Origin of the sequence: Celeribacter ethanolicus (assembly GCF_001550095.1) — a bacterium.
GTDB classification, from domain to species: Bacteria; Pseudomonadota; Alphaproteobacteria; order Rhodobacterales; family Rhodobacteraceae; genus Celeribacter; species Celeribacter ethanolicus.
In genome coordinates this window covers 1-55,914 of record NZ_LRUC01000033.1, presented here as the reverse complement: position 1 = coordinate 55,914, position 55,914 = coordinate 1, and the positions used below count along the sequence as shown (strand labels likewise).

Sequence of the window (55,914 nt, the reverse complement as noted above, 5' to 3'; positions counted from 1 at the left end):
TTGCGCGCTCAAGAACGGCAGGACTGGCGCAGGCGGACACCAGCAACATGGACCCCATGAGAAGAGGCAGTTTCATTCGCCACCCTCCCGTTGTTCATCATTCAGCGTCCGCCATTCGGCCGGTTCTCCGACCGAGTAGCCCGCGTAAGCAACAACAGGCCCGGGTTGCGCAGACGCGACCACAGGCGATGTAACCGCCGCCGTAAGCGCTGGCACGGTTTCAAGTTCAGGAAGCGCCGAGCAGGCGGCCCCGAACAGCGGCAAGGATGCCGCAAGCAGAATTTTCACTTAGATTTCCTCGAAATGTCAGATGCAGATGGTCGCAGTCAAACTGCGGCTACAGGTGCATCAGGCGCGAGGAGGGCGCCGCAAACCTTCGGGTGTGGCCGAACGGACTAGGGACGCAATATCCCAGGACCGGAGGGAAACATTAGCGGACTGCTTTGTGCAACTTTCGGCACCTACGAAGTCTCCGACCACGCAGATATGTGACGCACAGTGGTCTGCTCCATGGTCGATATCTGCAGCCGGAATGTCCGTTTCATGATGGTGGCGCTCGTTTGAAGACTCCTGGGCGAGTTGTTCAACAGAGCACGAAACCATGGCTGATGCATTGGACGGCATCAGGGTCACTGCCACCAATATGGAGGCAATCTGGAGTATCCCAAAAAAGGCCCGAATCCTGTACATCATTTTTGAAGCTGTATTGCTGAAACAAAATGTCGGCAAGTCACCAAAACGTGTGGGCCAATTTTTCATACATTCTTCGTAGAAGTCTGAACAAACTGCTGAAATCCTAATCGATCAATGAATGTGCGAGCGCGGATGTCGCAAGCGGTGACGACATGATCGCCCGCTTGAAAAACATCATTGCGTTAGAGACTGACGGAGCGTTGGTCTAACGGTTGATTTCTACTGGCGGCACAAACCCGTAGTCGCTTACTCGAGAGCATTCAGGAACCTGGCGTAGTCATCACTGACCTCCCTCGCCTCAACAAAGGCGCGAGCGCGCTCGGCGTCGAGACAACGAAAGTAGTCCTGCACATCGGCAATGTAGGTCTCGAAATCGCTTCTGATCAGATCGGCGTAGGCACGCATGTCGTCTTGCGACTGAGGCAAGAACGGTCGTTCGGGAGGTACGCAATCTGCTGCCGCGGCTATCGGCATGCTTCCAAGCAGGAACGCGAACAGCAACGGTGCGTTGCGCGCAATAAACAGCCGCAGGGCAAAACTCCTTTGCCGCCTTTAAGATTATCATTCTGTCGGCTATCACCGTTATCGGAGCAAGGCGAACTTCGTCAACACGTTATTATTGTCTTGCTATCATTAATGTTGTTTTGTATCGCTCACGGTGTTGCGACCCCGTGGGCCTGATACTGCACCCAGGCAGAACAAGGACCCAAGGGAAGGCCATGATTGAAGAAGCCCCGAATGTGGTTACAGAAGACGGACTGCGCGGCTTGCTCGCCGAGGGCTACCTCATTGAGGTGGTCTGCAAGGAGAGAGCAGAGAAGCGCCATAACAGCTGGTACGGCTCGTGGGTCATCCGCGCCGTCGCCACTGATGAGCGTGACGATAAGATGCTCGTCACCAGCCGAAGCGTCCTCAAGCTCCGCGACTTCAAAACCATCGTTGGCCTTGTCAGTTTCCTGGCCGACATGGGCTGTACGACCGCTAGCATCCCACTTGAAGAAGGTGGCCGCGAGCGCCACGCCGCGCCTCCGGTCAAAGGCAGCTGACCGCGCGACTGCGCTCGTCGTTGCTTTGGGTACAGGCGTTTGTTCCGCGCCCCCGGCCCTGGCCGACGGTTTCATCTTTTCGGTTGGCCCAGACGGCCAATTGATTTCCTCTTCTCAAGAGGCAAACGGGCGCCTTTTTCTCTTCGCAGAACCTCGCGTTCCTGACGCAACGAGCGAGACAGCGATCCCGGCTCGATCCGCCGCCCGCGCCACCCCAGAAATCCTCCATGCGATCGAGACCACGGCTCTGCGGTATGCCGGGCATGGTGCGCTGCGTCGCGCAGGGCTTTCAGTCACTGATTGGGCGCTCCTTTACCGGGCCAATATCGAAGTCGAGAGCGCATACAATCCGGCTGCACGTAGCCCTGTCGGTGCCATAGGCCTTGGCCAGCTTATGCCGGATACCGCCCGCGACCTCGGCGTGGACCCACATGACATTGCGCAGAACCTCGACGGATCAGCCCGCTACTTGCTGATGATGCTCGACCAGTTCGGTGAGGGTTCTCTGGCCCTTGCCGCGTACAACGCTGGCCCTGAGGCGGTCACACGCCACGGCGGCATCCCCCCTTTTCGAGAAACCCAAGGGCATGTGGCCCGTGTGACCGCCGTGTTTGAGCGGCTCAGAGGAGATCTTTCATGACATCGAGAAAACGTCAAAGCGTGCTCCGCACGCGGGCGATCACCGCGTTCGGCGCGATGGCCCTTATCGTGCTGGCGGGTCCAGCGCTTGCGCAAAGCATCGACCTCTCGCCGGTACAGACCCTGCTTCAAGGCATTGTCGATGCGATCACCGGTCCCTTGGGCATCGTGATTGGCACGCTCGCACTGATCGGTGTGTTTCTTTCCTGGCTCTTTGGCATCCTCGACTTTCGTCAGGCGCTTTGGGTCGTGGTTGCAATCGCGGGCATCGCCGCAGCACCCACCATCGTCGCCGCCATCTGGACCACCTGAGCAATCCCGGAGTTCTTGGCCATGGCTGACCAGTCCCGCGTGTTCATCGGCCTTCTCAGGCCACCCAAGCTGATGGGCTTGCCGATCATGTACGCCATGGTCTGGCTCTTCGGCTCGACGCTTCTGTTCCTCTGGGTGCAGAGCTGGGTGGTGGCTGTGTTCGCGGGGCTGGCCTGGCCGGCGCTCTGGAAGGCCGCAGACTGGGATCCGAACTTCCTCGATGTCCTTGTGATCACCCTGCAGGAAACCCCGCCCACGACGAACCGCAAGCTGCACGGAGGCGACAGCTATGCCCCGTGATGGACTTGCCGATGAGGTTGAGAACGCCATCGATCCGCTGACTGCGCTACCCTCATGGGTCAAGGGCGAGAAGCGGCTCTCAATGATGCTGCCTTATGTGAGCCTCGTGAACGACCGAACGATCCGGACACGCGGCAACGAGCTGATGCAATGCATCCGGCTCGAGGGGGTGAACAGCACCACGAGCGAGGACGGGCATCTCGACCGGATCGGAGGGTTGCTGGCTGGCATCGTGGCGCAGGTCGGGACCGAGTTCTCATTCTACTTGCACAAGGTCTCGAAAGCGGTCGACGTGACCCTGCCGCCCGTTCCGGGCGAAGGGTTTGCGGCCGCCGTCGACAAACGATGGCACGCGCATCTCGGCCGCGCGGGTTTGCGCGACAAGACGCTGACCCTGACGGTGCTGAAGCGACCTGAGACCGGCAGCCGCTTGCCATTCGGACTTGGGGCGTCTCGCTCGCGACATGCGGCCGACACCACCCGCCGCTTGCGCAAGCTCGACGAGGTTGTGGGGTTTCTGCTGTCCTCCTTCGATGAGCTGAAGCCCCGCCTGCTGGCCGCAAGCACCGGCGAGCTTCTGGGCTTCCTCGGTTCACTCAACACGGGCGAGGAGCACCCGCTCTTCCCCCGGTCGCGCCTCGGTGTGATCGCCGAGGACGTAGCCAATACCCGCGTCACCTTCCGCGGCACGACCATCGCACTCTCGGACGGTGCCGTCGGCGACAAGCACGGGGCGATCTTTGCGGTGAAGAACTACCCCGCCAAGACCGATAGCCTGATGCTCGACGAGTTGAATCTGCCCGTCGACATGGTGGTCACGCACTCTTTTGTGCCGATCAACGCCAACATCATGGCGGGCCGGATCAAGCGGCAGCTGCGGCTAATGCAGGCCGCCAATGACGGAGCCGTCAGTCTCGCCCAGGAACTGGAACTCGCGCAGGACGATCTGGAATCCAAACGCCTGATCTTCGGCGAGCACCACATGACCGTGGCCGTCTATGCCCGCACCCAGACGGCGCTTGACGACATCGCGGCCGAAATCCGCAACATCTCCGCCACTTCCGGGATCAACCTGATCTCGGAAGCCTTCGGGGCGCGGGCGCATTTCATGGCGCAGCATCCCGGGAACACAGGGGCGCGCAGCCGCAAGGCCGCAATCACGAACCACAACTTCGCCGATCTCGCTACCTTCCACCGCACCCCGCTCGGAAAGACAGGGCGGGAAGTCCCCTGGGGCGTGCCGATCACGCTCTTTCCGACACCCGAGCGCAGTGGTTTTCGCTTCAACTTCCACGAACAGGGCGCGCCAGATCGCGAGCCCACAGGTGGGCACACGCTGATCCTCGGCCGTCCCGGCTCCGGCAAATCCGTCCTGGCGGCTTTCCTGATGACCATGGCACGGCGGGCAGGTGCGCGGGTCTTCGTTTTCGACTATCGCGCGGGCATGGAGATGGCCGTCCGCGCGCTCGGCGGCAGCTATTCGACCGTGCGGGCGGGGCGCCCCACGGGCCTCAATCCGCTCCAGACCGAGATCGACGCCCGCGGGCAGGCCTGGCTTGCCGACTGGCTTGCAAGCGTCCTCGAGCGCCGCGATCGACCGCTGACCCCGGTTCAGACCAACCGACTGCAGGAAGTCGTGCGCCAGAACGCGAGCGCAGGACATGCGGGGCTGCGGAACTGGTCGGATTTCGCCTCGCTGCTGGTCTCGACCGATGACGAAGGCGATCTCTTCGAGCGTATGCAGGAATGGACGGCCGAGGGTCGCTACGGCTGGATCTTCGGGGCCAATGCCGAGGACAGTTTCAGCATCGACGGTGACGTCGCGGGCTTTGACCTCACCGGCATCCTCGATTCCGAGAGCGAGCGGGAACGCATGGCAGTCCTGTCCTACCTCTTCCGTCGGGTCGAACGGGTGATCGAGGACCGCAAGCCCACCATCATCGTCATCGACGAGGCATGGAAAGCCCTCGACAACGCCTACTTCGCAGAGCGGCTCTCAAACTGGCTGGTGACCGCCCGCAAGCAGAACGCCGTCGTCGTGATGATGACCCAATATGCCAGCCAGCTCGAGCGCACGCGCACCGGCAAGACCATCGTGGAAGCGGTGCCGACTCAGGTGCTCTTGCCCAACATTCGTGCTTCCGCCGCTGACTACGCGATGCTCGGCCTGACCGAGAAAGAGCTCGACGTGCTTCTGGGCGTCGGCTCGGCCTCGCGGCTCGCGCTTGTACGCGACGACCGTGGTTCCGTCGTGATCGATGCCGATCTCAGCGCGCTCGGCTCGCTCGTGACCATCCTTGGCGGAATGGAGAAGGGCGAAGCGCTTGTCGGCGCCGATTATCGCGAACGTCCTGATTTCTGGAGAGTGACATGACCCGTACCATCATTCGCAGCGTCGTGCTGCTCGGGCTCGGCCTGACGCTGACAGCCTGTGCGCAGCATAACGCCCCGCAAGCCAACTGCTTCAGTTTTCGCGGGGCTCCTGCGCAGGCAGGAACCGCCACCGCCACGATCTCGACCATGGGGGCGGAGGTCACGCGCCGCGAAACGGCCTGCGATTTCGTCCTCTTGGGGGCGGGTGGCTGAACCAATGCGGACCTGGCTTCCTCTCTCGATGATCGGCTTTGCGCTGGCAGGTCCCACGGCGGGGCCAGCGGTCGCCCAGGGCGTGCCGACCTTCGACCTGCGCCTCTTCGCAGAGCGGCAGGCCATCCTTGAGCAGACCGATCGGGACCTGGCATTGCAGCAGGACCGGCTAAGCCGCGAGGAGGAACTGGCCGAAATCGAGCGCCAGCAACTCGCCTCCTTTGAGTCGCTGATGGATGCGATGTCGCTTGGCGCTGGAGACGTGGCCGGAACCGTGGCGGGGCTCGAGGCGGGGCAGGGGGCGGTAGACGTCGAAAGCGCGGCCGCCAGTCTTTATGCGCCCGAGGACACCAATCCAGCGGCAGCGCGGATGTTCGGCGATGCCAGGGAGGGGATCGAGGAGCTGATCATCCGCGCAGCACGCGACACCCATAGTCTGTCCGGGGTCGCCCGTGCGGGCCTTTCGCTCGTGCAATGGCGCTGTCTCTTGCAGGCGCTGATCTGGCAGGAAAGCCGTTTCCAGATCGGGGCACGCTCACCCGTGGGGGCCTTCGGACTTACCCAGATCATGCCCGGCACCGCGGGCGATCTCGGGATCTACCCGGCCTATTACGACGATCCCTATCTGCAGGTCACCGGCGGTGCGCGATACCTCGCACAAATGCTGAACATGTTCGATGGCAACATTATCCATGCGCTCGCCGCCTATAACGCCGGGCCGGGCAATGTGCAGGATTATGGCGGTGTGCCACCCTTCACGGAAACCCAGCATTATGTCGTGGTGATCCCGCAGCAGTACAACAGCTACCTCGCGGCCGTAGGCGGCATCGATGCGCTCGGCACCATCGACCCTGTGCTCCTCGCCAACGCGAGTTTCAGCCTCTCGGCCCACGGCGCAGGGGTCTATGGCGACTATTCGCTGGTCTCGGTCCGTGCCGCCGCCCTGCGGGTTCAGGACATCATCACCCGCATTGGTGAGACCGAGGATCTCCACGAGGCCATCGCGCTCAACACCTATGCCCGGGCCGAACTGGCCCGGCTGGTCGCAATCCGGACCCGGATCAAGGCCGCCCGAACCGAGCCACTCAGCGCCGAGCAGATCGCCTTGGCGGCAGCGCAAGCTGCCGAACGGCAATACATGGATTTCAGTCAGGAGGATTTGCGTTGAACCTGCGCCTGCCCCGTTCCCTTTTCGCCGGGAGCATCGCTCTCGCGCTTGCCCTCAATGTCACCGGACCTGTCGCGGCACAGGGTGTGCCCACGGTGGACACTCAGAACATTGCTCAGGAAATCCGCCAGCTTCAACAGATGCTGCAGGATTTCGGGATCCAGACCGATCTTCTGGACAATGCGTTGGAGCAACTGGACATGCTGCAAAGCCAACTCGATCAGCTGAACGAGATGTATGCCTCGCTCACCGGGCCGCGCAGCATCCTCGGACTTGCCATGGGCGGGGACCTCGATACCTTGCTTGAGGCCAACTTCGAAGACATCCCCGGCCTGATCCGAGGCATCCAGGCGGGCGATTGGAGCGCGCTCATCGGGCCCAATGCCGGGCCCATGCGCACGCAGATGGAACAGGCGCTGGCAAGCGCCGGGTTCGACGAGGATTCACTCCGCGAAATCGCCACCAGCGGCAATCCGGGCGCCGAAGGCGTGGCCACGCGGGCCACCACAGGTGCTGTGATGTCGGCGGCGGCGCAGAACAGCCACGCAGAGGCGGAACAGTCTCTCGAACGGGTGGAACGTCTGGTCGAGATGATCCCCGACATGGAGGATCTCAAAGCCTCGATGGATCATAACACACGCGTCACGGCGGAACTCGCCATCGCCATGACCCGGATGTGGGAGCTGGAAGCGATCCAAACCCTAGGCGCAGGCAATGTAGGCGTGGTCGACGCCGCCATGGTTGCCGAAGAACGCCGCTACATGGACTTCACCTTGCCGGATCTTGAGCCATGAGTGGGGCAGGGGTGATGACTGCGCGCGAGCTCGTGGAAGAGGAACTTGTCTACGGTGCCCTGCGCCGGGAACAGCTTTGGCGGATGATCGGCATTTCTGGAGCAGGCTTTGGTGTATTCGGCTGTTTGACGGCTGCAGCTGTCGCGCTGATGGTCGAGACGCCGCCTCCCGTGGTTGTGCCCTACGATCCCGCGACCGGGATGGCGCTCCCCAATGCCACGGTTGAAACCGTGTCGCTCGCCGAACGGCCTGCCGTGATCGAAGCGCAAATCTACCGCTACATTTTTGACCGCGAGACCTACAACCAGCTCGACAACGACCTTCGTGTCCGCCGTGTCCTCGCACAGTCTTCCGGGTCGGCCGAGGCCAGCATGCGCGCGATGTGGACATCGGGTCAGGAGAACTATCCGCCGACGCGATACGGGCCTGCGGCCGAGATGGCTGTCGAGATCGCATCGATCACCCTTATTGGCGATAACCGCGCCCAAGTGCGGCTCAGAAAGCGCCTGACAAGCCCGCAAGGGGTACAGGATGGATCGTTCACTGCCACGTTGATGTTCGAGTTCCGGCCGGAGCGGACCCGCGCGATCGACGATGTCTGGCAAAACCCTTTCGGTTTCACCGTTACCCAATATGCCATCCGATCGGACCGTTCCGAATGACTCGCACTCTAATCTCTACGCTGTTGGCCGCCAGCATTCTCGCGTTCGCGGGAACAACTGCCTTGGCCGAGACCACCCCCCGCCCAGGCTCGCACGACAATCGTGTGCGCGTGGCGACCTGGACTGAGGGCCAGGTTTACCGTGTCGTCACGACTCTGACCCGCGTCACCACAGTCGAATTCGGTGAGGGTGAAACCATCCGCTCGATCATCGCCGGCGATACGGTCGGGTTTCAATTCGACGGTGTCCCGGGTGGCCGTGCCTTCGCCATCAAGCCGACAGTATCTGGCGTCGCCACCAACATCACCGTCTACACCAACCGCCGCTCCTACTACTTCCATGTCGTCGAAGCCCGGGAGACGCCGCATTATGTCGTGCAGTTCCGCTACCCTGAAAACCGCGTGCAACCCACCAGGGCGGTTGCGGCCGATGCGCCGAACGCGAACTATGCGGTCAGTGCCCGAGAAGAGTTCACGCCGACGGCCATCTGGGATGATGGTACCTTCACGTATTTCCGGTTCGCACGGAATGCGCCGGTGCCCGCCATCTTCCGATATTCGAACGGCAGGGAACGCGCGGTGAACAGCCAGGCCTTGAGTGACGGCGTCATCCGCGTGTCCGGCGTCGACCGACAATGGGTCCTTCGCCTTGGCGAAGAGGTGGTTTGCGTCCAGGACGCAGGACAGGCCACATCATGACCGAAGGTACGGAAGACCTCGCCGCGCGCCTCGCGGCTCTCGAAGGCTCGACAGGCAAAGCGAAGGCAAGCAAGCGGCCTGCGCCGCTTGCCGCGATCCTTGGGGTCGTCGGCATCGCGGCAGCAGGCGGTCTGGCATGGGCTGCCCTGCAGCCGTCAGCAGAAGCACCAATGGCGACCGCCGCGCCGGAGGAGTTCCAGACCAGCGGCCCCGGATTCGGAGATCTGGCGCCGATTTCTGCCCCGGAGCCCAGCCAAGCCCCGCCTGCTGACACTGGTCCGAGCGATTCGGAACTCGCGCTGATGGAAAGTCTTGCGACATTGAGAGCGGAACTCGAGGACCTGCGCGCAAGACCGGCCGAGGCCGCAGATAGCGGGGCGGAGCAGGCGATTGCGGACCTGACGGCGCAAATTGCCACCTTACAGGAAGCATCCGCCGAGGCTCAGCGTGCCCTCGAGCGGCAGCTGACCGAGCGGGATCGCGAATTGGATCAGCTCCGCATGGACTTGGAACTTGCACGGCTTGCACCACCAGAGCCGACCTCATTGGGACCAAGTGAAGAAGAATTGCGGCTGGCCGAACTCGAAAGGCGGCGCGCAGCCGAAGCCGAGGCCCGCGCAGAGCGTATCGCGTCTCCTATGATCGCGTTCTCCGGGATGGGCGCGGGTGCGGATAGGGAGAACACGCTGGAAGCCGCACGTTTGAATGCAGATGAAGCCTTTGTTCGTTCGGGCGCACAACCTGCGCAGGTGACACGTGCCGAAGTGATCGCGAACCCATCGAACACGGTTGTTCAGGGCACCATGATTCAGGCTGTGACAGAGACGGCTCTCGACAGCACACTGCCCGGCGCGATCCGCGCCATCGTCTCGGAAGACGTCCATTCTTTCGATGGAACGCGTATCCTGATCCCGCGCGGCGCGCGGCTGATCGGGCGCTACCGCTCCGATGTCGCACTCGCCCAATCGCGCGTCATGGTGGCATGGGACCGGATCATCTTGCCCGATAATCAGACCGTGCAGATCAGCGCCTTCGGTGGAGACGAACTCGGCCGTACTGGCACCACCGGGTTTGTCGACACCCGTTTCGTGCAACGCTTCGGCTCCGCCGCGCTGATCTCCTTGATCGGCGCCTTGCCTGCGGCTGCAGCGGGTCAAATCGACAGCGAGGCGGCGGCCGATGTTGCGAGTGATGTCGGCACCGACCTGCGCGATAGCACGCAAAGCGTGATGCAGGACTATCTGGCGATCCGGCCAGTGATACATGTCGATCAGGGTACACGGATCACGGTCATGGTCGATCGTGACCTCGAGATTTTCTGACATGGCTGCAAGTTATCTGGAAGCGTCGCTCGACCGTTTCGGCCCCGAGGTCCTGCGCGACGACACGATCGAGATCTGCATCAATCCCGACGGACAAGTCTGGGGCGAATTCCAGGGCGATCACTTCATGCGAGGTCTCGGCAGCCCGCTGAGCCAGACCGAGATCAAGGACCTCGGCAACCAGATCGCCTCCGCCGCCTCGACGACGCTCAGCACGAAGAAGCCCATTGTCTCGGTCTCGATCCTATATCGAGATCGCCCGATCCGCGCGCAGGTGATCCAGCCGCCGGCAGTCGAGGGCGGTTTCTCGATTTCTCTTAGGTTCTTCTCCTCCCTGCCGCTTGAGAAGATCAAACTCGGATTCCTTTTCGGCAAGGAACGCAGCCTTGAGGGTCTGCGCCGGGAACGGAACGCCGCGCTGCGCGATGTGGTGAGGTCCGGCGACATCGACGCCGCGCTGCGGTTTTGCGTCGAGAACAAGCTCAACATGATCGTCTCGGGCGGTACATCGACCGGCAAGACGGTCGCGGCGCGCAAGATCCTTTCGCTGATCCCGCCCGAAGAGCGGATCATCACCATCGAGGAGGCGGCCGAGCTGCGCCCCGAGCAGCCCAATGTCGTGACGTTGATCGCGGACCGGGACACGGATGCTCGCAGTGCCGATGTGCTCTTGGCCTCAACGCTTCGCATGAGACCTGACCGGATCGTCCTAGGCGAAGTCCGCGGGCGCGAGGCGATGACGTTTCTCGAGGCAATCAACACCGGCCACGGTGGATCGCTGACCACGCTGCATGCCGAGACCCCACAACTTGCTGTTCGCCGCCTCGCCATCGCCGCCCTGAAAACCGATGTGCCGATGACCTATGCCGACATGATCGATTACATTGAGGGCTCGATCGACGTGATCATTCAGGCAGGCCGCCATGAAGGCGCGCGCGGGATCACCGAGTTCTTTCTCCCGGGTCAAACCACAGATTTGAACCTCGACACGGTCGACGGCAGAGGCAACAAGAGCCCCTCCGTTGCCGCTGAGTAAAAAAGGAACCCCCCAGATGCGAAAACCAATTCTCGCACTCATGCTTGCCGCCTTGGCGGGCCCCCTTGTGGCGCAGACTTCGCCTCAGGTTTCAAACGATCTCACAGTCGATATGTCGCCTCAACAATACCGGATCTGCAACGATCGTCCGGCGCGACCGACCTGGATGGACGAAATCAATCCGCGTGAAGCTTACAAGGCGCTGACGTTGATGCGTCTCTACGAGTTGCGGTCATGGGAGACGATCAACGAAAGTGGCGATTGCGGCTGTGATGTGCGCTTCCCGTCTTGGGATGCCGCTTCGAGCGAGTACGAGGAACAGTTCGCGAGCAACACCCAAGCGGAGCATACTCAAGCCCAATTGGCCCTCCGCAACGAACAGAACCAGATCGCCCGCGCCGTCCAGGATATCTGCGAAGCGCAAGGCAACTGGTAATGAGCATCGTCAGCTGGATGGTTGGAACCGCCGACGGCTTCCTGGCCGATGCGGCCGAGTCCCAGTTCGGGGCCGTGGCGAGCAATACCGGCACGATCGTCCTGCTGATGGTCACGCTTTCGCTGATCGGCGTCTGCATCAACATGGCATTCCAGTTCCGCAGCATGGATGGGGCAAGTTTCTTCTGGTACCTGATCAAGCTGATGCTGATAGGAGTCTTCGCTTTCAACTGGGCCAACTTCAACGCTGTCGCAAATGCAGTCATTGGTGGGCTCGACTATGTTGCTGGAGCCCTGATTTCATCAGTCGGGGGCGGCGGGGCGGGCGCTACCTATTTCGCAGCCGAATTCGACCGACTGATTACAGAGTTCAGCCAATACCTTAACGCTATCGGCAACAACCTCAACTGGATGACCGGAGCGATCCTCGGCGGCATTGGTCTGGTGCTCCTCAGCCTTCTCGGCTTCATGACCGGCATCGTCCTCATATTCGCCAAGATGATGCTGACACTCATGCTCGGCCTCGCTCCGATCATGATCGCACTGTCGCTCTTTGACGCGACCAAAGATTTCTTCCACAGATGGGTCTCGACGACAGTCAGCTATGCCTTCTACCCCATCGTAATCGCAGCAATGTTCTCTACCGTCGTCGGCATGGCGAATTCTCTGCTCGCCCAACTCGGTGATCCGAACTCGGCAACCAACATCGGATCACTGGTGCCGTTCTTCGTGATGGTGTTCCTGGCCAAGGGCTTCGTCGCCGCAACGCCCCTGATCGTGCGGGGGATCTCGGGCAACTTGATGGTGGCAGCCGCGCCCGCCGTTGTCGCCGGATCGACCGGGATCATGCGGGGGATCTTCAATACCGACGGCGTGAAGGGCAGGGCGCGGATCGGGACGCTGACGACGGGTGAGGCGATTGGGCGCGGGGCGGTGAAAACACCCGCCGTCGTGCGGAGCGCTGCGACGACGGCGAGCGCGCAGGTGGTCAGGATGGCCGAGAGGGCGAAAAGGCTGGGGCGGTGAAGCACAGCGCGACTGAGCAACGGCTGATGATCCAGCTAGAGACCTGCTGCCTCGTAGCGCGTGTACACCTCGGTGCTGCCGTCATGAAGGATGAGGAACACGTCGTAAGCCTCGCGTTCGCTCTCCGGCCCCATGCCGGGGGAACCGTAGGGCATGCCCGGAACGGCCAGACCCACGGCGCTGGGACGCTCGGCCAGCAGCCGCCGGATATCAGCGGCCGGCACATGGCCCTCGATCATGTAGCCCTCGACTTGGCCGGTGTGACAGGAGACCATCTCTTGCGGGATGCCATTGTCGGACTTGTAGCGCATCAGCATCGTGCCCATGCTCGCCTCGGTCGTGACGGTGAAGCCATCACCCTCCAGGATCTCGATCCAGGCCGAGCAGCAGCCGCAATTCGGGTCCTTCAGGACGTGTATCGACGGTCCTCCGGATTGCGCCAGCGACAGTTGGGGGAGCCCTGCAAGAAGGGCCGCGCTGCCGATCAGCAGGCCGCGTCGGGTGAGGGTGTCTTGTGTCATGTCGTTCTCCATGGGTTGAAGTCAGGTGCGCTCAGAGGTCGATCCGCCTGAGCCGCAGCGCATTGGTGATGACCGAGACCGACGAGAGGCTCATCGCCGCCGCCGCGATCATCGGCGAGAGCAGGAGGCCGGTCAGGGGATAGAGCACCCCCGCGGCGACGGGCACGCCTGCGGCGTTGTAGACGAAGGCGAAGAACAGGTTCTGCTTGATGTTCCTGAGCGTCGCGACGGCCAGTTTCCGCGCGCGGACAAGCCCCACGAGATCGCCGCGCATGAGCGTGATCCCGGCACTTTCCACGGCCACGTCGGCGCCGGTGCTCATGGCGATGCCGACGTCCGCGGCCGCGAGCGCAGGAGCGTCGTTCACGCCATCACCGGCCATGGCGACCGACTTGCCCTTGGCGCGCAGTTCCTCGACCAGCTTCTGCTTGTCCTCCGGCAGGACGCCGGCGCGGACCTCGTCGATGCCGAGCTTTGAGGCCACCGCCTCGGCCGTTCGCCGGTTGTCGCCGGTGGCCATGATGACGGTGAGACCCAGCGCGTGCAGATCGCGGATCGCCGCTTCGGTCGTCTCCTTGATCGGGTCCGCCACGGCGACGATCCCGGCGAGCGTGCCATCCACGGCGACGAACATCGCTGTCTTGCCGTCCGCGCGCAGCGTGTCGGCCTCTGCCTCGGCCTCGTCCGTCGACAGCCCGAGATCGGTCATCATCGCCGCATTGCCGAGCGCGACCCTGCGTCCCCCGACAGTGCCGTGGACCCCTTTGCCGGTGACCGCCTCGAAGTCCTCCGCAGTCTCGAGCGACAGGCTGCGGTCCTTCGCCCCGGCCACGATCGCTTCGGCGAGCGGATGCTCCGACCCGCGCTCGAGCGCAGCGGCAAGGCCGAGTACCTCCGCCTCGTCGCCATGAAGCGCCACCACATCGGTCAGTCGCGGCTTGCCCTCGGTCAACGTGCCGGTCTTGTCGACGATCACCGTATCGACCCGCGCCATGCGTTCCAGCGCCTCGGCATCCTTGATCAAGACGCCCGCCTGCGCGCCCCGGCCGGCGGCCGTGGTGATGGAGATCGGCGTGGCGAGCCCCAGTGCGCAGGGGCAGGCGATGATCAGGACCGAAACGGCCGAGGCGATCGCGAAGGCCAGCGCCGGTTCGGGCCCGGCCCAGAGCCAGACGCCGAAGGCGATGATGGCTATCACAACGACGGTCGGCACGAAAACCGAGGAGACCTTGTCCGCGAGTCCCTGGATCGGCGCCCGCGACCGCCGCGCCCCGGCGACCATCTCTACGATCTGCGACAGCACCGTGTCAGCGCCCACCTGCGTCGCGCGCACCGCCAGCGTGCCGTTCTTGTTGATCGTGCCGCCGGTGACGCGGTCGCCCTCGACTTTCTCCACCGGGACCGGTTCGCCCGTGATCATGCTCTCGTCGACCGACGACCGGCCCTCGACCACCTCGCCGTCCACCGGCACGCTGTCTCCGGGCCGGACCCTCAGAAGGTCGCCCTCGACGATGTTCTCGAGCGGTGCGTCGTATTCCGACCCGTCTGCCAAAATGCGCCGCGCGGTCTTGGGCGCGAGGTCCAGAAGCGCGCGGATCGCGTCGCCCGTCCGCTCCCGCGCGCGTAGCTCCAGCACCTGACCGACGAAGATAAGCGCCACGATGACAACGGCCGCCTCGTAGTACGTACCGACGCCGTGGCCCATCCGGTATTCGGCCGGGAACACGCCCGGCGCGAAGGTCGCGACCAGCGAGTAGAGATAGGCCGCGCCGACGCCGAGCGAGATCAGCGTCCACATGTTCGGCGAGACATTGCGGATCGAGTCGATCCCGCGCCGGAAGAACGGCAGCGCGGCCCAGAGGATCACCGGGGTCGCCAGCACGAACTCAGCATAGACCGAGAGGCGGTGCCCCATCCACCCACGCACGTCTAGCCCGACGAGTTCGCCCATGGTGATGATGATGAGCGGCACCGCCGCCGCCGCCGAGATCCACATGCGTCGCGTGAAATCGACGAGCTCGTGACTCGGTTCGTCCGAAGGCACCATGGGTTCCAGCGCCATGCCGCAGATCGGGCAGCTCCCCGGCTCGTCACGCACGATCTCGGGGTGCATCGGGCAGGTGTATTGCGTGCCGGGCTGGGCCTTCTGTCCGGCCTTCTTCGCGTTGCCGGAGGCGTAGAAGTACGGATCGGCGTCGAACTTCTCCTGGCACCCGGCGGAGCAGAAGTGGAACGTCTCGCCGCCGTAGTCGCGCGTCCGCGCGCCCTCCTTGATCTCGACCTGCATCCCGCAGACTGGGTCGGTCGCGGTCTTTGCGCCGGTTTTGGTGTCGGAGGTAGCGTGATGGTGATGATGGTTGGCCATGGATTGATGTCCTTTCTGTCCCGGTGTGCGGCCTCCAGTCGTTGGAAGGTCAAGAGGTGGGCTCGTGTCTTTCTTCTTGTGCGGAATGGTGGCTGCCATGCGCCGGTTCGTGCGATGGCGGGTTGAGCGCGAGGAAGATGCGCTCGAACAGGAAAACGGCGGTCATGCCGGCGATCGCGATGACGACGATCAGCGGGTCGCTCTGCCATTTGAGCGCGGCGAAGGCCGCAAGGACCACCGCGTCCAGTCCGATCGCCGTCAGCAGGACCCATCCATGCGCGCCGATCTCCTCCCGCAGAGTCCGCCAGACACCCCAGTGGATCAGGATGTCCATCACGAGGTAGAAAAAGGCGCCAAGCGAGGCGATCCGGCTGAGGTCGAAGAAGATCGTCAGCGCGCTGGCGATCACCACCGTATAGACGAGCGTATGGTCGCGGATCGTGCCCGGCATACCGAAATGGCTGTGCGGGATCAGCTTCATGTCGGTCAGCATGGCCAGCATCCGCGACACAGCGAAGATGCTGGCGATCACGCCCGAGGCGGTCGCGACCAGTGCGAGCGCGACTGTCAGGTAGAAGCCGATCCGCCCGAGGGCGGGCTCGGCCGCTTCGGCGAGCGCGTAGTCCTTTGCCGCCACGATCCGATCGAGCGGCAGGCTGGCGCCGACGGCGAAGGCGACGAGAAGGTAGACGACGACACAGATCGCGATGGATATGATGATCGCTCGCCCGACGTTGCGGTGCGGGTCGGTGACCTCGGCGCCGCTGTTGGTGATCGTCGTGAAGCCCTTGAAGGCCAGGATCGCGAGCGCCACCGAGGCAAGGAAGCCCGCAACCGCACCGCCATCCGCGCCTTCCGCCGCCTCGAAAGAGAAGCCGCCGGCCCAGAGCGCGGCAATGCCGAAGGCCGCGATGCCGCCCACCTTGAGGACCGCCATGAGCTGCGACAGAAGACCCACGGAGCGGTTGCCTGCCGCATTCACGAGGTAGGCGAAGACGATGAGGCCCACGCCGATGGCAGGGACCAGCCAGCCCTCGGGCTTCAGATCGAGCCCCCGCAGGAGGTAGGTCGCAAATGTCCGCGCCACGAGGCTTTCGTTGATGACCATCGACAGCGCCATCAGCAGCGCGGCACCGGCCGCGACCGTCGTCGGACCGTAGGCCTTGGTCAGGATCATCCCGATCCCGCCCGCAGACGGCCAGGCGTTGGACATCTTGACGTAGGTATAGGCGCTGAATCCCGTCACCACGGCGCCAGCGACGAAGGCAAGGGGGAACAAGGGACCCGCAAGTTCTGCAATCTGCCCGGTCAGTGCGAGAATGCCCGCTCCGATCATCACGCCGGTTCCCATTGCCACTGTGTCGAAGAGCGACAGGCTGTTCTTCTGATACTGCTGGGCCATCACTTCTTCCTTTCTGCCTTCCCTCGCGTCGCGGCCCAGATCAGCGGCAGCCCGGTCACGAGGCCGAGACCGAGGACCGCCCATGTGGCCCGGCCAAGGTCACCGCTCACCGCCTCGCCGCCGAAATGCGCCAGCAGGAAGCTCGCCGGGATGATGCCGGCCAGTGTCGCCAGTGCGAAGCGCCAGGCATGCAGGCGGCTGAGCCCGGCGGCGTAGCTGATCATGTCGAAGGACACGAAGGGCATGAGACGGCTGGCGAACACCGTCGCCGTCAGGGCGGTCTGGGACCCCAGAAGCCCGGCATCGATCCTGTCCCCGAAGACGCGGCGGACCACGTCGTGCCCCAGAACCCGCGCAAGGCCGAAGGCGATCAACGCGCCAAGCTCGGCGCCGATCACGACCTGAACCGTGCCCCAGACATGTCCGTAGGCCGCACCCGCCGCCAGCGCGATCGGTGCGCTCGGGATCGGGCTGGCCACGACCGCGATTGTCATGAGCGTGACGACCAGCATCGGCCCCCAGAGACCCGCGCGCGCGACCAGCGCCTCCAGTCGCTCGGGCTCGAACCAGTCCCGGACCTCGGCAAGGGCCGAAGGCGCGATGAACCACACCCCGAGCAGGACGATCCCGAGGATCGCCAGACCAGTGAGAATGCCGGCGCGTAGGCTCATCTCAAACCGCCGCGACGGCCTTCGCCAGCAGGTCGCGGACCTGGCCTGCAACGGCGTGCAGCTCGGCGTTCTCGATGGCCTGCATGGACGCGACCGGGTCGATGGCGCCGACCTCCACGCCGCCCTCGACCTCCCGCAGGATGACGTTGCAGGGCAGCATTGCGCCCACCCGCGGCTCGATCCCGATGGCCTGCCAGGCCATCTTCGGGTTACAGGCGCCGAGGATGCGATAGGCCGGCATGTCGACGTCGAGCTTCTTTTTCATAGTCGCCTTGACGTCGATCTCGGTCAGAACGCCAAAACCGTGATCCGCCAGCGCCTCTCGCGCCCGAGCGTCGACGTCGTCGATACTTGCGTCGGGGATCATGCGATTGATTGTGTAGGTCATCGCGAAATCCTTTCTCCTATTTCCGAAGATATTTGATCAGCGCTGCTATGGCCAAAACCAGCAGCACAAGGATCAGCAGGCCGAACAGCCAGCCAAACCCCATACCCCAACTCATTCCGGCGCCCATGTCGTTCCAGTTCATGATGTCGTCCTCCTGTTTTCCGGGCTGCGAGAGGCCCGTCTCTGCGGATCTCGCGAGAAGGTTGTGGAGCGCGCCAACGCAGCAATCGGGACGTCGGGGCGCTCGAAGCGAACGCCCCGCCTGCGGTCAGACCGAAGCCGATACCGCGAACTCGGTCATCATGCCGGTCGCCAGGTGCGGCATGTGATGGCAATGGAGCATCCAGCGCGCGGCTTCGCCCGCGTCCAGCGCCAAGTCCACCATCGACATCGGCGGCACGTAGACCGTGTCGCGCAAGGCGCCTGCCACGCGGCGTCCGTTCAACCCGACGACCTGGAACACGTGGCCGTGCAGATGCATCGGGTGCCCCATCATCGACATGTTGTGAAAGGAGAGCACAACCCGCTCGCCTCTGCGCGCCGTGACCGGCTGGTGCTGGCCCCAGACGGCGCCGTTGATCGTCCAGACATAGGGCTGCATCGAGCCGCCCAGCATCAGCATCTGGCTGCGATCCACGGGGCGCTCCGGCAGGGCGTCCACCGCGATCAGCCGTGCTTCCTGCGCAAGATCGGTGTCGAACGCGGGCGCTTCAGCCTCCGCCACGGCATCGACGCGCCGCACCTCGGCACCGGGCGTGGCGAGGATCAGACCGGTGCGCTCCCTCGCCCCCTCGCGCAGCGCGAGGATCGGCCAGGCTCCGTTTTCGTTCGGCAGGTCGATCTCGAGATCGAGCCTCTGTCCCATGGCGAGCCCGAAACGGTTGCCGGAAAGCGGCTGCACCGCGTGACCGTCCGCCGCGACGAGGCGCGCCCCGGCCGCCCCGGTATCGATCCAGAACACCGTGGCCGCCGCGGCGTTGATGACGCGGAGCCGGATGCGACCGCCGCGCTCGACCTGCACCACGTCGGGGTCAGATAGCGTGCGATCGTTGGCGAGATAGGCGTCCCAGTCGTAGTCGTTCAGGTCCATGGCCATGCCGCCCATCTGGCCGCCCATGCCCATCATCCCGCCCATACCCGGCATCTGGTCCATTGGCATGCCGCCCATCGCGCCGTGATCCATGCCCGGCATGGCGCCCATGCCGCCCATGGGCGTCCCCTGCATGGGTTGAGCACCGCCGTGATGCGCGTGTGCGCCGTGGCCGCCGCCCGCGTGACCGCCGCTTATCTCGGCCAGAACCTCTTCCGGGGACTTGAACGAGAAGTCGTGCAGGAACATCACGACCTCCTGCCGGTCGGCGGCGACATCCTCGGCCGAGCGCACGATCAGCGGCGCGGCGAGCAGCTGCATCTCCTGGGTTGGCACATGGCTGTGCATCCAGTGCGTGCCGGGCCGCGCCTCGAAGTCGTAGGATCGGGTCTCGCCCGGCGCGAGCAGGGGCATCGGCATGTCGGGCACGCCGTCCTGCGCGTTGGGCGGGATCTGCCCATGCCAGTGTATGATCGTGCCGACGTCGAGATCGTTGGTCAGATCGACCCGGAACCGCTGTCCGGGATCGAGCACCAGTCCCTGGCCGCCGGAACCGGCAAGGCCGAAGACCGAAGCCGCGCGTCCGTCGATGTCGAGCGTGCGCGTGGCCGCGGCTAGGCGAAGTGAGTCAGGGGTTTGCGCAAGGGCAAACCGGGGCATGTGCGCAACTGCAACGGCGGCCGCGCTTGCGGCAAGAAAACCGCGTCGTGAAAGGGTGTTCATGGTCGTCTCCTCGGGACATTCCGTCCCGTACAAAAATGCCTATGGGGACGCCGCGGGCGTCGGCCCGGGCGCTATCAGAGGAGACGGAGCTTGGGAGGTCGTTCGTTCAGTCCTGGCATATGGCTGACGTGGACGGCCCCGGCGGGAGAGTCGTGGTCCGCGGGCTCGAAGGCGTGTCCGGTCTCCACCCCCGGCATCGCCAGGAAAACCGACAGACCTGTACAAACAAACTCGCAAATGGAGGCGTCGGTCGCTCCACAATGCTGGTTGCCGTCACAGGATGGATGAGCGTCGCCGGACGCGTGCATCATCGCACCAAGATGATCCGTATGGTCCAGCTGCATACCGCCCATTCGCGTAGCATGGGCTGCGCCGATCGTCGTAACCACGGCGATCGAGATTATGGCAAGCATGGAGAGGACTCGGGCGAACATGCCAGAAAGATAGACATTGCTCGCAAAAATGTCCAGTGCCGCCGGCGATACGTCTCTGGCTGATTCGGCCTCAGCGTGAAGGCGATAAATTACTAAAGCGATCGGGACCGAACACTTGAGAAGAGGCGTCCGAATAGCGGTGGCAGGTGTGACCGCTGGCGGCATTGTGATTGCGGGCTGGCACTATCGCATTGCTTCAACCAGCGGTATCGCCTCGGTAGAGGTCGTCTCGCAAGGACGGCAGATCTATTCCGATCAATGCGCCGCATGCCACGGAACGGATCTCGAAGGCCAGCCCGACTGGCGCTCCCCGCTTCCGTCTGGCCGATTGCCCGCACCGCCGCATGACGCCAGCGGCCACACCTGGCACCATCCCGACGACGTTTTGTTCCGCATCGTGAAAGAAGGCACGGCCGCGATTGTCGGTGGCGGCTACGAGAGTGACATGCCGGGCTTCGCCGACGTGCTGAGCGATCCGGAAATTCGCGCGGTGCTGGCCTACATCAAGAGCACATGGCCAGAGCGCGAGCGGAACTATCAAGAAAGCATGTCACAGGGAAACTAGATGCTCCAAGTAGAGCTGATGCGGGGCATGGTCACAACGTCAGTGGTAGGCGGAGCGTTTAGGGAAGCGATTCAGAAACAATAGTTTAACGTGGAGTTGGTTGGATATCGGGTCCATCCCGTCCTGCGGTCGCCAAGCAAATCGTTGTTGCAGGGAAACCTCGGATTTTTCTGGCAGATTGGACCGACTTCGCAACGACCTGTGACGGCGATGTGCGATCCGTGTGCACGTCTCTGGGAGCCAGCATAATACCGCCAGAGAGGCGGCGGCCATTAGTCATCCATGCGCTTCAATGATCGCCCGCGTCGTTTGCACTGCCGCTGCCAGTTCTGATCTGCCTGCATGGTTGAGACCCATTCCTGCGAGATCGAGCGACAGCTGTCCCTGGCCACCTCCGCTTGCAGCAGCACGAGCCGCGCGGCCGCGGGCCTTCGCTGCGCTGACAGGGTCAGTTTTCGATGCGTTAGGCGCATTGTGGCCGACTTCCCGCGGTCCCGCAGCCGCCCGCACTTCCTGCAGTTCTTGCTTCAACCTCTCCACCGTTTCCCGGGTCTCAGACATCTGCCGATCCCGCCGCAGCCCGTCCTCGTCCGGATACGGGAAACTCCCCGACTGCCCGGCGTGCAGCACTTTCAAAGCCGGGTCCTCGAAATACTTCACCCTTCTTGCCCGGATCGGCATCTGCGCGTCGATCACGAGGATGACCTCGTCGAGGTCCATGCGTCGGGCCTCATCCTCGGTCAGGAGCGGGGTATCTTCTGTCCTCTCCGAGACGCTGCGCCCTTCGAATGGATTGCGTCCAACAGCACGGGAGCGGGTCACCACACGCTTGGTGGTCTTGCCGACAGCCTGGCTCAATTCCTCGATGGTCTTCTGCTCGGACGGGGTGAGGTAGAGCTTTACCCCGGCGCCGCCCTGCAGCGACCTGCGGGTGTTTTCACCATAGATCTCGTCCAGCGCGGGGATGGTCTGGGTCACGATGGCGAGGTTGCCGCCGAAGGAACGCAGCGTTTTGATGCTCTCGGCGACGATTGGCATTTTCCCGAGCCGGTCAAACTCGTCGAGCATGATCATCACCGGCCAGGGCTCGTCATCGCCGGGTTCCTGTGCTTGCAGCGAGGCAATCAGGTCCGAAAAGAAGAGGCGGATCAGCGGGGCAAGCGGGCGGATCATCTCGGATTCGACCACAAGATAGATCGCATGCGGGCGGCGGCGGATGTCCCGGAACGAGAAGTCAGAGGTCGCGGTGGCCGCGTCGATCGCGCGGTTGTCCCAAGTGTCGAGACCCGATGTCATCAAGAGGGAGAGGTAGGACGTGAGGGTGTCGTTGTTGGTCGAAGCCATGCGCTCAAAGATCAGTTTGGCCGAGGTGTTCTTCACCTCCTGCGAACGCTTCAGGTATTCCTTCTGCTTGTCGCCCCCCGAGGCTGTGATGCGATAGATCTCGCCGATGGTCGGCACGCCGCGCTCGAAGGCCAGAAGACCTGACGCTACGAAGAGGTCGATACCCCCGGCCAAAAGCCCGCTCAGCTTTTCATTGTCGGTTTGCAGGAAGAGCTTGGCGGTGAGTTTCAACTCCATCTGCTGCCGGTCGGGGTTGGTCATGGCAGCAATGCGCGCCAGCGGATTATAGCGATGTGTCGGTCGGTCCCAGTCGGTCGGCGCGAAGCGGAAAACCTTGTCCCCCATGCTAGCGCGGAAGCGCGAGGTCTCGCGGAAGTTCTCGCCTTTCACGTCGAGCACCACGGCGGAGCCCTTGTAGGTCAGCAGGTTCGGGATCACGAACCCCACGCCCTTGCCCCGGCCTGTAGGCGCCACGATCAGCGCGTGGGGGAAGGTTTTTGAGACTAGGAACGGGCGCTTGGATTTCGGGGAGCCGAGCTTGCCCAGAAGGAAGCCGCCGCCGGGCTTGGCAAAGAAACCGTTCCTCTTCATCTCGCTGCGGGTCTGCCAATGCGTCGTCCCGAAGCGGGTCAATGCATCCCCCAGAAGCGTGACGCTCAGCATCAGCGATGCCAGGCCGAAGCCGCCAAGGATGAGGTTCACCCAGAGGAAGTCTTTTGGTGCGGACTGAGACAGACCCCGATATTCGCGGACAAGCAGGGTGACGTCGAAACGCGTGGGTGAGAGCCCATATCGGAACATGACAAAGCCGGTCGCCACGACATAGCCCATGGCGAGACCGACCAGCACGAGGCTCAACACACCGAGGGCAATCTTGCCTTTATCCATGGGTGATCCCCTTCTCACCATGTGCCGCGGCGTGGCGCGCGCGCTGCGCCTCGATCTGCTCTTCGGCCAGAGCATCGAGAACGCGCTCCATGGCCGGGCCATGCGCGGTGACCTCGCTGCTTTGAAGATAGGTCTTGGCGAGTTCCAGCTGGCGCAGCGGATCCTCGGTGAATGTGTCCAGGACGTCCGCGTTTCCGGCCCGCAGCGCGTCGATTGCGTCGGGGCTTAGTCGCTCGTTTATCTGCTGGACGATGTCCTGCTGCTCTGACTCGGAGAGTGGGCCCTCGACGTCGGCGTTTCGCACAAAGGCCATGACGGTTGGCGCTGTCTCCTCCAGATACCGGCGCTCGGCGTAGTCCTGTCGCGCCTGGTCCTCGATCTCGAAACTGCGTTCGCTGATATAGGCACGCGACGCGCCGAGCGAACGAAGGTGATTGATTTCGCCCCTAACGGCCTGCCCGAACTCGTCATCCGGCATCTCCGTGCGATAGCGGGCGAGGGTGCGGAGCTCTTCGGTGATCGGACCGAGATAATCCGAAGGATCCCGCAAGGCGAGGTCCATGTCGCCAGCATGAAGCGTGCGGTCCTGCTCCGATACCGCATATTGCGGCGGCATTCGACTGTCAGTCATCTGTTCCCAAGCCATCGAGGCCAATTCGGCATGTTGCGGAGATCTCTGCGCAAAGGCGTCGAACGCGACGCGGGCCTCTTCAACCTCCACGGCGCCGGCCCGCCTTACAGACGGGTCGTCGGAGAACGGATGATCGAAATCCGTCCGGCGGAACTGCGCCACCAGCGCTCTGAACGCCTGCCGCTCCGATGGGGCAAAAATGTCGGGCCCGTCCTTCACGAGATCACCCCCTGGTGCCGCCAACCGCTCACCGGGCACTTCCTCAGCGTCATCCACCTCGTCGACCTCGGTTGGCGGCACCAGGACGCGTACATCGGTCAGAACATCGCCCAACCGAACATGCGTGGCTTCCAGCCTGTCGAGCGCTTCTTCCCGGTCCGCAGATTTCTCCAGATCGAGGCCAACTTCTTTGGCAATCGCCTGAAGATCCTGTGCCAGCCACTGGCGTTCCAATGCGGCATTTCCTGCCCCTTCCCGGAGGCGCGCGGCCACAGCTCCGGCTTCAATGCCAGTGCCTTTCAACGCCTCGGCCAGTTTTGGTGTCACCTCTCCATCGTCAAGGCGCGCGAGGTGATCTTCACTTAAGTTCGGCCTTGCATAGATGCCGCCCCGCGACGGGGCATCGATCAAGGCGGCGGAGCGATCCCCGAGCGGGTTCAAATGCGCGACCGAGGCCAGCACGTCGGTCAGCTTGCGCTCGATCACCGGCCTCTCGACCGCCGGCGCCCTGTCGATCGCCGCCTCGATCTGGCGAATGTTCTGAGAAAACTCGGTGATCAGCGTGTCGAACGCTGCTTCGTCTTGGGACATGTAGATGGCTCCGTCAGATTGAATCTGACCGCCGCTGGCAAGGATGGTGCTGGCCCTCTCGAGCGCTTCGGCCACGTCTTCGAAATTCGAACGTGACGCCTCCGCCGCGAGCCCGCGATAGATCAACGCGTTGTGCCTGACGGTTTCCAGAGCGGCCGCCAGGTCAGCACCGGTTCTCTGGCGCTCGACTGGGGGACGACCTTCGTTGCGGGCCTTGTAGATTTCGAAGGTCTCGGCGGCGTAGGTCGTGACGCCGCGATCCAGACGACGCGTCGCCTCAAGGCGGATCCCATGAACCCGGGCCGCCTCGACCATCGCCTCGCGAAAGGCGTCGTAGTTGAAGTGATGATCCTTCCCGAGAAAGAACATTTCGCCATCCTTGCTGCGGCGGTTCAGAACGATATGCGCATGTGGATGCGCGCGATCTTGGTGTATTGCAGCAATATAGTCGAATTGCGACCCCTCACCTTGAAAGAACTTCTCGCAGACCGCCTGGGTGATATCGCGCACTTCGTCGCCGCTCGTTCCAACCGGGAATGCCATCAGCAGATGCGATGTGTGGCCGAGCTTGGGGCTGTGGCGCTCGTTCCACTGGTTCTCGAACCGCCGCGCCACTCGGTTGATCTCGGCTTCCGAGAGCTGCTTCTTCCCGTCATGGGTGCCGCGGCTGTCGAGGATATGGGTCGACTTCGTCGTGAGATATGTGAGCTGCGCCCGTAGCTGCGCTCCGGTGTGACAGCCCCCTTTCGAGATCGCCTTGAAGATCGCTGGCGAATAGCCGCGCGCGGCCCGAACCATCTGCGCGCCCCTGGAAAGCCCCTGCCAGGATCCCGAAACCCGGCTCCAGCCGCGGTCGAAGAGCGCCGGGTCGATGCCCCGGGCCCGATCACTCCGCGCCATGCGCATCCCTCCCGGCGAGGCCCGCCAGGGCAGAGCTGATCTCAAGGTCCAGCAGGCTGCGCCGCGCACGCGACATCTCCTGGACCTGATCGGCCAGATCGAAGACCAGACCCGCAAGGGCGCGGACGTCACGGTGACTTGAGGCCGGGTAGGACAGTCTCTCGCCCCGCACCTTGGCCTCGTTCAGACGTCGCGCGATCTGGTTCACGTTGTTGCCGACCCGGTTGAGCGCGGCGCCGAGATTGCGCAACTCGTCACACATCTCGTCGTCGGGCAGGAAGACACCTTCGGCCGCCAGCATCAGGCGGCGCATGGCATCCGAGCGGTGCGCAATCCCACGCCGCGACAGCGCCGCGTCGAACCGGCGCAGGTCGTCGTCCGAGACCCGGATCCCCACAACCCGCGATCGGCTGCCGTTCGCTGTCTGACGCTCATCCCGGTGGTTCACCACGTTGTAGATCGTCTTCAGGCTGACATCGTAGCGCGCGGCCAATGACGCCGCGGAGACGCCGTTCCGGCGCTCCTGGGCGATGGTCGATCGTTCGATCTCTGACAGTCTGCGACGGCGGGGCATTTTGAAGTTAACGTTCCTATTTCTTGCCAACTTCGTACAAGCCCACCGACTCCCAACGCAAGTGGAGTCGGCCATAAGGGCTTGTACTCAATGTAGAAAATCGCCCTGTAGGGGCGATTTCCCGTCCTTAGTCAAATGGATCGCGCTTCGCGCTCATTGCACCACGCGATGCGGTCCCCGCATCGCGCATCGCGTCTTTTGCACCCCGTCTCTTGCACCCCGCAAGACGGGTTTTGCTGCGTGCTGACCGTCTCGCGTCACCCGCAGAACGACATACGCGAGACTGCCTCCCGTCGTCTGGCGCGCGCTATCCGTCACCTGCATTCCGTCCGCAGTACATCGCCGAGCGCATCCCGACATTTGGAGGGTGTGCGGTGCCCCGCGACGAATGCTGAAGGCGCCACGGCAGACGTCGCACGGTCATCGCACAACGCCGCCCGCTGCATGCCAAACGCGGGTCGCATCCCGACTTCTGCTTGACCCCTCCGCCTCATGCGTTTAGCGACATTTTGGTATTATCGTTGCGATTCACTATTTTTGCGGAGGATCAGAATGCCGAACGAAAATCTTGTGGTGGTCGCAGCGATGGCCCGGAAAGGGGGCAGTGGAAAAACGACGCTTTCGCGCGCCTTGATCAGTGCCGCGATCGCCGCCAGACGCAGAGTGATGTTGATCGACACGGACAGCACGAGGGTACTCGGGGCCTGGCATGCTCGGGCGGAAGCCGGTGGGCTGAGTTCGCCGCTTCTCTGCTCGGCCACCGTCGAAAGCGTGGCGGGTGTCGAGGATCAGATCGATCAGGTCTACATGGCAGGCACGGCAGACTTCATCTTCATCGATACCGCAGGGGTCGGTGCCGAATGGTCAGACGGCATCGCGGTGCTTGCGGACCACATCGTGACGCCCGTCATGCTGTCGACGTCTGATTTCGATGTCGGAGCGCAGACAGCTGATTGGTTTGAGAAACTGAAATCCCGCGTTGACGACCCCTCCAGCCTTCCGCGCCACCACGTCGTCCTCAACATGGTCGACCCGAAAACGACCCGTGCTGACGCGGCCCTGATTGAAGAAGCGCTCACCCGTTTTCCGGTGATTGAGACCGTCATGATGCGACGGAATACTTACAAGGAGATGGACCAGAAGGGGCTTCTCCACGCCTTGGCGCTGGAAAAGCAATCTGATCCGAACCCGCTGATGCGCCCACATGTACGTCATGTCGTCGAGGCGCTAGAGGAGGCGACGGACATCCTCAACAACATTCTTGCGGCGTGAGGACAGGCGATTGCGCAAGAAAATCCCGACCATCACCAGGCCCGACCCAGCCTACGCCGCCACCCTGCAACAGGGTGACCGCGAGGTTCCCGGGAAGGAAGATGAGGCACAGGTCACAGCAACAAAGACTGGGACCCCAGCCGCTGACGTTGCCGCTGATCGGCACGAGTCAGAGCGTGTGCCAGAAGGTGCCGTGGCGCCGCACCAAGTCACCGCGGAAAGCTCTGACCCGCATACCAGCCTGAGAGCTCCCGTATCGGCGCGCGCATTGAGCCCGACCCGGAAGATCGACATCAGGGTCAACGCACTCGAACGACAGGAAGCAGCGCTGGAGACTTGTGGTGTTGAGCCAGCACATGTGGTGCGTGCCGCCCTGCGCCGTGCAGTCAAAGGCTGGCAACTATCGCCGGTCTTCGCCCCAGTCGCGGAGGAGCGACGCACTCGAAACACGCAGTGGCAGGCCCGTACATCTCTGGCAGTCGATGCGGCCAGCCTGGGTGTCCTCCTCCGGGACCACGACCCCCTCGACGTCTTGAGTAAATGGGCTCTGATCCGCGGCCAAGTGGAACCACGCATATGGGGCGAGATCGACAAAATCTTGGAAGAAATTGCGGTTCGCGCTGCATCGCCGCATGAGCAGCACACACCGTAAGAGACCTATCTGAAAAGATAACTTGCATTTCGCCGGTGGATTTTCGCCCACCGGCGGAAGCTCGCCTTGCGGTTGCGGAAAGCGTGGCGCTAATGAGCGTCATAGGGAATTTCAGACCTCAGTGGTGACGAGTTACGAGGTCCATTTAGGAGGAACGCATTATGAACACGAAGCCCCGCCTGACTGGCGAACCGATCATGCGCATCCTCTGCAAGACATCTGAAAATCTGGTTGGCTACCTGTACCAATGGAACAATGGTGACGTGCAGCCTGCCTGGTTCGACGGCGCCATGGCGGACGTTCGCTATGAACCATTCATTCAAGCGCCGGAACAAAACCCTGTCGATCCGAAGACCCTCAGAACGCGTCAGCAGGATCTGACGCACCTTGAAAAGGCCTAGCTCAAGATCTCGCGTCGGTTTGTGGGTCACCCCATCCCGCAGGTCCTTTGAGCGATAGAGTTGACTTCTATGCCTCAAAAGTGATCTATATATGAGTTATAGAAAGGATGTCTATAACTCATGGCTTGGAACTGGACGCTGCCTGATTGGCCGGATTTCCGGTATGACGCCTCTGCTCTCGAGCCGTTTGAGCAGACGTTCCTGCTGTCGTCCGGAGAAATCCTCGGCGCGGTCCATCATGTCAGCCAGCCGGAACGCGAGCAACTCCGCATCGAACTGCTCAGCGAGGAAGCGATGCAGACAAGCGCCATCGAGGGTGAAATCCTCGATCGGCTCAGTGTGCAATCTTCGCTGCGCCGCCATCTGGGCCTCGATCCGGACAGCTACCCTGCCAAACCGCGCGAACAGGGCGTCGCGGAAATGATGGTCGACGTCTATTCCAGTTTTGCAGAGCCGCTAGCCCATGAGACACTGTACCGCTGGCATCGGATGCTCCTGTCCCATGACCGTCGGTTGGAAACCATTGGGGCCTACCGACAACACGCCGAGGCGATGCAAATCGTTTCCGGCCGCCTTGACCGGCCCACGATCCATTTCGAAGCGCCGCCCTCGGAGCGGGTCATGCCTGAGATGGAGCGATACGCGGATTGGTTCAACAAGACCGGGCCGGGGGGAGCAGAGCCGCTTCCAGCGCTGACGCGCGCAGGGCTAAGCCACCTCTGTTTCGAGAGTATCCACCCATTCGAAGACGGCAACGGCCGCTTGGGTCGCGCCCTCGCTGAAAAGTCGCTGGCGCAGAACATTGGCCAGCCGACCCTCATCTCGCTCGCCTTCACCATCGAGAAGGAGCGCAAGGGATACTACGATCAGCTCGAGCAGCATCAAAAAACGCTCGACGTGACCGATTGGCTCGTCTGGTTCGCAGAAGTTGTATTGAAGGCCCAACAGGCAACACTCGACCGCGTCGGCTTCTTCATCAGCAAGGCACACTTCTACGATCGTCACAGAGACCACTTGAACGAACGCCAGGCCAAGGCCATCGCTCGAATGTTTCAGGAAGGCCCTGGCGGTTTCAAAGGCGGCCTCAGCGCCGACAACTATCTCAAAATCACCCGAACTTCACGCGCAACCGCAACCCGCGATCTGCAGGATCTGGTCGAGAAAGGTGCGCTCAGCCGGACCGGTGAGCGACGCCATACGAGGTACTGGCTAATACTCTCAGAAACAACGACATCGCAGCTGTCGGCGAAACCCGAAAGAACACAGATCGAGCTGAACAAGGCACTGGATCTGAAGTCCCCTTAAAGCATCCGCTTGCCAACTGTGGATCAGGTTGAAAAGGGGCCGTCCAAGCAAATGTGATTGAATTCTTTAATGGAAGAATGGAAGATAAGTCATTATCCGCGAGGAGATGCCCAATGGGTGATGATGCCGCGAAACTTTCGAACCTAAATTTGAAGATCACCGAGGATGAGCGGTGGGCCTTCAAGGAGCTCTGTGTCCGGCACCGGATGAGTCAGGTCGACGGCTTCCGTTTGGCAGCACGATTATTGGAACAGCACCTTGAGACGAAAACGAATAGCAGTGAAGGCGCATAGATGAACACCCTGACGACGAACACCTCTCTCGCCGATTTCATCTGGAAGAACGCGGACGACCTTTGGGGGAACTTCAAGCACGTCGATTTCGGTAAGGTAATCCTGCCCTTCACCCTGCTGCGCCGCCTGGAATGCGTGCTGGAACCGACCCGGGACCAGGTGCGCGAAACCGTCAAGACCATGAAGGACAGCCCGATCGACCTGGGCGTGATCCTGCGGACCCAGACCGGGTACCCGTTCTACAACACCTCGAACTACGACCTGCGCAGCCTCGGCGCGACCCGGACCCGTCAGAACCTTGAGGATTACATCGCATCTTTCTCTGACAACGCGCGCGTCATCTTCGAACAGTTCGATTTCGCAAACACGCTGGCCCGGATGGACAAAGCCGGGGTCCTCTACAAGATCTGCCAGAACTTCGCCGCCATCGACCTCCACCCCGACGCAGTTCCGGAACGGATCATGTCGAACGTCTACGAACACCTGATCCGGCGCTTCGGCGCCGAGGTGAACGAGGCGGCCGAAGACTTCATGACCCCGCGCGACGTCGTTCATCTGGCCATCGAGCTGCTGCTCGACCCGGACGACCAGATGTTCATCGACAACCCCGGCCTGATCCGGACCCTTTATGACCCCACCTGCGGCACTGGCGGCTTCCTGTCGGACGGCATGGAGCATGTGAACGCCCTGCGCGACCGGTACTCGGTCGCCCCGGTCATCGTTCCCTACGGGCAGGAACTGGAGCCGGAGACCCACGCGGTCTGCCTCGCCTCGATGCTCCTCAAGACCGTCGAGTCCGATCCCGGCCGAGACCTGTCGAAGAACATCAAGCTGGGCAGCACCCTGTCCGACGACAAGCTGGCGAACGAACGGTTCCATTACTGCGTCTCGAATCCGCCCTTCGGCAAGAAGTGGGAGATGGATCAGGCCGCCGTGGTTCGGGAACATCAGGAAAAGGGGTTCGAGGGCCGGTTCGGCCCCAAGCTGCCGCGGGTTAGCGACGGGTCGATGCTGTTCCTCCTCCACCTCCTCAGCAAGCTGGAGGCGCCGGAGCGCGGCGGCGGGCGGGCGGCTATCGTCTTGTCCGGCTCGCCCCTCTTCAACGGGAACGCGGGGCAAGGGGAATCCGAAATCCGGCGCTACCTGCTGGAGGAGGACGTGGTCGAGGCGATTATCGCACTTCCGACCGAGATCTTCTTCCGGACCGGGATCGGCACCTACATCTGGCTCCTGTCGAACAACAAACCGGCCCACCGGAAGGGGCAGGTTCAGCTGATCGACGCGACTGCGCTGTTCGAGCCCATGCGCAAGAGCGAGGGGAACAAGCGTCGCCGGGTCGGGGATGACCAGATCCGCCAGATCGTCCAGATGTATTCCGACTTCGTCCAGACGAAGGAAAGCCGGATCTTCGACGCCCGCGACTTCGGCTATCGCCGGGTCAAGGTCCTGCGCCCGCTGCGCAAGAAGGTCGTGATCTCGCCCGAAGGGTTGGCCGCGCTGGCGGATGAAACCGCATGGGGCAAGCTCTCGCGCGAAGTGCAGACCGCCTGGACCACGCTCTTCGAGGCGGACATGGGCGAGGCGCATGGCTGGCACCGGTTCGAGGCCTGGGTCAAGAACGCGGCCAAGCGTGACCCGGGGCTGGGCCGCGTGAACGCCGCTCTGATCAAGGCGTTCCAGAAATCCTTCGGCGTGTGGGACCCAGACCTCGAACCGATCCTCGACAAGAAGGGTGAGGTCATCCCCGACGACGACCTGACGGATTTCGAGAACATCCCCCTCGGCACCGACATCCGGGACTATATGGCGCAGGAGGTGCTGCCCCATGCGCCCGACGCCTATGTGGACGAGGATTTCCGCGATGAATACGACGGGCAGGTGGGCGTCGTGGGGTACGAGATCAACTTCAACCGCTACTTCTATGAATACCAGCCGCCCCGCGATCTGGACGAGATCGACGCCGAGCTGAAGGCGGTCGAGGCGGAAATCGCGGCGGTGCTGGCGGAGGTCACTGCATGACAGAGATGCAAGTGATTTCCGGGACTGCTTTACCCATCGGCTGGAAGCATATCCCCCTGAAGCACAATCTTCGTCGCCTCTCTGAAAAATCCAAGAAGGGCGGGAAGGTCGTGGCTTTGGAGAATATCGAGAGCTGGACGGGGCGCGCTATTGAAACGGAGTCCGTCTTTGACGGGGATGGCGTTGATTTCAGACGAGGCGACATTCTTTTTGGGAAGCTGCGCCCTTATCTCGCGAAGGTTTATCTTGCTGAAAACGCGGGGGAAGCCGTGGGCGATCTTTGGGCGCTTCGACCTCAAGACCACATTGAGCCGCGATTTGCTGCTTATCAGCTTCTCGAGCCGGGCTTCATTGATCGAGTAAATGGGTCGACAACCGGCGCGAAGATGCCAAGGGCTGAGTGGGGGTTCGTTGGTTCCATAAAGGTGCCAACCCCTCCTATCGAAACACAAACCGCCATCGCTCGCTTCCTGGACCGCGAAACCGGTCTGATTGACGGCTTGATCGAGAAGAAGACCCGGTTCATCGCGCTGCTGAAGGAAAAGCGGGCGGCCGTGATCACCCATGCGGTGACCAAGGGCATCGACCCGGACGCGCCGATGAAGGACTCGGGCGTGGACTGGCTGGGCCGTGTGCCCGCCCATTGGGATGTGCTGCGCATCGCGGCCCTGTTCCGCGAGGTCTCGCGCCCGGCGGACCCGGCCCTGCCGGTCCTGTCCGTCTCCATCCACGACGGTGTGACGGACGGGGAACTGGCCGATGAGGACCGGGACCGGAAGGTCGCCCTCAGCGAGGACCGGACTAAATACCAGGGCGTCGCGCCCGGTGATCTGGTCTACAACATGATGCGCGCATGGCAGGGCGCGTTCGGGGCGGTCGCGGTCAAGGGGTTGGTCAGCCCAGCCTATGTGGTCGCTGCTCCTGTCACCAGGTTCCGGACCAAGTTCATCGAACACCTTCTGCACACTAAGAGCGCGGCCGAGGAAATCCGCAGGTTCTCGCGCGGCATCGCGGATTTCCGGATGCGCCTCTACTGGGATCACTTCCGGGCGCTGAAGGTCTGCCTGCCGCCGCTGGAGGAACAGGACCGCATCCTGTCTGAGATCGACGCGGAAACCGCCCGCATCGATGGCCTGATCACCCTGACCGAGCGTAGCATCGAGTTACTCCGCGAGAAGCGTTCGGCGCTGATCACCGCCGCCGTGACCGGGAAGATTGACGTGAGGGCGGCGGCATGACTTTTGGCGCGGACCGGTCGGTTTCTTATTGCTTTGGTAGGATTCCTGCCCTATCTAATGTCTCAACAAGACCCGCCACGCCTCGGACGGAACCTCGGTTTCGCACTGCGCACCCCGGCGGGTTACTTGTTTTCAGGGTATCGCTTTCGCGGCACGGGGGTGCCGCATGAAGTTTGAAAAACCCGCCGTTTCTGTGCCAGATCAGATCGAACTCCTCAAACGTCGCGGCATGATTGTAGGGGACGAAGCCCAGGCACAGCACTACCTCAGCTTCATCTCCTACTACAGGCTGCGGGCCTACTGGCTTCCCTTCGAGGTGCCCGCCGCGAACAACGGCGATCACGCCTTTCGTGACGGGACAACCTTCGAGGATGTGCTGACACTCTACATCTTCGACCGTGAATTGCGGCTGCTGGTCCTCGACGCCATCGAGCGGGTCGAAGTAGCCCTGCGCGCGCAATGGGCACATCACATGGCGATGACCTATGGGCCCCATGGCTATCTCGAACAGGGCAACTATGCCCATATCGGGCGTCATGCCTCTGCCGTTGCCGAGTTGAACAAGGAATTCAGCCGCTCGCGCGACACCTTCGCTACTCACTATCGCGACAAATACACCTCGCCGAAGCTGCCGCCGGTCTGGATGGCGGCAGAGGTCATGTCGTTCGGTCTACTTTCGAAATTCTACAGCGATCTGAAGTTGCGCGGCGATAGAAACGCCATTGCAGCCCTCTTCGCACTGGACGAAAGGGTCGTCACGTCTTTCGCCCACCATATCAGCCACGTGCGCAACATATGCGCCCACCATGGCAGGCTGTGGAACAAGCGCTTCACAGTGAAGATGACTGTTCCGAAATACCCCGCCAAGCTGCCCGTTGCGATGCGGGATGCCGATCCGCGCTATCTGCACAACACTCTGGTGATGCTCGATTACCTGCTGGCCCTGATCGCACCGGGCAATGAGTGGAAACAGCGCCTCGTTGCGCTGATCGACGGCTGCCCGTTGGCCGATCCTGCGAGTATGGGCTTTCCGGCGGATTGGCGCGCCAGAGCGGTATGGAAGATATGAGAATGCCGTTTTCAACCCGATCAGAGCTGGCAAGACTTATGAAAGAGGTGGCCGCATGACAACCGGAGAGACCTTCGGGCGTACCATCCAGCTTTTCCTGGTCGACGGGAAGCCAACGGGCCTGCGCAAGGCCACGATCCACGGCTGGACAGGCCTTTTGTTCGTCAGCGGAGCCTCGGCCTTCGGCGATTTGACAGCCCGGTCCGAGGTTGACCGGACCGGGGTCTACATACTGTCCGGCCCGGACCCGGACAAGCCCGGCGTGACGCGGGTTTATATCGGGTCGGGAAACTCCGTCTCCGAACGGATCGAACAGAGCGCGAAGAAGCGCGACTTCTGGGAAACCGCGATCACCGTCACCACCAGCGACGACGACCTGTCCAAGGGACATGCCGAATACCTCGAGGCGCGACTGATCCGCCTGACCGCGCAGGCGGGCCGGGTGACGCTGGATAACGGGACCCAGCCCGACACCGACCGTCGCCGCCTGCCCGAGGCGGATGTCGCGAACATGGAACAGTTCCTGTCGAACCTGAAGATCATCCTGCCGGTGATCGGGCTTGATATGCTCAAGCCACAGCCCCGGGCCGTGACGCAGGTCGAGAAACCCGCCGAAGACCGGACCGCCGAAGAGGTTCATTTCGAGATCCGTCACAAGAGCGGCGTTCAGGCGACCGCCGTCGAAGAAGACGGGGAGTTTGTCGTGCTGGAAGGTTCCGAGGCCCTGATCGGGACCGGATATGTTCAGCAGAGCTACGGCGGGCTGAAGGACAAGATGATCGCCGAGGGCGTCCTGATCCCGCACGCGGAGGACAGGATGCGTTTCGCGAGGCCTTGGCCGTTCAGCAGCCCCTCGGCCGCGGCGGCTGTCGTGCTGGACCGGAACAGCAACGGACGGCTTGAGTGGAAGGTCCGGGGTTCGAAGCTGAATTATCACGAGTGGCAGCAGGCGCAGGCCGGCGGTACGGAGGTGACGGAATGAGCGACCTGCATCACGAGAAGCACCTCGAGTCCTATATCGTCCAAAAGCTCGCAGCCGCAGGCTGGCTGATCGGCGCCTCCGACGCGTTTGATGCCGACCGCGCCATGTACCCGGAGGATCTGGAGGCCTGGCTGCGCGCCACCCAGCCCCAGAAATGGGACCGGCTTCAGGCGATGAACGGCGACAAGACCCTTACAGTGGTCATGGACCGGCTGGAGACCGCGCTGGAGAAACAGGGAATGGTACAGACCCTGCGCCGGGGCTTCTCGGTCGCTGGCGCCGGTCACATCGACCTGTCCGAGGCGGCCCCGGAGGACCAGCGCAACGAGAAGGTCATGCACCGCTACGCGTCGAACCGGCTGCGGGTCGTGCCGCAGCTGAAATATCACCCGGGCCGCGAGCTCGCCATAGACCTCGGGCTGTTCCTGAACGGCCTGCCGCTGGCGACGGTCGAGCTGAAGACTGATTTCACCCAGTCGGTCGAACACGCAAAGGCCCAGTACCGGCGCGACCGCTTGCCCGTAGACCCGGTCACGAAACGCAAGCATCCGCTTCTGACGCAGCATCGCGGCGCGGTTGTCCATTTCGCGATGTCCGACAGCGAGATCTGGATGACCACCAAGCTTGCGGGGGAGGACACCTTCTTTCTTCCCTTCAACAAGGGGAATGACGGTCGGGCTGGTAACGCGGCCCGGGCCGATGGGGAGTACCCAGTCGCCTACTTCTGGGAGGAGATCTGCCAGCCGGACGCGTTCCTGCGGATCTTCCACAGCTTCGTCTATGTCGAGAAGAAGAATGTGGTCGACTTGAAGGGGAACTGGTCGGTCAAAGAGACCCTGATCTTCCCCCGGTTCCACCAGTTCGACGCGGTCAACAAGATGATCGCAGACGCGAAGGTGAAGGGGCCGGGACATCCCTACCTTTGCGAGCACAGCGCCGGGTCCGGAAAAACCTCGACCATCGCATGGACGGCGCATGACCTGGTGAAGCTGCGCCGGGACGACGGGGCTCCGATCTTCGACACGGTGATCATCGTAACAGACCGGAACGTTCTGGACGGACAGCTACAGGACGCTGTCCAGCAGATCGACCACCAGAAGGGGCTGATCGCGGCGATCGATAGGGAGACGTCGTCGAAGTCGAAGAGCGAGCAGCTCAGCGAGGCAATGCTGAAGGGCACACCCATTATCGTGGTAACCATCCAGACCTTCCCCTTCGCGATGGAGGCGATCCTGACCGAAAAGTCCCTCCGGGACCGGAACTTCGCGGTGATCATCGACGAGGCGCATAATTCCCAGACTGGAAACACGGCCTCGAAACTGCAGGCAACACTGGCCCTGTCAGCCAAGCAGGATATGTCGGAGATGACGGTCGAGGACATCCTTCTGGAGGTCCAGCGGTCCCGGAAGCGCCCGGCGAACGTGTCCCATTTCGCCTTCACCGCGACCCCAAAACACTCGACCATGATGCTCTTTGGGCGCCCGGCGGACCCGACAAGGCCCGCCGCGGAGGACAACCTCCCGGTCTCGTTCCACAAATACGAGATGCGCCAGGCGATCGATGAAGGGTTCATCCTCGACGTGCTTCGCGGCTACGTCCCCTACAAGACGGCCTTCAACCTCGGGCAGGAGATCGTCGAGGAGAAGCGGGTTGATGGGAAGGCGGCGAAGCGGGCCTTGGCGAAGTGGATGACGCTGCACCCGACCAACGTCACACAGAAGGTCCGTTTCATCATCGAGCACTTCTCGAAGAACGTGGCCCACCTGCTGGACGGGAAAGCGAAGGCCATGGTGGTCACCAGCTCCCGGGCCTCTGCAGTCCGGTACAAGCGGGCGTTCGACGCCTTCATCGCGGCGAACCCGGAATACGGGTACATCCGGGCCCTCGTCGCCTTTTCGGGCAAACTGACCGGGCGAGAGGTCATGCACCCGAATGACGACCTATTGCAAGGGGATGCATTCGTCGTTGAGGAGGATGCGGAGTTTACCGAAGCGAACATGAACCCGGACGCGGGCGGCAAGGACCTGCGCCACGTCTTCGACCGGCCGGAATACCGGGTCATGCTGGTGGCGAACAAGTTCCAGACCGGATTCGACCAGCCGAAGCTAGTCGCAATGTATGTAGACAAGAAGATCGCGAACGCGGTCGAGATCGTCCAGACCTTCTCCCGTCTGAACCGGACCTTTCCCGGGAAGGACCAGACCTTCATCATCGACTTCATCAACGACCCGGAAGTGGTACGGGCCGCCTTCGCCCAGTATGACCGGGGCGCCAAGATCGAGGAGGTGCAGGACCTCAACGTCGTCTATGACCTGAAGGAGTTCCTCGACGATCAGGGGGTCTATGACGAGACACACGTCCTCGACTTCCAGAAGGCCCGGTTTCGGACAGCGACGGCCGCCGCCAGCGGCACGGATGACGAGGCGGCGCACAAGGCGATGTACGCCGCGACGCAGGAACCGACCGACGCCTATAACCATCGGCTCACGGAACTTCGAAACCGCGCCTCAGAGGCCGAGGACGCCTGGCAGAAGGCGAAGGCGACCGGGAACGAAGACGGGATGAAACGCGCCGATCATGAGCGCGAACAGGTCGAGACAGCGATCGTGTCGCTGACGGATTTCAAGGCAGGCCTAGCCCGGTTCGGACGCCTTTACGCCTATGTCGCGCAGTTGGTCGATCTCGGCGATCCGGACCTTGAGGTCTTCGCGGCCTTCTCGAAACTGCTCGCGAACCGACTGGATGGGGTTCCAGCGTCCGAGATCGACCTGCACGGAATCGCGCTGACCGGCTATGACATCGTGGAGCGAGAGGAGGCTAGCAACGGCGAGGATGAGGAGCCCCCCACCCTCGACCCCATAAAGGGCGGCGGCGGCGGGGGACGGCCCGGTGCCCTACCGGTCTACATGCAGGAGCTCATCGAACGCCTGAACAGCCTCTTTGGGGAGGCCACCCCGATCGAGGACCAGGTCGCCTTCGTGAACCAGGTTGCAGCGATTACCCGCCAGAACCCGGTTGTGATGGCTCAGATCGATAATAACAGTAAGGATCAAGCGATGAAGGGGAACCTCCCCGGCGCGGTGCAGGCGGCAGTGGTCCGGGCAATGTCTTCGCATAGTGCGCTCGCCACGCTTCTCCTTAGCAAGGATCGCCAGGCCCTTCCTATCCTCGAAGGGGTGATCTACGAGATACTAAAGCGGGGCGAGGCGTTGGACCTCACTTCCAATTGATCCAGCAGAACTCTAAATGCGATGAGAAAATGGCTGCGTCCAAGATCGATCACTGAACGTAACCCCTCCGCTTCTTCACCGCTGCCAGCTTCATCAACGCGGTGATGGCGTTGCCTTCATCAGGGTGCGTCTCGACCATCATCTGCCCTCGAAACCCGATACGGCCCCATTCCCGCACAAGGCATGCGCCGCCAAACAGGTCCGGCTGAACGCTCATTCGATAGAAGCGCCGCATGTTGAGAGACGGGTCGATCCGCTTGAGATCGACCGTCGTCGGGAACACTTCCATTTGCCGCGATATGTCGAACATGTTGTTGACGCCTCTCTCCAAACCACAATATCAAGCGCTCTTCGACGTTTCCACTATGTTCTATCCCGAAAAGAAAGAGGGGGCTCACGCCCCCTTCTCGAACTTCATGACCGGGATGCCCAGCTTTTTGGCCTTGTCGGCGAGGTTTTCCTGGATACCGGTTCCGGGGAAGACGAGGACCCCGACCGGGAGCACATCCAGCATCGCGTCGTTGCGCTTGAAGGGCGCGGCCTTGGCGTGCTTGGTCCAGTCGGGCTTGAAGGCCACCTGCGTCACGCCCCGGGCTTCGGCCCATTTGGCGGCGATGAGCTCTGCGCCCTTCGGGCTGCCACCGTGCAGGAGGACCATGTCGGGATACTTGGTCCGGACCTGGTCGAGCTTGCCCCAGATCAGGCGGTGATCGTTGAAATCGGTCCCGCCGGTGAGGGCGACCTTGGGGCCAGCGGGCAACATCACCTCGGTCTCTGCGCGGCGCTTGGCGGCCAGGAAATCGCGGCTGTCGATCAGGGCGGCGGTCATGTGCTGGCGGTTCACCATCGAGCCGGTGCGGGGGCGCCAGGTCGATCCCGTGTGCTGAACAAACTCGGATGCGGCGTGATCGCGCATCATGTCCATGCAGTTCCGCCGTTCGACGAGGGTCAGGCCTTCGGCCGTCAGGCGCTCGAGCTCGACGGATTTCACCTCCGAGCCGTCCTGCTCGCGTTGGAGGCGGCGCTGCGCCTGTTCGTTCTCATCGAGCGACCGCTCGATCCGGGCCGTGGCGCGGTGGAAAAGGTTGACCTGGCCCCAGAGCACCTCTTCGAGATCGGGTTCCATACGGGTGTCTTCCAGGGTCGCGACGAGGGCGTCGAAGATGTCGGCGACGGCGACCGCGAGGCGCTGCCCATCGGGCATCGGGCGCGGATCGGGCTCGTCGAAGGGGCGGTAGCCATACAGCTGCAGCTCGTCGAGCGCATGGGCGGTCTGGGATGCGCTATGGGCGGGTTCATACGCGTCGTCGTGGGTATGGATCGTCATCGGTTTCTTGCCTCCGGGCCTGTCTCGTCCGCGCGTCATCCCGCGCGGCCTTCATGGGCAGACCCGAGCCGTCGGGGCGGTTGCCCCTTCACCCCGGCTTCACCGGGGCCGGAACAGCGTGGAGGAGGTCGGCAGGGAAGCTATTTGTCTCGCGATGCAAAGGCGGCTTTGTCGCCGGCGGAAATAGGTTCCCTGCCGACCTTGCAGGGGCAACCGCTTTGACGGCCTGCCCATCTCTTGAAGGCCGCGCAGGGCTGACGGGTGGATGCGCAAAGCCCGGGGTGGGGTGAGGACGACGATCCAGAGCCACGACTAGGATGCAGGGACCCTGCCCCGCCCTCCCAGACCCCCCTTGCGCGATGCAGCTCAGGCCACCAGGCGATGCCGATCCTTCGGCCCAAACTGCCCTGCCAGATGCTGGCGCAGCGCGTCCTTGCCGTTCGCCCGAAGATCATCGTTGAAATCCCCGAGCCGCGGCTCCAGCACTTGGCAACCAATCCCGACCTCGGAGGCTCTGACGCTCAACCTCTCCGCCGCGCGTTGCCCTGCCGGATCGCGGTCGATGGCTATGTAGAGGCGCTGCAGCCCCTCCGGCAGCCGCACGGCCCCGAGGTGACCGGACGAGAGTGCCGCCCAGACGGGCAGACCTGGGATTGCCTCGGACAGGGACAGCATTGTCTCGATGCCTTCGCCGACGACGAGGATGTCATCCTGCGAGGTCAGCCTGACAGCATTGCCGAGGAGGTGACCCATAGCCCGACGCTGCGGATCGACATCTGCTTTGCCTTTTCCGTCAGGCGCCAGCCAGGTGCGATGCACGCCCTGCACGGCCCCTGCCCCATCGGTAACCGCCGCGATCATCGCCGGTCTGGGGATGCTCCGGGTCTGCCCCTCTTCCCGATGCCAGCACTTCGGGTGGAAGCGTAAGGCGCCGTTCGCCCCGAATTGGGTGATGCTTCGGGAACGGAGGTAAGTCTCAGCAAGCGTGCCTGTGATCGGGTTCGAGGCAGCAAACAAGCGCGCCGCCGCCGCAGGAGTGCCACCGGGCGCCTTGGCCTTCCTCGGCTCTTGCCTATCCGGGACGACCGGCTGCGGACGGCCAAGATGCGCTCGGGCCTCGGCGAGAAGGTCGGGGAAGCGCGTGATCCCCGTCCGGGCGCGGATGATGTCCAGGAGATCGCCATGCTCGCCTGTGGCCCCATCCGTAAACTTGCCCGCTGCCCCCGGCCCCGACGCAGGGCCCGTCAACCGCACGAAGAGCGACCGGCCGGGGTTGTTCTGCAGATCGCCGACGATCCAGTAGGATCCTTCCCGCCGTCCGGCGGGAAGGTAGGCACGACAGACGCCTTCGGCATTTTCTGCCAGATCGCGCACGAGGTCTTCGGTCTCGGAATACATGGGTCAACAACCTCCGCGATCATGTAGCCTTGCGACAGGACAACGTGCAAGCAGACGATCCAGTATCGCGACGCCATCGGCGTCGGTCGGGCAAAACAGCCGAAGCTTCCAACTGATGATCTCCGAGAAGAAGCCATCGGCCTTGAGCCGATCCTTGGCTGCCTCCGAGAAGCCCGACAGTTCGATCCGGTTCGCGCCCATGACGCGCGAGCGGTGCAATTCCATCCCTTCGGACAGGCACACCACGGTCTTGCCCTCCAGAACGAGGGCATGGACCTGCGCGGCCGAGAGCTTGGGCGCATCGGCGGCCAGCGTGGTCGCGACCCAGGCAGGCGAGACGCGGCGACCGATGATGCGCTGCCCGTCATCGGTCTGCAGGCGGTAGACGCGGGTTTCATCCTGGGGAAGCTGCTTCCAGATCGGCAGCAGCAGGCCTGCCACGATGTGCAGCGTGGCTTCGGAGAACTCCGGCACCTCGGCCAGTTCCGCGGTCCAGGCGGCGGAGAAGGCCGCGCGGTCGGCCTCGAGCCAGCGGGTGTCCTCCATGATCTTTGCCGGGACTGTGCTGGCATCGGTCGGGCGGATCAGGCGCAGGCGCGGCTCGATGGTCCCATCTTCCAGCATGTGACTAGTGGCGGGAACCTGCACGGCAGCCCGGCCCGAGCGGCTGTTGACCAGAAGCCGCGCCTGCGGGTCATCCAGCCATTCGAGCGCATCGGCCAGCGAGGTAGGCGTGTTGCGGCGCTTTTCCGCGATGGTCAGCAGCTGGGTTTTCGCGCCGGAGCCCGGATGGGTGTAGATGACCTGTACGTCGGTCACCCGGAAGCTCTCAGCACGGAGTGTCTCGAGCCCGAGATCATAGACCCCGGCGGCGATGGCGCCCTCAATTCGCTGATCGAGCAGCTCCTCGAAACCCGCGAACAGCACGGCCTGCATGTCGATCGTCAGCGCCAGCAGGCGATTGAGGAAGGTCGTGATCGGCGGCAGGTCATCCTTCAGCCCGTTATCATCGGTCAGGCTGAGCCCGGTCGCATCCTCGAAAGCCCCGAGCGAACATCCGGCCAGATCGCCGCGATAGATACGGCGGTAAAGCTGGCGCAGGGCGTCGCGGGCGTAGGGCGACTCGAGGTTGTCTTCGGGCCGGAACAGCCCTTGCCCGCCGGTCTGGCGCTGGCCGCGCGTTATAGCGCCAAGCGTGTCGAGACGTCGCGCGATGGTCGACAGGAACCGCTTCTCCGCTTTGACATCGGTGGCCACCGGCCGGAACAGCGGCGGCTGCGCCTGGTTGGTCCGGTTGGTGCGTCCGAGGCCCTGAATCGCCGAGTCTGCCTTCCAGCCGGGTTCCAAGAGGTAGTGGACCCGCAGGCGTTGGTTCTTCGCCCCGAGATCGGCGTGATAGCTGCGCCCGGTGCCGCCGGCATCCGAGAAGATCAGGATACGCTTTTCGTCATCCATGAAGGCTTGGGTTTCCGCGAGGTTCGCGGCTCCGGCCCGGTTCTCCACCACGAGCCGTGCCGAATGCCCTTCGCCCTTCCGCACGATGCGCCGCGAGCGCCCTGTGACTTCGGCCACGAGATCCGTGCCGAAGCGCTGGACGATCTGGTCGAGTGCACCCGGCACCGGCGGAAGCGAAGCCAGTTTCTCGATCAGCGCGTCACGACGCCGGACGGCTTCGCGGCACTCCACCGGTTGGCCGTCGCGCGTGACGGGGCGCGACGAGAGGTTGCCCTCGCTGTCGGTGAAAGGCTCGTAGAGCTGCACCGGGAAGGAATGGGCGAGGTAGTCCAGAACGTATTCCCTGGGTGTGATGTCACAACGGATATCATTCCATTCGTCGGTTGGGATCTCCGACAGGCGGCGTTCCATCAGCGCCTCACCCGTCGAGACGATCTGGATGACCGCCGCGTGGCCCGCAGCCAGATCGTCATCGATGGATGCGATCAGCGTGGGGGTCTTCATCGAGGTGAGCAAATGGCCGAAGAAGCGCTGTTTGGCGCTCTCGAAGGCTGACCGCGCTGCGGATTTCGCCTGGCGGTTCAGCGTGCCCGACCCGCTCGGCCCGTCGGCCGCGCCGGTAATGTTCGCCGCCTCCAGCGCCGCGGTCAGGTTGTTGTGGATGATGGCGAAGGCCCCGGCATAGGCATCATAAATGCCACGCTGCTCGGGGCTGAGAACATGTTCCAGCATCTCGTATTCGACACCGTCATAGGACAGCGACCGCGCCGTGTAGAGACCAAGCGCCCGGAGGTCGCGGGCCAAAACCTCCATCGCCGCGACACCGCCAGCCTCAATGGCTTCCACGAATTCCGACCGGGTCTGAAAGGGGAAATCCTCCCCGCCCCAGAGACCGAGACGCTGAGCATAAGCGAGATTGTGGACCGTCGTCGCGCCCGTGGCCGAGACATAGACCACGCGGGCGTTGGGCAGCTTGTGCTGCAGGCGCAGGCCCGCCCTGCCCTGCTGCGAGGCCATGGTATCACCCCGCTCGCCTTTGCCCCCGGCAGCATTCGCCATGGCATGGCTTTCGTCGAAGAGGATCACCCCGTCGAAATCCGCCCCGAGCCAGTCGACGATCTGGTCGACGCGGGATTTCTTCGATCCGCGCTCTTCGGAGCGCAAGGTCGCGTAGGTGGTGAAGAGAATGCCCTCGGTCAGAGGGATGTCGCGGCCTTGGGCAAAGCGCGAGAGCGGCGTCACCAAAAGCCGCTCCTGGCCAAGGGCCGACCAGTCGCGCTGCGCATCCTCTAGGAGTTTGTCACTCTTCGATATCCAGAGCGCCTTGCGTCTTCCTCGGGCCCAGTTGTCGAGCAGTATCCCGGCAGACTGCCGGCCTTTGCCCGCGCCGGTGCCATCGCCGAGGAAGAAACCCCGGCGGAAGCGGTCGGCGTCAACGGCATCGTCCGGTGCAGCGGAGACCACGTCTCCGGTCTCATCGACGGTCCAAGACCCAGTGAGATGCGCGCCATGCGCCTCCCCCGCGTAGATAACGGTCTCGAGCTGCGCGTCGGACAGCAGGCCGTCGCGCAGGACGGCCGGGGGTAGCTTGGGGCGGTACGTGGGTTTCGGAGGTGCGACAGAGGCCATGGCCGCCGATTGCACAAGCTTGGTCGGGTGCGATGCGGCGTCTGGGATGTCGATAGCCTGCAGACGGAAGGTCTCGTAGATCGCGTCGGACAGCCGTGCGGCGTCTTCTTCCTCGGCGGCGTCGCGGAGAGCATAGTCCAGTTCCTCGGCCTCAATCGGCGTTTCGGGTTTCGCCATTTGAGCCGCAGAGGTCGCGCGCGATCGGCTGGTGGTTGTGTGAGTGGCGCGGGCAGGACTTCCCGGGAAGAGGGAAGAATGGAACAGACCCGCATTTACTGCCTGTTCCAGTTCGAGGCGCGGCGGAACCTCTGCAGTGACCCGCGACATCAGATGCGCCACGTCCGGAGACAGGGGCTGGCGCAGGTCGGCGGTGATGCCGCCCGGCTCGCCGCCGCAGCATTTATCGAAGACAGAAATCCGCGTCTCGAAGCTGGTGCCGTGCTTGGCGAAAGCGGCGCCCGACACCGCGCCGGTGAAGACGAGATGGGCGGTCTCGGTCAGACGGCCGAAGGTCTCGGCCCAGGCAGGCGCAACCGGCGCGAAACCGGCTCCGGTGATGGCGACGAGCCGTCCGCCGGGGGCCAGACGCGCGAGGGCCGAGCGCAGATGCCGGGCCGTCGCCTCGGTCGACCGACCATCGACATTGGCTTGGGCCGAGAAGGGCGGGTTCATCATGATGACGCTCGGGCTTGAGCAGGCATCGAGATGATCGTCGATCTGCGCGGCATCGAACCGGGTGACCGGTCGGGCCGGGAACAGCAGGCGCAGAAGATCGGCGCGGGTGTCCGCCAACTCGTTCAGCGCGAGGCTGCCGCCCGCGATCTCTGCGAGGATCGCCAGAAGCCCGGTCCCGGCGGACGGCTCCAAGACCAAATCGCGGGGCGTGATCTGTGCTGCCGCCAGTGCCGCGAGCCCCATGGGCAAGGGCGTCGAGAATTGCTGAAAGCGCTCCATCTCTTCCGACCGCCGGGTGTGCGTGGGCAAAAGGCCCGCCACCTTGGCGAGGATGGGCAACAGCGCCGCAGGCGAGCCGGCCCGGGCCAGCAGCGCACGACCGAATTTCCGCAAGAACAGAACCAGCGCCACCTCGCCGGCCTCATAGGCGAGCTTCCAGTCCCAGGCACCGGTCGCATCGGAACCGCCAAAGGCACGCTCCATCTCGAAGCGCAGGCGCAGCGCGTCGATCTGAAGCCCTTGCGCCAGATCGGGCTGCAGCGCTTCGGCAACAGCAACGATCGCAGGGGCGGGATTTGCTGCCAACGAGACAATGGGCGCAGGCAAGGACGCCTGCGCAACAGGGGCAAGATGGGTCATCGGGAAACTCCGGAATGAAGGACAGGATCAGGCCCGTACACCCTCTCTCGGGCAGCCTCGGACCTGATCTTTCCCGGCCCCTCTCTCCCTCTCGCACCAAGGTGTTCCCGACGCTTGGCTTGATTTTGTTCTTGTTATGTTCTATGTTCAGAGCCAAGCCAGAATGGGGGTTCCACCATGGAAAGCACCAAGCACGCCCTGCCCGTAACGCCCAAGCAGATCGCCTATGCGCGGTCGCTCGTCCTGCGCAACCGGACGCTCCTGCCCTGGGAAGTTCAGCAAGACCGGAGATCTTTGAGCGGTTGGATCGAGGCTCAGGCCCGGCTGAAGCCGGTATCGGACATGGACCGTCTGCCGACCTCGAAGCAGGTAGCCTTCGCGGAGAAGCTTGCCCGGATCAAACGGCGCGCCGTTCCGGAGGAATGTTTCCGTGACAAGGGGCTCATGTCGAAATGGATCGACGGGAACAAGTGATCCCGGCACTGGCTAGCTCCGGCCTTCCGGAGCTTCTGCCATACCGTGGCTTGGCAAACCGAGCGTAGTTGCCAACCTGTAGATTGGCAGATTGGACCTTCGGGACGTCAGCCTCGGTCAAACTCCTGTCCGAAGGACACCGAAGGGCCAAGGTCTGGTCGCGGCGGCACACCAGGAGGTACACCACTGCGACCTTCGGCAACCACTGCAAGTCGTTGCCGTCTTTCGACCCAGCGCCTTCAGATCTCCCTCCACGTGGGACTAGTCCATAAATTCTTTGGAAATGGTGAGATTGGAGCGTCCACAACGCTGGAAAAGCAACCTCATCGAAGAAAACTATAGTGGTCTTTTGGGGCAGAGACGTCGCCGTGTGCCAGTTTCATGTCTTCGGACCCCGCCAAACAGGCGCTTGCGCCGCAACGCGTCAGCCGACGGCCGTAAGCGAGTAGTGCGGTGTCCCATCCCAAACAAGATCCCAAGACGCGCCAGGCCGGACGTTCTGGATGGCGTGGGGCTCGAAGCAGACGAGGCAATTCCCGCCCGGCGCGGGAGCCCGAACTGAGGGGTAGATCAGGCCACGCGATCCAGCCCGGCGCAGATGCTGGGCGAGGCTTTGGCCCTCGGGATATCCGACAGCCGGATCCGGATGCAGTGCGGGATGGCCCGGCTCGTCGGTCATGTCATCGAAGACGCCGATGAAATCCGCCAGCAATTCCACATAGCGGGCGCTGTCATGGAAACTGCCGGTAAAGCCGAGTTCGCGTGTTCGGTGCCAGGCCACTTCGCTGACGGACACCATGACATCCCATGCGCAATACCAGGCGCCGCGCTCCTCGGTGTTGAAGCGGTTTCCGCCGGCGCGGGTATAGGTGAAGGCGGCGTTGACATGGCTGTCGCCGTAGATGCGCAGATCTTGGCTCCGGCGCTGCCAGGCAAGCTCGCGCGGGTCCAGATGGGGATTGCGGCCACGTTCCGCCAGAAGACGACCGCTGGTCAGGCCCTCGATCTCTGCCAGGATCTCCATCTCGTCATCGGAATCGACGAGACCGCGCAGCGACGGTGGCTTGTGGTAAGTGGCGGGCAGGAGACGAACGAGACCGCGATCGGAAATCTCGGTCTGCTTCATGCCCCACCACGCAACGCATCAAGATAGGTCCGAACCGCGAGGATCTGCGGCAAACCCCCGTCGATGGCGGTGTCGACTGGTCGGCTTCCACCAAAGAGCGGCCCCTTGTTCGGTCGGGTGAACCAGCTTTTTGCCAGAGGCTCCGAGAAGTAGAGTTCGAGCGACTTGAAGATGCCAATTACAGCGCTGAGCCGCAGCAGTTGGTCCTTGGTGAGCTCTCCGGCGAAATCCGGCTTCTTGGCGCGCTTCCACGTGCTCTCTGACATGTCAGCAAGGCCAGCCGCTTCCTTCAAGTTGAGGCCCCAGGCATCAACCACGCGCGCGTAAGCCTTCAACGCAACGGCGTTGACCTGTGCGGGTTCCCGGATTTTCTCTGCAACGTACATGGCGTCCTCCATTGGCCTCAATATAGTCCATATGGACTTACTGTAAAGATCAAATGAACCTTACGCTTTGATCACTGTTATCCGAACCGCCGCCCTCCTTCCGTGAACGTATACGCGTTGACGATGATCCCCTCCTCGATGGCCTCGTCCGAGGTGAGGTGGTCGTATTCGGCCTCAAGCCGGCGGTAGAGCCAGCGGGCCAAATCCCGCAGCGCCTCGGTCACGATCTCTTCGGCGTCCTCGGTGGGCGGCTGCCACGTCGGACTGTCGCGCGCCACGTCCACGGACATGCAGTATTCGTGGTAGTAACGGCCACGATGGCTGACCTCGGCAGCAAGCTGGTAGAAGTTGCGCCGCTGAACGGCCTGCAGACGGTCGGCGATGCCATGGAGCGGCGCATCGGTCGGGGCGTAGTCCCGGATGCGCGCGGCCGCGCCCTTGGCGTGGGACCAGTAGCCTTCGAAACAGGCCCCGTCGCCCTGGCTCCAGAAGCCGGAAAACCAGATGCAGGGCTTGGCCCGCGTCCCGCCGCCCATCAGACGGACGGGCGTGGTTTTCAGACGGATACCGAGGATCTCACAGACTCGCTCGAAATCCTCATAGACCGCGTCCCACCAGTCGTCGTGGGGTCCGAGGTCGCGATACCAGTTGCGGGCCTTCTCCTTGGCGGCATCCGACAGCTCGGGGAACTGGTAGACGGTGGTGCAAATGATCTCAGGCATCGACGTCCTCCCCGTTCAGCGCCGCGACCAACCATTCTTGCGTGCTGGACCAGCCGATGGATTTACGAGCGCCGAGATCGATGGCATGCGCGCCGCCGCCAAAGGCGTCGAGCCGCGGCCGAGAGCAGGTCAGAGCATACTGGAACCCCCAAAGGCCGGTGAGGCCGAGGTCTTCGGCGAGCCGCAGCACGAAGCGGATGACGGCTTCGACATCGCCGTGTTCGTCGTCATGGATCCAGAGGCTGCTGCCCTCGGGGGCATCCTGGTGCACGAGATCGAAGCCAGCGATATCCGGGTCGTCGGCGTCCTGATCCGCAGCGCGCAGATCGTGAAACAGCGCGAGTGCTCGGGCCGCCTTTTCGGGAGTGCCGACGTCGAGCAGGCACGAGAAATGGGTGAAGTAATCCGCCATGGGGACCTCCTGAATGGGGAAGACCCGGCCAGGAGGCCGGGCGATCGATTGGGATGAAGGGGTAGTTGGGAACGATCAGCCGGTCGGCGTGTCGCCCGCCGCCTGTCGTGCGGCATGAGCGCAGAGCATATGCCGGTAGAAGCGCTTGCGCGCCAGCCGGAGACCGCAAACAGCGCGCGTGTCGGGATGTAGCGACCGGACCGCCGCGCGAACCACTGCCAGTGGCGAAGCGGTCGGCGGCAAGCCAAGACGTCGATAAGTGGGATCGGTCATTTCACGTGACCTCGACCACGGGCGAGACGAGATGCGGATCGACCTGTGCCTCGATCCGTTCGGTCCGCCCCATCCAAAGCTCGGGCCGAATGGCCTTCACCCAATCGGCGAAGCTCGGGATGAAGCCGAGGTCCTCCTTAACATGCTGCTCGCCGACCCAGCGGGTCGGGATGACGCGCCCGGTCGAGAGCGTGAGGGTCGGGCCGAAAATCGTCTCGGCCATGAAGATGCCCTCCGCATGGTGGCGCAGCGCCCGGTGCCGAAAGTCGGCTGTGATCTCCTTGCTCTGGTCGAACCAGGAATGCACGGCGAGGTAGTCGTCGACCGTGCCGCCCCATTTCTTCACCGAGGACAGGGCGTGGTGATACGGATGTGCCATCGCCGCCCCCTCAGAAATCGTGGGTATAGAGTTCGGACGAGGTGAAGCGCTCGTTGAACTCGAGGTGGATGGAGCGAGCGCTCGCGTCGAAACAGAACTCGCCCCAGGCACCGTCGTTGTTCTCCCAGCCACCATGGGTGTCGGAGAGGAAGTCGTAGGCCAGTTGCTCGACGACATCTTCGAGCGAGAGCTGCCGCATCTCGACCTGGGGGTCGTCCCAAGTCAGTGCGGCATAGGCGATCTGGGTCTTGGGGAAAGCAACCTCAGTCTCGCCCGCGTAGGCTTCGATGCTTTCAACCTGGCCGCTATCGCCATAACCGTCGAAGCTCACGGTAACATGGGTGATGCCTGCGGCAGTCAGGCCATCGAAGAGGCGCTCCTTGTTGGCCGGACGCAAAGCTGCGATCCGCGCGTCACGCTCGGCCTGGCGGGCCAGCACGGCGGTGAAATCGATCCTGGACGGCGCCATCGGCGCGGCCAGGGTGGGTTCGATCTTGGACATTGGAAACTCCGAAATGAGGGAAAGGATCTGAACCCCGAGGCTCTCTCTCGTCCTCCTAGGCTCACATCCTCCCCTGCCCTTCTCTGACTCTCGGGCGTCACGCCGCGATCTGCAGGGCGCGAGACGCGAAGACACGCCAGAGCGGATCGACAAGACGGGCATCGAGAACGTCGGCGTGGTGCCGCAGCCGTCGCGCGAGGCTATGTTCATGCCACTCGGCCGCCCGCATGGCCTGCGCGCGGGTCTGGCTGGCCTCGGACACGACGGCGCGGGCTTCGGCGGCATCCGAGACCGGGTGGCACCATGCGACCCCGCCATCACAGGTAGCTCCGGCCAGAACGAGACGGCCCTCCCGATCGAGGATTGCCAGGATGCGCGGAGCGTCTTCAGGTGTGATATCTTCGGCGTGAACGATTGCCCCCTGCATGGCCTCGGCCAGCGTGGCAAACCGCTCCAGTACCTTGGGGTGTGCCTGCCCGGACATGAGAGCTGCGGGCGCATGGCAAGCCGTCGTGAGTGCGAACGGCAAGTCTTGATCTGCAAAAACGGTCAGGAGGCTCGGCGGCAAACCTGTTTTCTGCGTTTCCGGCTGAGTTTGGAGAGGAAGGTCGAACATGGGCATATCTCCGACGGTGCGGAGAGCCTCTCTCCCCGCTTCAAACCGTCAAAGACCAAACCACCCCCTCGGACTCTCTGTCGCTGAACGGGTCGATCATTTCGGCGTTGGTAAATCGCTCCATCGAACCCGCAAGTAGCGCCCTTCGCGCTTTGGGAGATCTTTTCGGTCGATCATCCGACCCGAGACCTGAAAATCCTCGTTGATCTTTACAACCAAGAGCTTGTTGAAATGCCCATTTGTATCGACCACAACCACATCCTTTGTCTTGAATGGCGTAATGGTTTTGACCTCGACATGATCATTGCCAAGTCTTCCGTCAGCACCCTGGGCATAGGTCTTGTTCAGCTTGATACCATACGTGATAGCACCAAACAGCTCACCGATATCGCCGTAGACAGAGAGGTGAAGGCCGGTCTCGAGGTGGTAGCTTTCCGCGAGGGACAGGAGATCCTCAAAATATGGGATCATAGACCTAATCGCGTTCGGGTATTTTGCGCCCCACTCCTTGTAGCGAAGCTGCTCGTCGATTTCCGACCAGGTAACCCATTCGCCGTCATCATAAAATGCACGATCTGACCAATCGATTTCTTCCATGCGCGTACTTCCAACACCTAAACATTTCGGGCACGGTAGCAGATCGATGAAACAGGAACGAGACCGGAGGCGATATCGCCTCCGGTCGCCACATTAGCCAACGCGGTCGAGGAGCTTCTTGGCGCGCCCTTCCATGTCGAGGCGTGCATCCTGCTGAGTCTTGTCGCGAGCGAGCCGCGTGATGCCCTGCACGAAATCGAAGATGCTCTCGGGCGGGCGGCCTTCCTCCATCAGCACCTTCTCGATGATCTTGCCGGATTCGGCCTTCGAGAAACCGCGCTTGCGCAGGAAATCCGCGCGGTCCGCGTCGCTGCGCGCCACGATCTGCTGGCGCGCCGCCTTGATGCCGTTCACGAACCCCTGCGGCGAGGAATTGGCAAACCGCGTCAACGCGGGCGCGGCCTCATGTGCGAAGCGCGAAGCGGCGTATTTCGAGTGACGGATCTTGATCTCCTGGAAATCCTCGACGCCCCAGAGGTTGCGGTTCTGGCACACCGCCCGCAGATAGAAGCTCGCCATGCCGAGGGTCTTCGCGCCCACCTCGGAATTCCAGCAATAGAAGCCCCGGAAATAGAGATCGGGGGAGCCGTCCGCCAGCTTGCCCGCCTCGATCGGGTTGCGATCATCGACCAGGAACAGGAAGACATCGCGGTCCGAGGCGTAGAGCGTGGTCGTGTCGCGGCTGATTTCGACATCGGGGTTGTAGACCCCGGTCGACCAATCCAGCACACCCGGTACCTTCCAGCGCGTATCGCCCGTGCCATTGCCCGCGATGCGCTGAACCGCCTCGACAAGCTCGAAGTCATGGATGCGGCCGTAGTCGGGACCGGTCACGGCGCGCAGTTCCGTGCGGCCATCCTCGGTCTCGAAGGTCTTCACCTGCTCGGCGCGGTGGTTGGTCAAACCGTATTGCAGGTTGATCCCCGCCAGAGGCGCGGGAAGCTGCCGCAGGTAGGATGCCGGGGCACCGACGATGCTGGCAAGCTGGCCGAAGGCCCAGTGCGTGGGTGCGATCGGCTCATGCGCTTTCGGCAGGACCAAGTGCAGCCGCTCTGCACTGTCGCGCGCTGCCTCGACACGGATGTCGGCGGTTTGCACCACCCGGCTGCGGCTGCGCTCAGAGCGACCCTTCACATTGGCCCAGAGATCGTCGAGCGACAGGTACCGCTCGTCATCCGGCCTGTTGAACCATTCGGACGACACCCGCCCATTCCGGTCACCCCGGCTCACATCCACTTTCCAGCCACCAGCCCGCGTCGGCTGTACCGCATCCAGAACTTCCACAACGCCCATCGGCATTCCTCCGCGACAGGCGCCGGGAGCCACTCTCCCAGCCCTCAACCCGTCACCGGGAAACCGGCCAACCTCAAACTCTCTCGGGCAAACGGCGCTAAGTCGGAGGCGCCGCACGCCCGCAACTCGCTGGTGTTGACCTGCGTTCAAAAATGGCAGAGGTTAAACAAGGCCTTTCTCGCAGGCCGGTGTGCCCGCCACGCGAAGCTTTGCAGCGATCTTAATTTCGAACAGCAGACCTCATGCCATCGGCGGGTCTGATTAGCAGCGGGCACCTAGTCAGATCCGGCTTGGACATGGATCATGACAGAGAACACTAAGCTCAAGACTTTGAAACTACTGGCGAAGCGTTACGCTAGGGCGACGGGTCAACCACAGCACGTAGCGCTCGACTTTGTTGCCAGTCGAATGGGCTTTGCTCATTGGAATGCGTTGACAGGCAGCGCCAAAGGAGAGTGGGTTCCCTCCGAAGCACAAGTTGCCACGATCAAGGCCTTCGTGGAACGGATCACTTCCTACGAGGGTGCGACCTTCGACCATATCTTCGGAAGCCCCGATGCCGTCACTCGAGGAGAAGTACGGGGGCATCCATACGAACTGAAAACAATGCTTGGTGACGTCCGCATGGATGGTGAGGGTTGGCAGATCGTGCTGCCAGAAAACCCTTTGGCCGCCCCTCGTGTCGAGATCGACATCAAGCATGCCCAGACCAGCCCGATGAACGATCGCGTGCTACGTGAAGAAGCCATCGGGATTGCGAGGGAATTGATGCAGAGCGTCAAGGCGCGGCGATTTGCCGATTGGCCACGGCGCGCCACAAAGCCGGATGCGGAAGGAAATGTGCGGCACCCGTTCTTGGAGATGGAGGAATCGAACCTCTGGTACTGCCTTCACTGCAACTCAGAGATCACCGGCCCACAGATCGCTGGAAACCAATGGCACTGCCCCAGCTGCGGCGCATCACCAATCAACATTTTTCCAGAAGCCTTCTGGCTGGAACCGACCGATGAAAAACCAGTGCCAGTCCAATCCCGCGCCGAAAGGCAAGAGATTGAACCCATCGTGTCAATTATAGATCCGCGGCCAAGGCTTGACCTCAACAGTGACCAGGTGACCCATTTGATCCGGGCTGCCCTGTTCGAGGATGCGACCAATGCCAGCGAGCGCATGGGAGCGAGTCTGGCCGAAATCTGGGTTGATGACGATCTCGACGTGGTTGTTTCCTTCGAGGATCACTACTGGCCCGAGGACAAGGAGCCGACTGCTGCGATCGAAGTGGCCGCACTGCTTGGAATCGAGATTGAGTTGGAAGTTACTTGGTCGGATCCGTTGTTCGCATGGCCCGGTTTGGGCACCGTGACCCAGAGCACGGCCGAATATACGCGTTTGATGCTCGACGCGTATCGCAGTCACGGCGCGACCAGAACCAAAGACGAAATCTAGCTCGTGCGCACGTTGAACAATTAGGCGCATTCAAGGCGCTCAGCACCGGAAGGCAAGCGTGGATGCCTTTTCCAGTGGCCCGAAGAGACTTTTAGCCCGGCGGTTTAACCCGCCGGGCCGAGGGGGAGACCCCGCTCCTCAGAACGGGATCTCATCGTCGCGGTCGACCAACTCGGGGTTTTCGTTCTCGGCCGACTTCGGACGGCTCAGGAAGTCGACCTTCTCGGCGATGATCTCGCAGCCGTAGCGGTCGTTCCCCATGCTGTCGATCCACTTGGTGTAGTGAATGCGGCCGTGGACGAGGACCTTCATGCCCTTTTCGCAATGCTCGGCGACCGTCTTGCCGAGTCCGTTGAAGCAGGTGATGCGGTGCCATTCGGTGTCCATGACCCGGTAGCCGTTTTCGTCGCGCATCACACGGCCTTCCGAGAAGCGGGGACGCGAGGTGGCGAGGCTGAAGTTGGTGATCTTGGTGCCGCTCTGGGTGGTGCGGACTTCGGGGGTCTGACCGATGTTGCCGGCGAGGATGACGATGTTCTGCATGATAAGCTCCTGTTTTTCCTGTCTTCGGGACCGTCCCTTCGACAAGACCCTGAAAAAGCCCGTCGGGTGACGCGTGCACGGTGGACAGCATGGACACCGGACACCCCCAGAGGACCGGGGTGGAGCGGGCAGGACGCCAAAGGCAGCCAACACGGCCCGGACTGACGCGGGGTTGCGCGCAGGAGATCGAACGGGATTAGGGGATTGTCAGTCGAAGGGATGGCCCAGGAGACAGAGAGATACGGGGAGCCCATGCCAGACCATGTCCCCTTGCCCATCGGGACTGCTTTACCCCAAGCCCAGCACGCCGCTAGCGGCCCAAGTGGCTATCACCGGCTCTCGCCCCCCTGCCCTTCCGTGCTGCGGAATGCAGGGCCTTGCCGCGACGGGCTATCGATACCGGAATATTCAGGACACGGACCGCACCAACGGCTGCTTTCGATCTCGACGTACTGTCGCTCAGCGAGCTGAAGAAAATGCAGAATGACGTCGCCAAAGCGATTGCCACATTCGAAGATCGGCACAAGGTGGAAGCCCGCGCCAACGTGGAAGCTTCCGCCCGAGACCTCGGCTACTCCCTAGCCTACGGCGACCCCGAACAGCGCACCGACTCCAGCGGTCGCCGCCATGGCGAGTGCACCCCAGAGCGTGACCCTTGCAGCACCTCGAATAACACCAGCACCGCCAGCAGAAGCGCCTAATCCACCAAGAACCGCGAGGCCGAGGATCGTCGACACGGCGACCAAGAAAACGATCCGTGCATCCGGGACGACCAGTACGACGATCAAGGGCAGCACCGCACCCACGGCGAAGGTCAGCGCCGACACCAAGGCGGCCTGGATCGGGCGGGCTGTCACGGTCTCGGAGATGCCAAGCTCGTCGCGGGCATGCGATCCGAGCGCGTCACGTTCGGTCAGTTGCACGGCCACCTTTTCGGCAAGGTCTCGGTCCAGCCCTCGCTCGACATAGATTTGGGTAAGTTCTTCGAGTTCGGCCTCGGGTGTTTCCGCCAGTTCGCGGGTCTCGCGCGCAAGGTCAGCGTTTTCCGCGTCAGTCTGAGAACTGACTGAGACGTACTCGCCTGCCGCCATGGACATCGCGCCGGCCACGAGGCCAGCCAGCCCCGCTATAAGGACCTCCGGCTTTCCCGATCCTGCTGCGGCGACGCCGACCACGAGGCTTGCCGTCGACACCAGCCCGTCGTTCGCGCCGAGAACGGCGGCCCGCAGCCAGCCGATGCGATGCACCATGTGGATTTCGGAATGCGAGAGGCGGCTCATGGCGTGGCTCCTTGCGCGATGTCATCCTGCGCGGAGGAGACAGCCTTTGGTTCCGGAGTGGTGGGTTTATGGGGCGCGATGCGCAGCGCGCGGAGGGCGTTCAGGATCACTGCAACGTCGATGACCTCCTGCAGGAGCGCCCCCTGCACCGGAGTAAGATAGCCGAAAGCCGCCGCGATCATGCCCATGACTGACAGGCCGATCCCGGCGACAACGCTTTCGACAGCGATGCGGCGCGCGCCGCGCGCGATCTCGATCCCT

56 protein-coding genes and 1 pseudogene (1 of these 57 only partly in view) are annotated in these 55,914 nt (G+C 62.9%); 28 read left to right on the top strand and 29 right to left on the bottom strand.

The annotated features are described in order from the left end of the window. Positions 1–76, bottom strand: partial view of a TolC family protein gene (locus NH195_RS12500; RefSeq protein ID WP_043872337.1) — the beginning only. Its footprint begins 1,325 nt before the window's first position; 76 of the gene's 1,401 nt are visible here — the first part of the coding sequence; the start codon lies at positions 74–76; its stop codon lies beyond the left edge, outside the window. Between the two features lie 525 nt (positions 77–601). Between NH195_RS12500 and NH195_RS21475 the strand changes: the two genes are divergently transcribed. Then, positions 602–772, top strand: a complete 171-nt coding sequence (locus NH195_RS21475; protein WP_162265874.1) for a hypothetical protein — start codon at positions 602–604, stop codon at positions 770–772. Positions 773–939: 167 nt separating this feature from the next. Here NH195_RS21475 and NH195_RS21535 read toward each other — a convergent pair whose 3' ends face one another. Further along, complete coding sequence (locus NH195_RS21535; protein ID WP_169747690.1) at positions 940–1,098, bottom strand: hypothetical protein; 159 nt, start codon at positions 1,096–1,098, stop codon at positions 940–942. 314 nt (positions 1,099–1,412) lie between these two features. Here NH195_RS21535 and NH195_RS12485 point away from each other — a divergent pair, with 314 nt between their 5' ends. Genes NH195_RS12485 through NH195_RS12420 form a run of 14 tightly spaced genes read left to right on the top strand, consistent with a single transcriptional unit; the run spans position 1,413 to position 12,717 of the window. Then, positions 1,413–1,739 carry a hypothetical protein gene (locus NH195_RS12485; protein WP_009574148.1) on the top strand — a complete coding sequence of 109 codons (327 nt, stop codon included), beginning with the start codon at positions 1,413–1,415 and terminating at the stop codon, positions 1,737–1,739. Then, positions 1,696–2,379: a lytic transglycosylase domain-containing protein gene (locus NH195_RS12480; protein WP_043872336.1), complete on the top strand. Its 684-nt coding sequence runs from the start codon at positions 1,696–1,698 to the stop codon at positions 2,377–2,379. The genes NH195_RS12485 and NH195_RS12480 overlap by 44 nt, the downstream gene beginning before the upstream one ends. Beyond that, positions 2,376–2,690 carry a TrbC/VirB2 family protein gene (locus NH195_RS12475; RefSeq protein ID WP_009574150.1) on the top strand — a complete coding sequence of 105 codons (315 nt, stop codon included), beginning with the start codon at positions 2,376–2,378 and terminating at the stop codon, positions 2,688–2,690. The genes NH195_RS12480 and NH195_RS12475 overlap by 4 nt, the downstream gene beginning before the upstream one ends. 21 nt (positions 2,691–2,711) lie before the next feature. Beyond that, the gene (locus NH195_RS12470) at positions 2,712–2,990 is read left to right on the top strand and encodes a VirB3 family type IV secretion system protein (protein ID WP_009574151.1); all 279 of its coding nucleotides are present in this window, start codon (positions 2,712–2,714) and stop codon (positions 2,988–2,990) included. After that, complete coding sequence (locus tag NH195_RS12465) at positions 2,980–5,364, top strand: VirB4 family type IV secretion/conjugal transfer ATPase (RefSeq protein WP_066707474.1); 2,385 nt, start codon at positions 2,980–2,982, stop codon at positions 5,362–5,364. The genes NH195_RS12470 and NH195_RS12465 overlap by 11 nt, the downstream gene beginning before the upstream one ends. Beyond that, positions 5,361–5,576, top strand: coding sequence for a hypothetical protein (locus NH195_RS12460; RefSeq protein ID WP_066707469.1), 216 nt, complete (start codon positions 5,361–5,363; stop codon positions 5,574–5,576). The genes NH195_RS12465 and NH195_RS12460 overlap by 4 nt, the downstream gene beginning before the upstream one ends. Before the next feature lie 4 nt (positions 5,577–5,580). Further along, a complete protein-coding gene (locus NH195_RS12455) occupies positions 5,581–6,744 on the top strand; it encodes a lytic transglycosylase domain-containing protein (protein ID WP_066707466.1) in 1,164 nt (387 codons plus the stop codon). Beyond that, positions 6,741–7,538 (top strand): type IV secretion system protein, encoded by a 798-nt coding sequence (locus NH195_RS12450; protein ID WP_066707463.1) that lies wholly within the window; start codon positions 6,741–6,743, stop codon positions 7,536–7,538. The genes NH195_RS12455 and NH195_RS12450 overlap by 4 nt, the downstream gene beginning before the upstream one ends. A gap of 14 nt (positions 7,539–7,552) precedes the next feature. Then, on the top strand, positions 7,553–8,200 hold the full coding sequence (locus tag NH195_RS12445; protein ID WP_066707562.1) for a VirB8 family type IV secretion system protein: 648 nt from the start codon (positions 7,553–7,555) through the stop codon (positions 8,198–8,200). Next, positions 8,197–8,898: a TrbG/VirB9 family P-type conjugative transfer protein gene (locus tag NH195_RS12440; protein ID WP_155846172.1), complete on the top strand. Its 702-nt coding sequence runs from the start codon at positions 8,197–8,199 to the stop codon at positions 8,896–8,898. The genes NH195_RS12445 and NH195_RS12440 overlap by 4 nt, the downstream gene beginning before the upstream one ends. Further along, entirely contained in the window at positions 8,895–10,220 is a 1,326-nt protein-coding gene (locus tag NH195_RS12435) for a TraB/TrbI/VirB10 family type IV secretion system protein (RefSeq protein WP_066707461.1), read from the top strand. The genes NH195_RS12440 and NH195_RS12435 overlap by 4 nt, the downstream gene beginning before the upstream one ends. Before the next feature lies 1 nt (position 10,221). Further along, a complete protein-coding gene (locus NH195_RS12430) occupies positions 10,222–11,256 on the top strand; it encodes an ATPase, T2SS/T4P/T4SS family (protein WP_066707459.1) in 1,035 nt (344 codons plus the stop codon). A gap of 16 nt (positions 11,257–11,272) precedes the next feature. Then, on the top strand, positions 11,273–11,692 hold the full coding sequence (locus NH195_RS12425) for a hypothetical protein (RefSeq protein ID WP_066707457.1): 420 nt from the start codon (positions 11,273–11,275) through the stop codon (positions 11,690–11,692). Continuing rightward, positions 11,692–12,717 (top strand): TrbL/VirB6 family protein, encoded by a 1,026-nt coding sequence (locus NH195_RS12420; RefSeq protein WP_066707455.1) that lies wholly within the window; start codon positions 11,692–11,694, stop codon positions 12,715–12,717. The genes NH195_RS12425 and NH195_RS12420 overlap by 1 nt, the downstream gene beginning before the upstream one ends. A 35-nt stretch (positions 12,718–12,752) precedes the next feature. Here NH195_RS12420 and NH195_RS12415 read toward each other — a convergent pair whose 3' ends face one another. The 7 genes from NH195_RS12415 to NH195_RS12390 form a co-directional block, all read right to left on the bottom strand. Beyond that, positions 12,753–13,238 carry a DUF411 domain-containing protein gene (locus tag NH195_RS12415; protein WP_036745186.1) on the bottom strand — a complete coding sequence of 162 codons (486 nt, stop codon included), beginning with the start codon at positions 13,236–13,238 and terminating at the stop codon, positions 12,753–12,755. Between the two features lie 31 nt (positions 13,239–13,269). Beyond that, positions 13,270–15,603 carry a heavy metal translocating P-type ATPase gene (locus NH195_RS12410; protein WP_066707454.1) on the bottom strand — a complete coding sequence of 778 codons (2,334 nt, stop codon included), beginning with the start codon at positions 15,601–15,603 and terminating at the stop codon, positions 13,270–13,272. 49 nt (positions 15,604–15,652) lie between these two features. After that, positions 15,653–17,005 carry an APC family permease gene (locus NH195_RS12405; RefSeq protein WP_010139851.1) on the bottom strand — a complete coding sequence of 451 codons (1,353 nt, stop codon included), beginning with the start codon at positions 17,003–17,005 and terminating at the stop codon, positions 15,653–15,655. Further along, on the bottom strand, positions 17,005–17,676 hold the full coding sequence (locus NH195_RS12400; protein ID WP_018001745.1) for a TVP38/TMEM64 family protein: 672 nt from the start codon (positions 17,674–17,676) through the stop codon (positions 17,005–17,007). The genes NH195_RS12405 and NH195_RS12400 overlap by 1 nt, the downstream gene beginning before the upstream one ends. 1 nt (position 17,677) lies before the next feature. After that, entirely contained in the window at positions 17,678–18,064 is a 387-nt protein-coding gene (locus NH195_RS12395) for a DUF302 domain-containing protein (RefSeq protein WP_010139853.1), read from the bottom strand. Positions 18,065–18,080: 16 nt separating this feature from the next. After that, positions 18,081–18,206: a hypothetical protein gene (locus NH195_RS21795; protein ID WP_255446355.1), complete on the bottom strand. Its 126-nt coding sequence runs from the start codon at positions 18,204–18,206 to the stop codon at positions 18,081–18,083. A gap of 126 nt (positions 18,207–18,332) precedes the next feature. Beyond that, a complete protein-coding gene (locus tag NH195_RS12390; RefSeq protein ID WP_066707434.1) occupies positions 18,333–19,877 on the bottom strand; it encodes a multicopper oxidase family protein in 1,545 nt (514 codons plus the stop codon). A gap of 597 nt (positions 19,878–20,474) precedes the next feature. Here NH195_RS12390 and NH195_RS12380 point away from each other — a divergent pair. Further along, on the top strand, positions 20,475–20,876 hold the full coding sequence (locus tag NH195_RS12380) for a c-type cytochrome (RefSeq protein WP_442970013.1): 402 nt from the start codon (positions 20,475–20,477) through the stop codon (positions 20,874–20,876). A gap of 276 nt (positions 20,877–21,152) precedes the next feature. On the opposite strand, the gene NH195_RS12375 is transcribed toward NH195_RS12380, so the two are convergent. Genes NH195_RS12375 through mobC form a run of 3 tightly spaced genes read right to left on the bottom strand, consistent with a single transcriptional unit; the run spans position 21,153 to position 26,023 of the window. Beyond that, the gene (locus tag NH195_RS12375; protein ID WP_066707432.1) at positions 21,153–23,108 is read right to left on the bottom strand and encodes a type IV secretory system conjugative DNA transfer family protein; all 1,956 of its coding nucleotides are present in this window, start codon (positions 23,106–23,108) and stop codon (positions 21,153–21,155) included. Further along, a complete protein-coding gene (locus tag NH195_RS12370) occupies positions 23,101–25,449 on the bottom strand; it encodes a relaxase/mobilization nuclease domain-containing protein (RefSeq protein WP_066707430.1) in 2,349 nt (782 codons plus the stop codon). Before NH195_RS12370 ends, NH195_RS12375 begins: the two co-directional genes overlap by 8 nt. Next, positions 25,436–26,023 (bottom strand): plasmid mobilization relaxosome protein MobC, encoded by a 588-nt coding sequence (gene mobC / locus NH195_RS12365; RefSeq protein ID WP_066707428.1) that lies wholly within the window; start codon positions 26,021–26,023, stop codon positions 25,436–25,438. Before mobC ends, NH195_RS12370 begins: the two co-directional genes overlap by 14 nt. Before the next feature lie 552 nt (positions 26,024–26,575). Here mobC and NH195_RS12360 point away from each other — a divergent pair. The 10 genes from NH195_RS12360 (at position 26,576) to NH195_RS12315 (ending at position 38,484) form a co-directional block, all read left to right on the top strand. Then, positions 26,576–27,295, top strand: coding sequence for a nucleotide-binding protein (locus NH195_RS12360; protein ID WP_066707426.1), 720 nt, complete (start codon positions 26,576–26,578; stop codon positions 27,293–27,295). A 10-nt stretch (positions 27,296–27,305) separates the two neighbouring features. Next, a complete protein-coding gene (locus NH195_RS12355; RefSeq protein WP_066707557.1) occupies positions 27,306–27,947 on the top strand; it encodes a hypothetical protein in 642 nt (213 codons plus the stop codon). 161 nt (positions 27,948–28,108) lie between these two features. After that, positions 28,109–28,348 carry a hypothetical protein gene (locus NH195_RS12350; protein ID WP_066707423.1) on the top strand — a complete coding sequence of 80 codons (240 nt, stop codon included), beginning with the start codon at positions 28,109–28,111 and terminating at the stop codon, positions 28,346–28,348. 120 nt (positions 28,349–28,468) lie between these two features. After that, positions 28,469–29,653, top strand: coding sequence for a Fic family protein (locus NH195_RS12345; RefSeq protein WP_066707420.1), 1,185 nt, complete (start codon positions 28,469–28,471; stop codon positions 29,651–29,653). A 113-nt stretch (positions 29,654–29,766) separates the two neighbouring features. After that, positions 29,767–29,946 (top strand): hypothetical protein, encoded by a 180-nt coding sequence (locus NH195_RS12340; protein WP_018001757.1) that lies wholly within the window; start codon positions 29,767–29,769, stop codon positions 29,944–29,946. Beyond that, positions 29,947–31,965 carry a type I restriction-modification system subunit M gene (locus NH195_RS12335; protein ID WP_054540773.1) on the top strand — a complete coding sequence of 673 codons (2,019 nt, stop codon included), beginning with the start codon at positions 29,947–29,949 and terminating at the stop codon, positions 31,963–31,965. Next, entirely contained in the window at positions 31,962–33,203 is a 1,242-nt protein-coding gene (locus NH195_RS12330; RefSeq protein WP_238379753.1) for a restriction endonuclease subunit S, read from the top strand. The genes NH195_RS12335 and NH195_RS12330 overlap by 4 nt, the downstream gene beginning before the upstream one ends. A gap of 166 nt (positions 33,204–33,369) precedes the next feature. Then, positions 33,370–34,272: an Abi family protein gene (locus NH195_RS12325; RefSeq protein WP_066707417.1), complete on the top strand. Its 903-nt coding sequence runs from the start codon at positions 33,370–33,372 to the stop codon at positions 34,270–34,272. A gap of 55 nt (positions 34,273–34,327) precedes the next feature. Then, positions 34,328–35,254 (top strand): GIY-YIG nuclease family protein, encoded by a 927-nt coding sequence (locus NH195_RS12320; RefSeq protein ID WP_066707414.1) that lies wholly within the window; start codon positions 34,328–34,330, stop codon positions 35,252–35,254. Continuing rightward, positions 35,251–38,484, top strand: a complete 3,234-nt coding sequence (locus NH195_RS12315) for a type I restriction endonuclease subunit R (protein ID WP_066707407.1) — start codon at positions 35,251–35,253, stop codon at positions 38,482–38,484. Before NH195_RS12320 ends, NH195_RS12315 begins: the two co-directional genes overlap by 4 nt. 49 nt (positions 38,485–38,533) lie before the next feature. Here the strand turns inward: NH195_RS12315 and NH195_RS12310 are convergent, their stop codons facing one another. From NH195_RS12310 to NH195_RS12295, 4 genes are all read right to left on the bottom strand, one after another. Continuing rightward, positions 38,534–38,794 (bottom strand): WGR domain-containing protein, encoded by a 261-nt coding sequence (locus tag NH195_RS12310; RefSeq protein ID WP_054540777.1) that lies wholly within the window; start codon positions 38,792–38,794, stop codon positions 38,534–38,536. Positions 38,795–38,878: 84 nt separating this feature from the next. Further along, positions 38,879–39,811 (bottom strand): DUF2493 domain-containing protein, encoded by a 933-nt coding sequence (locus NH195_RS12305; protein WP_054540778.1) that lies wholly within the window; start codon positions 39,809–39,811, stop codon positions 38,879–38,881. 366 nt (positions 39,812–40,177) lie between these two features. Further along, on the bottom strand, positions 40,178–41,209 hold the full coding sequence (locus NH195_RS12300) for a DUF7146 domain-containing protein (RefSeq protein WP_066707404.1): 1,032 nt from the start codon (positions 41,207–41,209) through the stop codon (positions 40,178–40,180). Positions 41,210–41,212: 3 nt separating this feature from the next. Further along, entirely contained in the window at positions 41,213–45,607 is a 4,395-nt protein-coding gene (locus tag NH195_RS12295) for a strawberry notch family protein (protein WP_066707401.1), read from the bottom strand. Between the two features lie 177 nt (positions 45,608–45,784). On the opposite strand from NH195_RS12295, the gene NH195_RS12290 reads away from it, so the two are divergent. Next, the gene (locus NH195_RS12290; RefSeq protein WP_054540781.1) at positions 45,785–46,081 is read left to right on the top strand and encodes a hypothetical protein; all 297 of its coding nucleotides are present in this window, start codon (positions 45,785–45,787) and stop codon (positions 46,079–46,081) included. Positions 46,082–46,505: 424 nt separating this feature from the next. Here the strand turns inward: NH195_RS12290 and NH195_RS12285 are convergent, their stop codons facing one another. The 10 genes from NH195_RS12285 to NH195_RS12245 all read right to left on the bottom strand — a co-directional run bounded on the left by NH195_RS12285 (position 46,506) and on the right by NH195_RS12245 (position 52,387). Next, the gene (locus NH195_RS12285; RefSeq protein ID WP_054540782.1) at positions 46,506–47,207 is read right to left on the bottom strand and encodes an RES family NAD+ phosphorylase; all 702 of its coding nucleotides are present in this window, start codon (positions 47,205–47,207) and stop codon (positions 46,506–46,508) included. Next, a complete protein-coding gene (locus NH195_RS12280) occupies positions 47,204–47,605 on the bottom strand; it encodes an MbcA/ParS/Xre antitoxin family protein (protein ID WP_066707398.1) in 402 nt (133 codons plus the stop codon). Before NH195_RS12280 ends, NH195_RS12285 begins: the two co-directional genes overlap by 4 nt. A 65-nt stretch (positions 47,606–47,670) precedes the next feature. Continuing rightward, the gene (locus NH195_RS12275) at positions 47,671–48,315 is read right to left on the bottom strand and encodes an antitoxin of toxin-antitoxin stability system (protein WP_066707396.1); all 645 of its coding nucleotides are present in this window, start codon (positions 48,313–48,315) and stop codon (positions 47,671–47,673) included. Further along, positions 48,308–48,727 carry a hypothetical protein gene (locus NH195_RS12270; RefSeq protein WP_066707393.1) on the bottom strand — a complete coding sequence of 140 codons (420 nt, stop codon included), beginning with the start codon at positions 48,725–48,727 and terminating at the stop codon, positions 48,308–48,310. Before NH195_RS12270 ends, NH195_RS12275 begins: the two co-directional genes overlap by 8 nt. 75 nt (positions 48,728–48,802) lie before the next feature. Continuing rightward, complete coding sequence (locus NH195_RS20875) at positions 48,803–49,000, bottom strand: hypothetical protein (protein ID WP_081423915.1); 198 nt, start codon at positions 48,998–49,000, stop codon at positions 48,803–48,805. A 1-nt stretch (position 49,001) separates the two neighbouring features. After that, positions 49,002–49,379 carry a DUF6915 family protein gene (locus NH195_RS12265; RefSeq protein ID WP_066707390.1) on the bottom strand — a complete coding sequence of 126 codons (378 nt, stop codon included), beginning with the start codon at positions 49,377–49,379 and terminating at the stop codon, positions 49,002–49,004. Positions 49,380–49,389: 10 nt separating this feature from the next. Then, positions 49,390–49,881, bottom strand: coding sequence for a DUF6878 family protein (locus NH195_RS12260; protein WP_066707387.1), 492 nt, complete (start codon positions 49,879–49,881; stop codon positions 49,390–49,392). Between the two features lie 97 nt (positions 49,882–49,978). Further along, positions 49,979–50,497: a hypothetical protein gene (locus NH195_RS12255; protein ID WP_038147455.1), complete on the bottom strand. Its 519-nt coding sequence runs from the start codon at positions 50,495–50,497 to the stop codon at positions 49,979–49,981. Positions 50,498–50,593: 96 nt separating this feature from the next. Further along, positions 50,594–51,094 carry a hypothetical protein gene (locus NH195_RS12250; RefSeq protein ID WP_038147453.1) on the bottom strand — a complete coding sequence of 167 codons (501 nt, stop codon included), beginning with the start codon at positions 51,092–51,094 and terminating at the stop codon, positions 50,594–50,596. A 93-nt stretch (positions 51,095–51,187) separates the two neighbouring features. Beyond that, the gene (locus NH195_RS12245) at positions 51,188–52,387 is read right to left on the bottom strand and encodes a hypothetical protein (RefSeq protein ID WP_038147531.1); all 1,200 of its coding nucleotides are present in this window, start codon (positions 52,385–52,387) and stop codon (positions 51,188–51,190) included. A gap of 303 nt (positions 52,388–52,690) precedes the next feature. Here NH195_RS12245 and NH195_RS12240 point away from each other — a divergent pair, with 303 nt between their 5' ends. Continuing rightward, positions 52,691–53,830 carry a hypothetical protein gene (locus NH195_RS12240; RefSeq protein ID WP_238379752.1) on the top strand — a complete coding sequence of 380 codons (1,140 nt, stop codon included), beginning with the start codon at positions 52,691–52,693 and terminating at the stop codon, positions 53,828–53,830. Positions 53,831–53,968: 138 nt separating this feature from the next. Here the strand turns inward: NH195_RS12240 and NH195_RS12235 are convergent, their stop codons facing one another. From NH195_RS12235 to NH195_RS21470, 3 genes and pseudogenes are all read right to left on the bottom strand, one after another. Beyond that, positions 53,969–54,373, bottom strand: coding sequence for a single-stranded DNA-binding protein (locus tag NH195_RS12235; protein WP_066707385.1), 405 nt, complete (start codon positions 54,371–54,373; stop codon positions 53,969–53,971). A gap of 578 nt (positions 54,374–54,951) precedes the next feature. Next, positions 54,952–55,653 (bottom strand): VIT1/CCC1 transporter family protein, encoded by a 702-nt coding sequence (locus NH195_RS12230; protein ID WP_038070015.1) that lies wholly within the window; start codon positions 55,651–55,653, stop codon positions 54,952–54,954. Beyond that, positions 55,650–55,914 (bottom strand): annotated as a pseudogene (locus tag NH195_RS21470) (heavy metal translocating P-type ATPase); the annotation flags it as partial. The gene NH195_RS12230 and the pseudogene NH195_RS21470, both read right to left, overlap by 4 nt.

Excerpts from the sequence above, each read along its gene's own strand:
- NH195_RS21475 (WP_162265874.1), top strand. The coding sequence starts at position 602 with ATGGCTGATGCATTGGACGGCATCAGGGTCACTGCCACCAATATGGAG.
- NH195_RS21535 (WP_169747690.1), bottom strand. The coding sequence starts at position 1,098 with ATGCGTGCCTACGCCGATCTGATCAGAAGCGATTTCGAGACCTACATT.
- NH195_RS12485 (WP_009574148.1), top strand. The coding sequence starts at position 1,413 with ATGATTGAAGAAGCCCCGAATGTGGTTACAGAAGACGGACTGCGCGGC.
- NH195_RS12475 (WP_009574150.1), top strand. The coding sequence starts at position 2,376 with ATGACATCGAGAAAACGTCAAAGCGTGCTCCGCACGCGGGCGATCACC.
- NH195_RS12470 (WP_009574151.1), top strand. The coding sequence starts at position 2,712 with ATGGCTGACCAGTCCCGCGTGTTCATCGGCCTTCTCAGGCCACCCAAG.
- NH195_RS12465 (WP_066707474.1), top strand. The coding sequence starts at position 2,980 with ATGCCCCGTGATGGACTTGCCGATGAGGTTGAGAACGCCATCGATCCG.
- NH195_RS12460 (WP_066707469.1), top strand. The coding sequence starts at position 5,361 with ATGACCCGTACCATCATTCGCAGCGTCGTGCTGCTCGGGCTCGGCCTG.
- NH195_RS12455 (WP_066707466.1), top strand. The coding sequence starts at position 5,581 with ATGCGGACCTGGCTTCCTCTCTCGATGATCGGCTTTGCGCTGGCAGGT.
- NH195_RS12445 (WP_066707562.1), top strand. The coding sequence starts at position 7,553 with ATGACTGCGCGCGAGCTCGTGGAAGAGGAACTTGTCTACGGTGCCCTG.
- NH195_RS12440 (WP_155846172.1), top strand. The coding sequence starts at position 8,197 with ATGACTCGCACTCTAATCTCTACGCTGTTGGCCGCCAGCATTCTCGCG.
- NH195_RS12435 (WP_066707461.1), top strand. The coding sequence starts at position 8,895 with ATGACCGAAGGTACGGAAGACCTCGCCGCGCGCCTCGCGGCTCTCGAA.
- NH195_RS12430 (WP_066707459.1), top strand. The coding sequence starts at position 10,222 with ATGGCTGCAAGTTATCTGGAAGCGTCGCTCGACCGTTTCGGCCCCGAG.
- NH195_RS12425 (WP_066707457.1), top strand. The coding sequence starts at position 11,273 with ATGCGAAAACCAATTCTCGCACTCATGCTTGCCGCCTTGGCGGGCCCC.
- NH195_RS12420 (WP_066707455.1), top strand. The coding sequence starts at position 11,692 with ATGAGCATCGTCAGCTGGATGGTTGGAACCGCCGACGGCTTCCTGGCC.
- NH195_RS12415 (WP_036745186.1), bottom strand. The coding sequence starts at position 13,238 with ATGACACAAGACACCCTCACCCGACGCGGCCTGCTGATCGGCAGCGCG.
- NH195_RS12410 (WP_066707454.1), bottom strand. The coding sequence starts at position 15,603 with ATGGCCAACCATCATCACCATCACGCTACCTCCGACACCAAAACCGGC.
- NH195_RS12405 (WP_010139851.1), bottom strand. The coding sequence starts at position 17,005 with ATGGCCCAGCAGTATCAGAAGAACAGCCTGTCGCTCTTCGACACAGTG.
- NH195_RS12400 (WP_018001745.1), bottom strand. The coding sequence starts at position 17,676 with ATGAGCCTACGCGCCGGCATTCTCACTGGTCTGGCGATCCTCGGGATC.
- NH195_RS12395 (WP_010139853.1), bottom strand. The coding sequence starts at position 18,064 with ATGACCTACACAATCAATCGCATGATCCCCGACGCAAGTATCGACGAC.
- NH195_RS21795 (WP_255446355.1), bottom strand. The coding sequence starts at position 18,206 with ATGAACTGGAACGACATGGGCGCCGGAATGAGTTGGGGTATGGGGTTT.
- NH195_RS12390 (WP_066707434.1), bottom strand. The coding sequence starts at position 19,877 with ATGAACACCCTTTCACGACGCGGTTTTCTTGCCGCAAGCGCGGCCGCC.
- NH195_RS12375 (WP_066707432.1), bottom strand. The coding sequence starts at position 23,108 with ATGGATAAAGGCAAGATTGCCCTCGGTGTGTTGAGCCTCGTGCTGGTC.
- NH195_RS12370 (WP_066707430.1), bottom strand. The coding sequence starts at position 25,449 with ATGGCGCGGAGTGATCGGGCCCGGGGCATCGACCCGGCGCTCTTCGAC.
- mobC (WP_066707428.1), bottom strand. The coding sequence starts at position 26,023 with ATGCCCCGCCGTCGCAGACTGTCAGAGATCGAACGATCGACCATCGCC.
- NH195_RS12360 (WP_066707426.1), top strand. The coding sequence starts at position 26,576 with ATGCCGAACGAAAATCTTGTGGTGGTCGCAGCGATGGCCCGGAAAGGG.
- NH195_RS12350 (WP_066707423.1), top strand. The coding sequence starts at position 28,109 with ATGAACACGAAGCCCCGCCTGACTGGCGAACCGATCATGCGCATCCTC.
- NH195_RS12345 (WP_066707420.1), top strand. The coding sequence starts at position 28,469 with ATGGCTTGGAACTGGACGCTGCCTGATTGGCCGGATTTCCGGTATGAC.
- NH195_RS12340 (WP_018001757.1), top strand. The coding sequence starts at position 29,767 with ATGGGTGATGATGCCGCGAAACTTTCGAACCTAAATTTGAAGATCACC.
- NH195_RS12335 (WP_054540773.1), top strand. The coding sequence starts at position 29,947 with ATGAACACCCTGACGACGAACACCTCTCTCGCCGATTTCATCTGGAAG.
- NH195_RS12330 (WP_238379753.1), top strand. The coding sequence starts at position 31,962 with ATGACAGAGATGCAAGTGATTTCCGGGACTGCTTTACCCATCGGCTGG.
- NH195_RS12325 (WP_066707417.1), top strand. The coding sequence starts at position 33,370 with ATGAAGTTTGAAAAACCCGCCGTTTCTGTGCCAGATCAGATCGAACTC.
- NH195_RS12320 (WP_066707414.1), top strand. The coding sequence starts at position 34,328 with ATGACAACCGGAGAGACCTTCGGGCGTACCATCCAGCTTTTCCTGGTC.
- NH195_RS12315 (WP_066707407.1), top strand. The coding sequence starts at position 35,251 with ATGAGCGACCTGCATCACGAGAAGCACCTCGAGTCCTATATCGTCCAA.
- NH195_RS12310 (WP_054540777.1), bottom strand. The coding sequence starts at position 38,794 with ATGTTCGACATATCGCGGCAAATGGAAGTGTTCCCGACGACGGTCGAT.
- NH195_RS12305 (WP_054540778.1), bottom strand. The coding sequence starts at position 39,811 with ATGACGATCCATACCCACGACGACGCGTATGAACCCGCCCATAGCGCA.
- NH195_RS12300 (WP_066707404.1), bottom strand. The coding sequence starts at position 41,209 with ATGTATTCCGAGACCGAAGACCTCGTGCGCGATCTGGCAGAAAATGCC.
- NH195_RS12295 (WP_066707401.1), bottom strand. The coding sequence starts at position 45,607 with ATGACCCATCTTGCCCCTGTTGCGCAGGCGTCCTTGCCTGCGCCCATT.
- NH195_RS12290 (WP_054540781.1), top strand. The coding sequence starts at position 45,785 with ATGGAAAGCACCAAGCACGCCCTGCCCGTAACGCCCAAGCAGATCGCC.
- NH195_RS12285 (WP_054540782.1), bottom strand. The coding sequence starts at position 47,207 with ATGAAGCAGACCGAGATTTCCGATCGCGGTCTCGTTCGTCTCCTGCCC.
- NH195_RS12280 (WP_066707398.1), bottom strand. The coding sequence starts at position 47,605 with ATGGAGGACGCCATGTACGTTGCAGAGAAAATCCGGGAACCCGCACAG.
- NH195_RS12275 (WP_066707396.1), bottom strand. The coding sequence starts at position 48,315 with ATGCCTGAGATCATTTGCACCACCGTCTACCAGTTCCCCGAGCTGTCG.
- NH195_RS12270 (WP_066707393.1), bottom strand. The coding sequence starts at position 48,727 with ATGGCGGATTACTTCACCCATTTCTCGTGCCTGCTCGACGTCGGCACT.
- NH195_RS20875 (WP_081423915.1), bottom strand. The coding sequence starts at position 49,000 with ATGACCGATCCCACTTATCGACGTCTTGGCTTGCCGCCGACCGCTTCG.
- NH195_RS12265 (WP_066707390.1), bottom strand. The coding sequence starts at position 49,379 with ATGGCACATCCGTATCACCACGCCCTGTCCTCGGTGAAGAAATGGGGC.
- NH195_RS12260 (WP_066707387.1), bottom strand. The coding sequence starts at position 49,881 with ATGTCCAAGATCGAACCCACCCTGGCCGCGCCGATGGCGCCGTCCAGG.
- NH195_RS12255 (WP_038147455.1), bottom strand. The coding sequence starts at position 50,497 with ATGTTCGACCTTCCTCTCCAAACTCAGCCGGAAACGCAGAAAACAGGT.
- NH195_RS12250 (WP_038147453.1), bottom strand. The coding sequence starts at position 51,094 with ATGGAAGAAATCGATTGGTCAGATCGTGCATTTTATGATGACGGCGAA.
- NH195_RS12245 (WP_038147531.1), bottom strand. The coding sequence starts at position 52,387 with ATGGGCGTTGTGGAAGTTCTGGATGCGGTACAGCCGACGCGGGCTGGT.
- NH195_RS12240 (WP_238379752.1), top strand. The coding sequence starts at position 52,691 with ATGACAGAGAACACTAAGCTCAAGACTTTGAAACTACTGGCGAAGCGT.
- NH195_RS12235 (WP_066707385.1), bottom strand. The coding sequence starts at position 54,373 with ATGCAGAACATCGTCATCCTCGCCGGCAACATCGGTCAGACCCCCGAA.
- NH195_RS12230 (WP_038070015.1), bottom strand. The coding sequence starts at position 55,653 with ATGAGCCGCCTCTCGCATTCCGAAATCCACATGGTGCATCGCATCGGC.